Source organism: Serratia sp. JSRIV006 (genome assembly GCF_019968685.1).
In the GTDB taxonomy this organism is placed as follows: domain Bacteria; phylum Pseudomonadota; class Gammaproteobacteria; order Enterobacterales; family Enterobacteriaceae; genus Chania; species Chania fonticola_B.
This window is the reverse complement of sequence record NZ_CP074137.1, coordinates 1,493,958-1,551,628: the sequence shown is the minus strand read 5'-3', so window position 1 is coordinate 1,551,628 and position 57,671 is coordinate 1,493,958. Positions and strand designations below refer to the sequence as shown.

At 51.9% G+C, this 57,671-nt stretch carries 52 protein-coding genes (2 of these 52 cut by a window edge); 18 read left to right on the top strand and 34 right to left on the bottom strand.

The genetic code is table 11. The annotated features are described in order from the left end of the window. Together KGP16_RS07115 and KGP16_RS07110 are read left to right on the top strand one after the other, a co-directional pair. Positions 1-488 carry the 3' portion of a CPBP family intramembrane glutamic endopeptidase gene (locus KGP16_RS07115; RefSeq protein WP_223501080.1) on the top strand. Its footprint begins 307 nt before the window's first position, so the window shows 488 of its 795 coding nt (coding positions 308-795); the start codon falls outside the window, past its left edge; the stop codon is at positions 486-488. Between the two features lie 100 nt (positions 489-588). Beyond that, positions 589-1,362, top strand: a complete 774-nt coding sequence (locus KGP16_RS07110) for a MipA/OmpV family protein (RefSeq protein WP_223501078.1) — start codon at positions 589-591, stop codon at positions 1,360-1,362. Positions 1,363-1,528: 166 nt separating this feature from the next. Here the strand turns inward: KGP16_RS07110 and KGP16_RS07105 are convergent, their stop codons facing one another. Further along, a complete protein-coding gene (locus KGP16_RS07105) occupies positions 1,529-2,458 on the bottom strand; it encodes a LysR substrate-binding domain-containing protein (RefSeq protein ID WP_021180041.1) in 930 nt (309 codons plus the stop codon). Between the two features lie 375 nt (positions 2,459-2,833). Between KGP16_RS07105 and KGP16_RS07100 the strand changes: the two genes are divergently transcribed. The 7 genes from KGP16_RS07100 to KGP16_RS07070 all read left to right on the top strand — a co-directional run bounded on the left by KGP16_RS07100 (position 2,834) and on the right by KGP16_RS07070 (position 11,553). Then, positions 2,834-3,439: an ankyrin repeat domain-containing protein gene (locus KGP16_RS07100; RefSeq protein ID WP_021805376.1), complete on the top strand. Its 606-nt coding sequence runs from the start codon at positions 2,834-2,836 to the stop codon at positions 3,437-3,439. 39 nt (positions 3,440-3,478) lie between these two features. Next, entirely contained in the window at positions 3,479-4,372 is an 894-nt protein-coding gene (locus KGP16_RS07095; RefSeq protein ID WP_223501503.1) for a DUF2877 domain-containing protein, read from the top strand. Then, complete coding sequence (fdrA, locus tag KGP16_RS07090; RefSeq protein WP_094981146.1) at positions 4,332-5,879, top strand: acyl-CoA synthetase FdrA; 1,548 nt, start codon at positions 4,332-4,334, stop codon at positions 5,877-5,879. Before KGP16_RS07095 ends, fdrA begins: the two co-directional genes overlap by 41 nt. Next, positions 5,879-7,297, top strand: coding sequence for a DUF1116 domain-containing protein (locus tag KGP16_RS07085; RefSeq protein WP_115158728.1), 1,419 nt, complete (start codon positions 5,879-5,881; stop codon positions 7,295-7,297). The genes fdrA and KGP16_RS07085 overlap by 1 nt, the downstream gene beginning before the upstream one ends. Positions 7,298-7,418: 121 nt before the next feature. Continuing rightward, positions 7,419-8,969 carry a xanthine permease gene (locus KGP16_RS07080; protein WP_223501076.1) on the top strand — a complete coding sequence of 517 codons (1,551 nt, stop codon included), beginning with the start codon at positions 7,419-7,421 and terminating at the stop codon, positions 8,967-8,969. A 225-nt stretch (positions 8,970-9,194) separates the two neighbouring features. Next, positions 9,195-10,145, top strand: coding sequence for a carbamate kinase family protein (locus KGP16_RS07075; RefSeq protein WP_021180048.1), 951 nt, complete (start codon positions 9,195-9,197; stop codon positions 10,143-10,145). Positions 10,146-10,158: 13 nt separating this feature from the next. Beyond that, positions 10,159-11,553: an amidohydrolase family protein gene (locus tag KGP16_RS07070; protein WP_223501075.1), complete on the top strand. Its 1,395-nt coding sequence runs from the start codon at positions 10,159-10,161 to the stop codon at positions 11,551-11,553. Positions 11,554-11,641: 88 nt separating this feature from the next. Here the strand turns inward: KGP16_RS07070 and murP are convergent, their stop codons facing one another. Beyond that, a complete protein-coding gene (gene murP, locus KGP16_RS07065; RefSeq protein ID WP_021805384.1) occupies positions 11,642-13,093 on the bottom strand; it encodes a PTS N-acetylmuramic acid transporter subunit IIBC in 1,452 nt (483 codons plus the stop codon). A 2-nt stretch (positions 13,094-13,095) separates the two neighbouring features. Then, positions 13,096-14,004 carry an N-acetylmuramic acid 6-phosphate etherase gene (murQ, locus tag KGP16_RS07060; protein ID WP_021805385.1) on the bottom strand — a complete coding sequence of 303 codons (909 nt, stop codon included), beginning with the start codon at positions 14,002-14,004 and terminating at the stop codon, positions 13,096-13,098. A gap of 228 nt (positions 14,005-14,232) precedes the next feature. Between murQ and KGP16_RS07055 the strand changes: the two genes are divergently transcribed. The 4 genes from KGP16_RS07055 (at position 14,233) to KGP16_RS07040 (ending at position 19,710) form a co-directional block, all read left to right on the top strand. Then, positions 14,233-15,093, top strand: a complete 861-nt coding sequence (locus tag KGP16_RS07055) for an SIS domain-containing protein (RefSeq protein WP_059200098.1) — start codon at positions 14,233-14,235, stop codon at positions 15,091-15,093. A gap of 279 nt (positions 15,094-15,372) precedes the next feature. Further along, a complete protein-coding gene (locus KGP16_RS07050) occupies positions 15,373-17,238 on the top strand; it encodes a glycoside hydrolase family 3 protein (protein ID WP_223501074.1) in 1,866 nt (621 codons plus the stop codon). Positions 17,239-17,256: 18 nt separating this feature from the next. Next, the gene (locus tag KGP16_RS07045) at positions 17,257-18,342 is read left to right on the top strand and encodes a hypothetical protein (protein WP_223501072.1); all 1,086 of its coding nucleotides are present in this window, start codon (positions 17,257-17,259) and stop codon (positions 18,340-18,342) included. A gap of 36 nt (positions 18,343-18,378) precedes the next feature. Next, the gene (locus KGP16_RS07040) at positions 18,379-19,710 is read left to right on the top strand and encodes an exo-beta-N-acetylmuramidase NamZ domain-containing protein (RefSeq protein WP_223501071.1); all 1,332 of its coding nucleotides are present in this window, start codon (positions 18,379-18,381) and stop codon (positions 19,708-19,710) included. Between the two features lie 216 nt (positions 19,711-19,926). Here the strand turns inward: KGP16_RS07040 and KGP16_RS07035 are convergent, their stop codons facing one another. Next, positions 19,927-20,166, bottom strand: coding sequence for a DUF1127 domain-containing protein (locus tag KGP16_RS07035; RefSeq protein WP_094981151.1), 240 nt, complete (start codon positions 20,164-20,166; stop codon positions 19,927-19,929). A 166-nt stretch (positions 20,167-20,332) separates the two neighbouring features. Here KGP16_RS07035 and KGP16_RS07030 point away from each other — a divergent pair, with 166 nt between their 5' ends. Then, the gene (locus tag KGP16_RS07030) at positions 20,333-21,784 is read left to right on the top strand and encodes a PLP-dependent aminotransferase family protein (protein WP_223501070.1); all 1,452 of its coding nucleotides are present in this window, start codon (positions 20,333-20,335) and stop codon (positions 21,782-21,784) included. Positions 21,785-21,880: 96 nt separating this feature from the next. Here the strand turns inward: KGP16_RS07030 and KGP16_RS07025 are convergent, their stop codons facing one another. The 6 genes from KGP16_RS07025 to KGP16_RS07000 form a co-directional block, all read right to left on the bottom strand. After that, positions 21,881-22,453 carry a helix-turn-helix transcriptional regulator gene (locus tag KGP16_RS07025; protein WP_218519739.1) on the bottom strand — a complete coding sequence of 191 codons (573 nt, stop codon included), beginning with the start codon at positions 22,451-22,453 and terminating at the stop codon, positions 21,881-21,883. A 141-nt stretch (positions 22,454-22,594) separates the two neighbouring features. Then, positions 22,595-23,776 (bottom strand): fimbrial protein, encoded by a 1,182-nt coding sequence (locus tag KGP16_RS07020; RefSeq protein WP_021805392.1) that lies wholly within the window; start codon positions 23,774-23,776, stop codon positions 22,595-22,597. Positions 23,777-23,852: 76 nt separating this feature from the next. Then, positions 23,853-26,507, bottom strand: coding sequence for a fimbria/pilus outer membrane usher protein (locus KGP16_RS07015; protein WP_371822679.1), 2,655 nt, complete (start codon positions 26,505-26,507; stop codon positions 23,853-23,855). A gap of 77 nt (positions 26,508-26,584) precedes the next feature. Further along, positions 26,585-27,286 (bottom strand): fimbria/pilus periplasmic chaperone, encoded by a 702-nt coding sequence (locus KGP16_RS07010; RefSeq protein ID WP_021805395.1) that lies wholly within the window; start codon positions 27,284-27,286, stop codon positions 26,585-26,587. A gap of 56 nt (positions 27,287-27,342) precedes the next feature. Beyond that, on the bottom strand, positions 27,343-27,894 hold the full coding sequence (locus KGP16_RS07005) for a fimbrial protein (protein WP_021805396.1): 552 nt from the start codon (positions 27,892-27,894) through the stop codon (positions 27,343-27,345). A gap of 113 nt (positions 27,895-28,007) precedes the next feature. Beyond that, positions 28,008-28,388, bottom strand: a complete 381-nt coding sequence (locus KGP16_RS07000; protein ID WP_080670578.1) for a helix-turn-helix domain-containing protein — start codon at positions 28,386-28,388, stop codon at positions 28,008-28,010. A gap of 668 nt (positions 28,389-29,056) precedes the next feature. Between KGP16_RS07000 and KGP16_RS06995 the strand changes: the two genes are divergently transcribed. Together KGP16_RS06995 and KGP16_RS06990 are read left to right on the top strand one after the other, a co-directional pair. Continuing rightward, on the top strand, positions 29,057-29,989 hold the full coding sequence (locus KGP16_RS06995) for a GGDEF domain-containing protein (protein WP_059200094.1): 933 nt from the start codon (positions 29,057-29,059) through the stop codon (positions 29,987-29,989). Positions 29,990-30,355: 366 nt separating this feature from the next. Beyond that, positions 30,356-31,114 carry an IclR family transcriptional regulator gene (locus KGP16_RS06990; RefSeq protein ID WP_179252194.1) on the top strand — a complete coding sequence of 253 codons (759 nt, stop codon included), beginning with the start codon at positions 30,356-30,358 and terminating at the stop codon, positions 31,112-31,114. Positions 31,115-31,118: 4 nt separating this feature from the next. On the opposite strand, the gene KGP16_RS06985 is transcribed toward KGP16_RS06990, so the two are convergent. The 6 genes from KGP16_RS06985 to KGP16_RS06960 all read right to left on the bottom strand — a co-directional run bounded on the left by KGP16_RS06985 (position 31,119) and on the right by KGP16_RS06960 (position 41,141). Then, positions 31,119-32,738, bottom strand: a complete 1,620-nt coding sequence (locus KGP16_RS06985) for a glycoside hydrolase family 43 protein (RefSeq protein WP_223501069.1) — start codon at positions 32,736-32,738, stop codon at positions 31,119-31,121. Positions 32,739-32,750: 12 nt separating this feature from the next. Continuing rightward, complete coding sequence (locus tag KGP16_RS06980; RefSeq protein ID WP_155621805.1) at positions 32,751-34,133, bottom strand: glycoside-pentoside-hexuronide (GPH):cation symporter; 1,383 nt, start codon at positions 34,131-34,133, stop codon at positions 32,751-32,753. Positions 34,134-34,478: 345 nt separating this feature from the next. Beyond that, positions 34,479-36,446, bottom strand: coding sequence for a YjhG/YagF family D-xylonate dehydratase (locus tag KGP16_RS06975; protein WP_179252196.1), 1,968 nt, complete (start codon positions 36,444-36,446; stop codon positions 34,479-34,481). A 14-nt stretch (positions 36,447-36,460) separates the two neighbouring features. Next, entirely contained in the window at positions 36,461-37,369 is a 909-nt protein-coding gene (locus KGP16_RS06970) for a dihydrodipicolinate synthase family protein (RefSeq protein WP_223501068.1), read from the bottom strand. Positions 37,370-37,680: 311 nt separating this feature from the next. Then, positions 37,681-38,622: a 6-phosphofructokinase II gene (gene pfkB / locus KGP16_RS06965; protein WP_223501067.1), complete on the bottom strand. Its 942-nt coding sequence runs from the start codon at positions 38,620-38,622 to the stop codon at positions 37,681-37,683. Positions 38,623-39,224: 602 nt separating this feature from the next. Further along, a complete protein-coding gene (locus KGP16_RS06960) occupies positions 39,225-41,141 on the bottom strand; it encodes a phage head-binding domain-containing protein (protein WP_223501066.1) in 1,917 nt (638 codons plus the stop codon). A 145-nt stretch (positions 41,142-41,286) separates the two neighbouring features. Here KGP16_RS06960 and KGP16_RS06955 point away from each other — a divergent pair, with 145 nt between their 5' ends. Continuing rightward, entirely contained in the window at positions 41,287-41,538 is a 252-nt protein-coding gene (locus tag KGP16_RS06955; RefSeq protein ID WP_223501065.1) for an Arc family DNA-binding protein, read from the top strand. Between the two features lie 35 nt (positions 41,539-41,573). Next, the gene (locus KGP16_RS06950) at positions 41,574-41,882 is read left to right on the top strand and encodes a hypothetical protein (protein ID WP_223501064.1); all 309 of its coding nucleotides are present in this window, start codon (positions 41,574-41,576) and stop codon (positions 41,880-41,882) included. Positions 41,883-41,903: 21 nt separating this feature from the next. Here the strand turns inward: KGP16_RS06950 and KGP16_RS06945 are convergent, their stop codons facing one another. From KGP16_RS06945 to KGP16_RS27570, 18 genes are all read right to left on the bottom strand, one after another. Then, complete coding sequence (locus KGP16_RS06945) at positions 41,904-42,191, bottom strand: hypothetical protein (protein ID WP_223501063.1); 288 nt, start codon at positions 42,189-42,191, stop codon at positions 41,904-41,906. A gap of 72 nt (positions 42,192-42,263) precedes the next feature. Further along, a complete protein-coding gene (locus KGP16_RS06940; protein WP_223501062.1) occupies positions 42,264-44,867 on the bottom strand; it encodes a hypothetical protein in 2,604 nt (867 codons plus the stop codon). After that, complete coding sequence (locus KGP16_RS06935) at positions 44,867-46,165, bottom strand: phage DNA ejection protein (RefSeq protein ID WP_223501061.1); 1,299 nt, start codon at positions 46,163-46,165, stop codon at positions 44,867-44,869. Before KGP16_RS06935 ends, KGP16_RS06940 begins: the two co-directional genes overlap by 1 nt. Before the next feature lie 9 nt (positions 46,166-46,174). Further along, positions 46,175-46,828 carry a DNA transfer protein gene (locus KGP16_RS06930; RefSeq protein ID WP_223501060.1) on the bottom strand — a complete coding sequence of 218 codons (654 nt, stop codon included), beginning with the start codon at positions 46,826-46,828 and terminating at the stop codon, positions 46,175-46,177. Further along, positions 46,822-47,283 carry a DUF2824 family protein gene (locus KGP16_RS06925; RefSeq protein WP_223501059.1) on the bottom strand — a complete coding sequence of 154 codons (462 nt, stop codon included), beginning with the start codon at positions 47,281-47,283 and terminating at the stop codon, positions 46,822-46,824. The genes KGP16_RS06930 and KGP16_RS06925 overlap by 7 nt, the downstream gene beginning before the upstream one ends. A gap of 1 nt (position 47,284) precedes the next feature. Continuing rightward, positions 47,285-48,340, bottom strand: coding sequence for a tail needle knob protein (locus tag KGP16_RS06920; RefSeq protein ID WP_223501058.1), 1,056 nt, complete (start codon positions 48,338-48,340; stop codon positions 47,285-47,287). After that, on the bottom strand, positions 48,340-49,758 hold the full coding sequence (locus tag KGP16_RS06915) for a packaged DNA stabilization protein (RefSeq protein WP_223501056.1): 1,419 nt from the start codon (positions 49,756-49,758) through the stop codon (positions 48,340-48,342). Before KGP16_RS06915 ends, KGP16_RS06920 begins: the two co-directional genes overlap by 1 nt. A 7-nt stretch (positions 49,759-49,765) precedes the next feature. Then, positions 49,766-50,248: a packaged DNA stabilization gp4 family protein gene (locus tag KGP16_RS06910; RefSeq protein ID WP_223501055.1), complete on the bottom strand. Its 483-nt coding sequence runs from the start codon at positions 50,246-50,248 to the stop codon at positions 49,766-49,768. Continuing rightward, positions 50,223-50,408: a hypothetical protein gene (locus KGP16_RS06905; RefSeq protein WP_223501054.1), complete on the bottom strand. Its 186-nt coding sequence runs from the start codon at positions 50,406-50,408 to the stop codon at positions 50,223-50,225. The genes KGP16_RS06910 and KGP16_RS06905 overlap by 26 nt, the downstream gene beginning before the upstream one ends. A 40-nt stretch (positions 50,409-50,448) precedes the next feature. After that, complete coding sequence (locus KGP16_RS06900; protein ID WP_223501053.1) at positions 50,449-51,723, bottom strand: P22 phage major capsid protein family protein; 1,275 nt, start codon at positions 51,721-51,723, stop codon at positions 50,449-50,451. A gap of 11 nt (positions 51,724-51,734) precedes the next feature. Continuing rightward, complete coding sequence (locus KGP16_RS06895; RefSeq protein ID WP_223501052.1) at positions 51,735-52,619, bottom strand: phage capsid protein; 885 nt, start codon at positions 52,617-52,619, stop codon at positions 51,735-51,737. Positions 52,620-52,636: 17 nt separating this feature from the next. After that, positions 52,637-54,835 carry a portal protein gene (locus tag KGP16_RS06890; protein WP_223501051.1) on the bottom strand — a complete coding sequence of 733 codons (2,199 nt, stop codon included), beginning with the start codon at positions 54,833-54,835 and terminating at the stop codon, positions 52,637-52,639. A gap of 2 nt (positions 54,836-54,837) precedes the next feature. Next, positions 54,838-56,250: a PBSX family phage terminase large subunit gene (locus KGP16_RS06885; RefSeq protein ID WP_223501050.1), complete on the bottom strand. Its 1,413-nt coding sequence runs from the start codon at positions 56,248-56,250 to the stop codon at positions 54,838-54,840. Next, a complete protein-coding gene (locus tag KGP16_RS06880; RefSeq protein ID WP_223501049.1) occupies positions 56,247-56,669 on the bottom strand; it encodes a ubiquitin carboxyl-hydrolase in 423 nt (140 codons plus the stop codon). The genes KGP16_RS06885 and KGP16_RS06880 overlap by 4 nt, the downstream gene beginning before the upstream one ends. 8 nt (positions 56,670-56,677) lie before the next feature. Then, a complete protein-coding gene (locus KGP16_RS06875; protein ID WP_223501048.1) occupies positions 56,678-57,010 on the bottom strand; it encodes a DUF1737 domain-containing protein in 333 nt (110 codons plus the stop codon). A gap of 9 nt (positions 57,011-57,019) precedes the next feature. Continuing rightward, on the bottom strand, positions 57,020-57,244 hold the full coding sequence (locus KGP16_RS06870; protein WP_245398415.1) for a DUF2560 family protein: 225 nt from the start codon (positions 57,242-57,244) through the stop codon (positions 57,020-57,022). Positions 57,245-57,325: 81 nt separating this feature from the next. Continuing rightward, positions 57,326-57,466: a hypothetical protein gene (locus KGP16_RS06865; RefSeq protein WP_161629505.1), complete on the bottom strand. Its 141-nt coding sequence runs from the start codon at positions 57,464-57,466 to the stop codon at positions 57,326-57,328. Between the two features lie 9 nt (positions 57,467-57,475). Continuing rightward, positions 57,476-57,671 carry the 3' end of a lysis protein gene (locus KGP16_RS27570; RefSeq protein WP_245398414.1) on the bottom strand. The gene runs 248 nt beyond the window's last position, so the window shows 196 of its 444 coding nt (coding positions 249-444); its start codon lies beyond the right edge, outside the window — the gene reads right to left on this strand; it ends in the stop codon at positions 57,476-57,478.

Sequence of the window (57,671 nt, the reverse complement as noted above, 5' to 3'; positions counted from 1 at the left end):
TGTCAGTGCGGCTAGGTTTGGATACCACCCAGTTTGCTTTTTCCAGCGGTTTTCTGCCCATGCTACCGCTGGCACTGATCGCCTCAATACTGGAGGAACTAGGCTGGCGCGGTTATGGCGTCGATAGCCTGAGGAGCGGTTGGCCAATGCTGTTGCCCACCTCGTTGATATTTTTTGGGCTATGGGCACTCTGGCATTTACCCTTATTCTTTATTGCAGACACCTATCAGCATCAACTATGGCAGGCCGGGGGAATATACGTTACCAACTTTTTTATCAGCATGTTTCCTGCCGCCGTGCTGGCCAATTGGTTCTACTATCGTTGTCAGCGTAGCATTCCGGCAGCCATTTTATTTCACTTTACCCTGGTGATGGCGGCAGAGCTTATGCAGGTTGCACCGCTGACCAAATGTATCTGGACGGCCCTATTATTGTTGATAGCCACTTTACTTATTGCCATTGAACAAGAGCTATTTTTTAAAGAGTAAGTAACATTACGTCATTAACACCTTAAAAAGAATTAAATTTCAGTTATCAGATTATTAGCGGCTGATGGCAACCTTTTGACCTAAATCTGGGATATCTATCATGATAGAAAATAATTTTATATCTTTTCGTAAGCCACTTTTCTCAGTTAATGCCCTATCGCTGGCGGCCATATTATTAACGGGCAATGCCTATGCTGGCGACTGGTCGGTAGGCGCTGCCGTTCTGGCAGAACAGTTACCCTATCGCGACTATGACGCACAATATATACCGCTACCGATTGTGACTTATCAAGGAGAGCAGTTTTTTATTAATAGCCAAGGGATCGGCATTAATCTATTGCGTTCAGAAAAGCACAATCTGCATTTGGCAGTTAACTACTCCCCGCTAAGCTTTAAGCCTGCGGATAGCGACGATCCGGCGATGAAGACGCTGGACAAGCGGCGAGCGACCGCCATGGCAGGCATCGGTTATCAGTATCATGCCGATTGGGGGAGCCTCAACGCTGATATTGCTACCGACGTGCTAGGCTATAGCGATGGGGTGATTGCCGATGTCGGCTATCAGTACCGCTTCCAGTTTGGCAAATTGCAGCTGGTACCCGGTTTCGGCATGCGCTGGCAAAACCGCGCCTTCAATAATTACTATTTTGGTATCAACGAAGGGGAATCACAGCGCAGCGGGATGCCACAATACCGGGCGAAAAGTGGCGTCACATCTTACATTTCTCTCGCCAGCTATTATGCCATTAATAACGACTGGCAGCTGTTCCTGATGGGATTTAATGAGCAGATGAGCGACACGGTGAAAGATAGCCCGATGACCGACCGTGATTATAGTATCAATGCCGTGGCCGGTGTTTTATATAGTTTCTGATCGACATATTATTTGATAATAACCAGCGAGGACTCCCAATACTCATTTATGGGAAGGGACTGTTTTCGCCATAACCCACTGCACCTTAATTTGTGACTAGACAGCTTTTAAGGTGCAGTTTACTTTCTGCCAGGGTAAGGGGGTTTTACGCATCAAGATACTCACATCACTCCCGATAGAGCAAATCCCCATAAATCCCAGTCAGCACCCCACCCGGAGCAAACTGCTTTTTGATCCACTGGGTCACCTGCCCGGTTGCCGCATGCTGTGTCGCCAGCAACATGCTGGAATCCTGCCGTGGGTTATGAATGGCGCGGGTCGCCAATAGCCCTTCCGCTACCGGCTCACGCGCCATATATTCCGGCAGGAATCCAATCCCTTCACCCAAAATCTGGCATTGGCACTTGGTGTTAAAGTCCGGCACCAGGATCGCTTCCTGCCCGTGCAGCAACCAGCCCACCTTCTTGTTGATGGTATGCGCAGTGTCTTCCACCATGATGTTGGGATAAAGCCGTAGCTGGCTCTCGGAGATCGGCTCTGGCATAAACGCCAAGGGATGATCGGGCGCAATGGCGAACACCCAACGGATGGCGCCGATTTCGGTGTAATCAATGCCGCCGCCGTCCAGTAACGTATCCGGTGCGCCAATGGCGATATTGGCCTGGTTGTTGATGATGGAATCCCAGACGCCGTTGTATACCTCGGTGGTCACCGTGATATGGCAGGTGGGGAATTGCTTCTTCAGCACCTGTAACAACCGAGCGGTATGCCGTGGGGTATAGAGCAACTGATTGATACAGATGCGCACACGCGCCTCTATGCCCTGAGAGATGGTATCAATACCGCGCTTGATGGCATGGAAGTCGTTGAGCAGGTCGGTCGCTTTACGGTAGAAGTAAAAGCCGGACTCGGTGAGTTCGATGCTGCGCGTGCTGCGGTTAAACAGCACGACGTCCAGCCCGGTTTCCATCCGTTTGATGGTATAGCTGATGGCCGAGGTCGTCAGATCCAGCTCCTTGGCCGCCTTGCTAAAGCTGCCAAAACGCGCCGTGGTGGTAAATGCCAATAGGTTTTCTTCGGTAAAAATAGAATTCATGACTCCTCCTCCCCCCTGGGCGCATTGTTGAATGTATTTGTAAATCCTATGACACGCAACCAGTATTGAACAAAATTTAACACTGCCATTACAACTGATTTGAAGACAATCACACTTCTGATTATTAGTTTGGAGCCTGATGTGGCGGGAGGTGACAGCCCATTGCCCGCAGAGACGTTTGCCGCGACAAAAGGCGTAAAACATAAGAGAAAGATTGCGCCGACGCACAGTTTGCCTTTATTGTTGAATTACTTTCAATAATTACACCCTTTGCGATGAATGATTCTTAAGCGGATGTTTTTATCCAGCATCTGTTGCTATTCTCAGTAGCAATGAAAGCATCCAAAGCCCACTGGAAAAATAGGGAGCTAGAATATGTCTGATAAAGCGCTAATCACAGAATTTCTTTTTGCGGCGGAACAGGGCGACAGCGACGCGCTGAAAAGCTGCCTGAGTAAAGGGGCTGATATCAATGCCACCAACCGCCAAGGCCGCACCGCAATTACGCTGGCCAGCCTGAATAAACATTACGACTGCGTGGAATTATTAATCGCTGCCGGTGCCGATATTGATAAGCAGGATCAGACCTGTTTTAACCCCTTCCTGCTGAGCTGCCTGAATAATGACTTAACGCTGCTACGCCTGGTATTGCCAGCCAACCCGGATTTGGATCGCTTAACACGCTTTGGCGGCGTGGGTATTACCCCAGCCAGTGAAAAAGGCCACGTCGACATTGTGCGTGAATTATTGACGCGTACCGAAATTAACGTCAACCACACCAATTTTGTCGGTTGGACGCCGCTGCTGGAAGCTATTGTGTTGAATGATGGTGGTGCGAAACAGCAAGAGATTGTCAAATTACTGCTCGATCACGGTGCCAATCCGCATATGACCGACAAATATGGTAAATCTCCCCTGACGCTGGCCCGTGAAAAAGGCTATCACGAAATTGCTGAACTGCTGGTTGCCGCCGGCGCTTAACAGAGGAGAAATGCCATCGCACAGCCGCAGCGGCAGTGCATTACAGCGTTATCGGCGGAGGTGGCGTTCCCCCGCCAGCGGCTAAGTGGGCAGGTCGAACAGGTTTTTTCTCGCGCGGTAAACCTGTTCGTTCCCGAGCAGAACATGCTCTACACGTTATTAAGCGACGAGTACGATAACGCCCCCAATAGTTGTCGCATAGCGCTTAGGCACTGTGACCAGATATTTAGCCCAGGAGATCGCGTCGAGTTTTCTCAGGGTGGCATTGAAATAGGTCAGCATAGTTGGATTGATTTTTCCCACTGTCAGACATGGCAACAGCCTGACCTGTATTTAACCGAAGCAAGCAGAGCATCTATTGCTTGGCACCAATGGGGGGCATGCATTAACCAACAGGCTTCACCCGGTAATTCGCTGTTTAATTACCGTGGCGAGAATATATTTTATCGGGAAATGGCCAGATTATTACAACTGCATCGTGATGCGTTATTTCTGGCGATACGGCACAATGAAGATCCCTACGAAGCCTTACATTCTCTCATTGGTTTGGGAATTGGCCTGACGCCTTCTGGGGATGATTATCTGGTTGGGCTTTTCTCTATATTACTGCTGCCCGGTCATCCAGCGCAAAAGTATCGCGAGGTTTTTCTGGCGGTGCTGAAAAAAGTACAACATAAAACCACGTTGCTAAGCGCTATTACATTAGAGGCGGCAATCAATCAGCGTTACCGACAGGTGATAAGTCACCTGTTAGAAAAATTAGTGCACGACGATCGTCACCTTATTATCGATACCATTAACAAGATTAAACAGATTGGTTCAAGTTCGGGCTGCGACATGCTGTATGGCATGGCCGATGCCTGCCTCTTGACCTCATATTTTGGAGAAAAATATGTCCATCAGGATAGTGGTAAAAAACAACACCTGGTTTGACTCTGTTTCGCTGATGTCTATTTCCACCAAAGCGAACAAACTTGAAGGCGTTGAACAAGCGTTTGTGGCCATGGCCACGGAGATGAACAAAGGAGTGCTGGAAAACCTGGGCTTGTTAACCCCAGAGCTGGAAGCCGCCAAAAACGGCGATCTGATGATCGTGATTAAGGGGGCCAGCGATGAAGCTAACGAGGCCACCCTACAGGCGATCGAAGCCTTGTTCACCCACAAAGATAAAGGTGGTCGCCACGAAGCGCGCTATGCCACTCTCGCCAGTGCGAAAACGCATATTCCGGAGAGCAACCTCGCGGTGATCTCGGTAAACGGGTTGTATGCGGCACGTGAGGCTCGTCAAGCGCTGGAAAACGATCTCAACGTGATGCTGTTCTCCGATAACGTCTCCATCGAGGATGAATTGGCGCTGAAACAGTTGGCGCATGAAAAAGGCCTGCTGATGATGGGGCCAGACTGCGGCACCGCCATCATTAATGGCACCGCTCTGTGCTTTGGTAACGCGGTTCGCCGTGGCAACATCGGTATTATCGGCGCATCCGGCACCGGTAGCCAGGAGCTGAGCGTGCGTATCCATGAGTTTGGCGGCGGCATTTCGCAGCTGATTGGCACCGGCGGGCGCGATCTGAGTGAGAAGATTGGCGGCCGGATGATGCTGGATGCGATAGCGATGCTAGAGAACGACAACGATACAGAAGTGATTGTACTAGTCTCCAAGCCCCCTGCCCCAGCCGTGGCACACACCGTGCTCGAACGGGCCCGTGCCTGCCGTAAACCCGTAGTGGTTTGCTTCCTTGGGCGCAATGAGCCACCAGCCGATGAGCCAGGATTGCAGTTTGCGCGTGCAACCAAGCAGGCAGCGTTAAAGGCCGTGCTGCTTACCGGCATCAAAGAAGAGTCTCTCGACCTGCATCCACTGAACTGGCCGCTGATTGAAGAAGTGCGTGCCAAACTGACACCGCAGCAAAAATACATTCGCGGTCTGTTCTGTGGCGGCACCCTGTGCGACGAAGCGATGTTTGCCGCACTGGAAAAATACGACGACGTCTACAGCAATATTCAACCTGACCCGGCCATGCGCCTGAAAGACCTCAACCGCAGCGTGGCGCACACCTTCCTCGACTTTGGCGATGACGACTTCACCAATGGCAAACCGCACCCGATGATCGACCCAACCAACCGCATCCAACGTCTGTTGCAGGAAGCGCGCGATCCCGAAGTCGGCGTGATCGTGATGGACTTCGTGCTTGGCTTTGGATCTCACGAAGATCCGGTGGGCGTAATGATCGAGGCGATCAAAGAGGCTAAGGCGATTGCGGCCAGCGAGGGCCGACCGTTGGAGATCCTCGGCTATGTGCTAGGTACCGATCTCGATACGCCGTCGCTACAGCAGCAGTGCCAGATGCTCACCGATGCGGGCGTGATCTGGGCTAGCAGCAGCACCAATACCGGATTGCTGGCGCGTGAATTTGTCTGTAAAGGAGGGAAAGCCTGATGAGCCACTCATTATTTAACCAACCGCTGAACGTTATTAACGTCGGTATCGCCATGTTCAGTGATGACCTGAAAAAACAGCATGTGCCAGTAACCCAGCTCGATTGGACTCCGCCGGGCCAGGGCAATATGGCGGTGGTTGAGGCGCTCGATCAGATTGCCTCCCCAGCGCTTGCCGAGAAAGTGGCTGCCGCCAACAAACTGGCGCTGGAACGCATTATTCAGTCGCATCCGGTGCTGGTAGGTTATGACCAGGCAATCAACGTCGTCCCAGGGATGACGCGCAACACCATTTTACATGCAGGCCCGCCGATCACCTGGCAGAAAATGTGCGGTGGGATGAAAGGCGCGGTCACCGGTGCGCTGGTGTTTGAAGGATTGGCAGCCAACCTCGAGGAAGCCGCAGAACTGGCCGCCTCCGGCGAAATCATCTTCTCACCGTGCCATGAGCATGACTGTGTCGGTTCGATGGCGGGTGTGACGTCTGCATCGATGTTCATGCATATCGTAGAAAACAAAACCTACGGCAACCGCGCTTATACCAATATGAGCGAGCAGATGGCGAAGATCCTGCGCATGGGAGCCAATGACCAGAGCGTGATCGACCGCCTGAACTGGATGCGCGATGTGCAAGGACCGATGCTGCGCGATGCCATGAAGCTGGCCGGTGAGATCGACCTGCGGCTGATGCTGGCGCAGGCGCTGCATATGGGCGACGAGTGTCACAACCGCAACAATGCGGGCACCACGCTGCTGATCCAGGCGCTGACGCCGTGGATTATCCAGGCGGGCTATCCGGTTGAGCAGCAGCGCGAGGTCTTCGACTTTGTCGCCAGCAGCGATTACTTCTCCGGCCCAACCTGGATGGCGATGTGCAAAGCGGCGATGGATGCGGCACACGGCATTGAATACAGCACCGTGGTCACCACCATGGCGCGCAACGGCGTTGAGTTTGGTTTGCGCATCAGCGGGCTACCGGGCCAGTGGTTTACCGGCCCGGCACAGCAGGTTATCGGCCCGATGTTTGCAGGCTATAAACCTGAAGACTCGGGGTTGGATATCGGCGACAGCGCCATCACCGAAACCTACGGCATTGGCGGTTTTGCCATGGCGACCGCCCCAGCCATCGTTGCACTGGTAGGGGGCACGGTGGATGAAGCGATTGATTTCTCGCGTCAGATGCGTGAAATCACCCTGGGCGAAAACCCTAACGTCACCATTCCCCTGCTGTCGTTTATGGGGATCCCAACGGCGATCGATATTACCAAGGTCGGCAGCAGCGGCATCCTGCCGGTGATCAACACCGCCATTGCCCATAAAGATGCGGGGATTGGCATGATCGGTGCCGGGATTGTGCACCCACCGTTCACCTGTTTTGAGAAAGCAATACTGAGTTATCGCGACCACTACTGCCAATAAAAAAATAACGGGGCTAACCCAGCGTTAGCCCCACCTGACACCAGAGAGTTGTTCACCTGCAGGACCAATGGCGATCCCGTGGATCGTCGAGAGTTGTTAAACGACCTGTGAAGGATTTTCCATGAACAAAATGAAATTAGAATGGAAACGCGGTGACTGGGCAGCCTACTTCGGGCTGATGACCAATAACCTGACCAACCTGCTCACCATGATGGGGCTGCTCATCTTCGTAGTGGGTATCCCAAAAGAGATCGTCTACGGGCGCATAGCCCCGGCCTTTGGTCTGGCCGTGATGATGGCCAGTATCTGTTACACCTGGTTTGGGCTGCAAATGGCTCGCCAGACCGGGCGGAGCGATGTTACCGCGCTGCCGTCTGGCCCGAGCGCACCGTCTATTTTTACCGTGACCTTCCTGGTGCTGATGCCGGTATATCAGTCCACCGGCGATGCGGACTTTGCCATTTCGATCGGCCTGGTGTGGTGCTTTGTTGAAGCGCTGATCTTGGTGGGCGGCTCTTTTCTCGGCGAAACCATCCGCAAGATGATCCCGCGCACCGTGCTGCTCTCCTGCCTTTCCGGCCTGGGGCTGTTGCTGCTGGCGATGAACCCGATGCTGCAAGCGTTCGAAGCGCCAACCGTTTCGTTCATCGTGCTGCTGCTGATCTTTATCAACTGGTTTGGCAAAAAGCCCATATTCGCCCGCATTCCGACCGGTTTGCTGCTGCTGATCGCCGGTACCGTGCTGGCGTGGATCTCCGGCCTGCAAAGCCCAGATGCGATTAAAGCCTCGATGTCTTCCTTTGGCTTTAACCCGCCAGGATTCCATGTCGACAGCTTTATGCAGGGCCTGCCACACGCGCTGCCATATCTGGCCTCTGCCGTCCCGCTGGGATTGGCGAACTACATCTTTGACCTGGAAAACATCGAGAGTGCCCACGCCGCCGGGGATGAATACAACACCCGCAAAGTGATGATGGCCAACGGCCTCTCCTCCATGTTCGGCTGCCTGCTGGGCAACCCGTTCCCGGTGACCGTGTATGTCGGCCACGCCGGTTGGAAAGCCATGGGGGCCAGCATTGGTTACACCTTGGCTTCTGGCTTGACGATGTTCCTGGTACCGCTGTTCGGGCTGGGTGCCTTTATGTTGGCGGTGATCCCGATGACGGCGATCGTGCCTATCCTGGTGTTTATCGGCGTGGTCACCGCCAACCAGGTGGTGAGGGAAACGCCGAAAATCGAAGTCCCGGTGATCTTCATCTGTCTATTCCCGTGGATTGCCAACTGGGGCTTAACCGTGGTTAACAGCGTGCTGGGGGCGGCGGGCACCTCGGGAGCCAAGCTGGGCGCAGAGTTGCTGCACAGTAAAGGCGTGTATTACCAGGGGCTGGTGCATTTGGGTAGCGGTGCGCCGCTGGCCAGTATGCTTTGGGGATGTGTCGCGATTTTCGCCATCATCAACAAACCGCTGCGTGGTGCGGTAGCGGCGGCAACCGGTGCGCTGCTGGCGCTGTTCGGCGTGATCCATGCGCCAGCCGTGGGCTTTGCCGAGGGAAGCTCGTTGCTGTTCACGCTGGCTTACCTGATGATGTCGGCCATGTTTGTACTGAAGCATTTTCTCGATAGCCGTGAAACGGTGGCTGCCGCAGTGCAGGAACCCAGCAAGACAGCCTAAGCCCTCACCCCAACCCTCTCCCACAGGGAGAGGGAGCTGCCCGGCATCTTGGATAAGGCTGTGCGGCTTCGGAAAGTAGGGCATAAGAACAACAAATACAAGGTATTACACAGGGCAATCAGCACACTCGATCGGTTCCCTCTCCCTCTGGGAGAGGGTTAGGGTGAGGGGACATTTATAGACTCCCGCCCCTGTTTAAACGGCCATTTTAATCGGAAGACCCAGATGAAAGAACTCGTGGTGGTTGCCATTGGTGGCAACAGCATTATCAAAGACAACGCCAGCCAGACCGTAGAACATCAGGCCGAGGCGGTGAAAAAGGTCGCAGACTCGGTGCTGGAGATGCTGGCATCGGATTACCACATCGTACTCACCCACGGCAACGGCCCGCAGGTGGGGCTGGAGTTGCGCCGTGCCGAAGTGGCTCACGAACATGAAGGGCTACCGCTGACCCCGCTGGCCAACTGCGTGGCGGATACCCAAGGCGGTATCGGCTATCTCATTCAGCAGGCACTCAACAACCGCCTGGCGCAGCATGGCGGGCAGAAAGCGGTAACCGTCATCACGCAGGTTGAAGTGGATAAACAGGATCCCGCCTTCACTAACCCCACTAAACCTATCGGCGCTTTCTTTAGCGAACCACAGCGCGATGCGTTATTGCAGCAATACCCAAGCTGGCGGTTTGTCGAGGACTCTGGCCGCGGCTATCGCCGGGTGGTCGCCTCACCGGAACCCATCAGGATCGTGGAAGCCGACGCAATCAAGGCACTCACGCAGCAAGGGTTTGTGGTGATCGGCGCGGGTGGCGGTGGCATCCCTGTCGCGCGTGATCCACAAGGGGATTACCAAAGCGTCGATGCGGTGATCGATAAAGATCTCTCCACTGCCCTGCTCGCCAGGGAAATCCGCGCCGACGTGCTGGTGATCACCACTGGCGTAGAGAAAGTGTGCATTCACTTCGGCAAACCGAATCAGCAGGCGTTAGGCCAGGTGAACGTGGCCGAAATGACCCGCTATATGGCAGAGGGGCACTTCCCTGCTGGCAGCATGCTGCCGAAGATCGTCGCCAGCCTGGCGTTCTTGCGCGATGGCGGCAAACGCGTCGTCATCACCTCGCCGGATTGCCTCCCCGCCGCACTGCGCGGTGAAACGGGCACCCATATCGTTAACCTCTGAGAGGGAAGAACAGATGAATGAGAACAAAAGCCGCCGTGAGTTTTTGAGCCATAGTGGCAAAGTGGCTGCGGCCTGCGCACTATTGGGTGCAACCTCCTCCGTCGGTTATGCTGCTACCCCGGCAACCGCGAACTGTGAGACGGACCAGCGCATGAAAATTAGCGACAAACACTATTATCTGGATAACGTACTGCTGGAGGCGGGTTTCGAATTTGACGGAGCAACGCCGGTCAGTACCCACACCGAACTGAAAACGCTGGAAATCAACCAGGGCAAGATCGTTGCCCTGCGCGATAACCGCCAGCATGCGGACAGTACGCTGCCGGTCTACGACGCTGGCGGCAAACTGATGCTGCCCGCCATGCGTGATATGCACATCCATCTGGACAAAACCTTTTACGGCGGCCCATGGCGTTCGCTGAATCGCCCGGCGGGTACCACCATCAAGGATATGATTCGGCTGGAGCAGAAACTGCTGCCGGAGCTGCAACCTTACACCCAAGAACGGGCCGAAAAGCTGATCGATCTGATTCAGTCTTACGGTTCCACTACCGCTCGCAGCCATTGCAACGTTGAGCCAACCTCCGGCCTGAAAAACCTGGAGAATCTGCAAGAAGTGCTGGCACGTCGCAAGTCTGGCTTTGACTGTGAAATTGTCGCGTTCCCACAGCATGGCTTGCTGTATTCGAAATCAGAACCGCTGATGCGTGAGGCAATGCAGGCAGGAGCACACTACGTCGGTGGCCTGGACCCGACCAACGTCGATGGCGCAATGGAAAAGTCGCTCGATAGCATGTTCCAGATCGCGCTGGATTATAACAAAGGGGTGGACATCCACCTGCACGAAACCAGCCCGGCAGGCATTGCGGCGGTGAACTACATGGTGGCAACCGTCGAGAAAACGCCACAACTCAAGGGCAAACTGACCATTAGCCACGCCTTTGCGTTGGCGATGATGAATGAACAGCAGGTCGATGAAATCGCCACCCGCATGGCGGCGCAGCAAATCACTATTGCCAGCACGGTACCGATTGGCACTATGCATATGCCACTCAGCCAACTGCGCAAGAAAGGCGTGTTCTTGATGACCGGCACCGACAGCGTGATCGACCACTGGTCGCCGTATGGCCTGGGTGACATGTTGGAGAAAGCCAATCTCTATGCCCTGCTCTACATTCGCCCGAATGAGGGAACCTTATCGCGCTCGCTGGCTATCGCCACCGGTGATGTCTTACCGCTGAACGATAAGGGCGAACGCGTATGGCCGAAAGCCAAGGACGATGCCAGCTTCGTGCTGGTTGATGCTTCCTGCTCCGCCGAGGCGGTAGCGCGTATTTCCCCAAGGACCGCCACGTTCCATAAGGGCGAGATGGTTTGGGGTCACGTTGGGCAAGGGAGCAAGGCTTGATATATTGGGTTACTGTTGTTCATGGTGACGACTAGGGGCGCTGCATGCAGCGCCCCTAGGGTATAAGCCGGTTAAAACCTGGTTATTATCAGCTTAAATCCACATCCTTGCTGCCAAACAGCCAGGTCAGAATAAATCCGGCAATATAGGAGATCAATATACCGGCGACATACACCAACATCCCGGCGAAAATCCCCTTGGCTGAGGTCATTAATGGAATCGACACCAGACCCGAAGGACCAAACACCGTATTCAGCCCCACCGGCAACCCCATCCAGGCAACCAGACCGATAAAGAAACCACCGACCGCGCCCCCCAGACAGGCAGTAACGAATGGCTTCAGGCGCGGTAAGGTGACACCATAAATCAGCGGCTCCCCAATCCCCAGCAGACCGGGGAAAATGGCCCCTTTAATCTGGGTACGCAGCAGAGAGCCTTTAGGCGAGCGAGCAAACAGCGCCAGCGACGCCCCCACCTGCCCTGCACCGGCCATCGCCAGAATAGGGAACAGCGAGTTAAAGCCCTGCGCATCCATCAAGGCAAAGTAAACCGGCACAAAGCCCTGATGAATGCCAAATACGACGGCAATCAGGAACAACCCGGCCAGAATGGCGGTGCCGAACGGGTTGCCGTTCAGGTGCATAAACAGCCATGACATGCCCTTAAACAACTCACCGCCAACCGGCATAATCACCACAAAGGTAATGGCGCCAGTGATCAGCAGGGTAATTGACGAAGTCAGGATCATATCCAGATTATCGGGGATCACCCGACGTACCTGCCTTTCGATCCATGCGCCCAAGATACAGGCCAGTAGAACCCCAATGATGTTACCGCGTGGGTCGATCGCCAGCCCAAAAAAGTCGCTCATCCCTGCGTAGTAGCCGGTAGTCCCTTCTGGTACATAGCGTAAAACAAACAGCGAAGCGATGATCGCACCGTTAACCCCGGTGCCACCAAAGGCCTTCTGAGTGTTAAAGCCAATCAGGATACTGAGGAAGGTAAACAAACCGATGCTGAACACTTTCATGTAAGCGATCAGCCCTTTGAGCCATGCGGCCGGCGCCACGCCCTCCACGATCAGCGTTTGCTGCATCAGGGTAGCGATCCCCAACAACAACCCTGCGGCAATAAAACCTGGGATCAACGGCGTAAAAATCGTGGCAAACTTAGTCAGAAAATTATGCACCGCGCTATTTTGCTTGGCTTTCATCTGCTGCTTGTTTTCACTTGCCAAGGCCTGCAAGTCAGCTTGCTCGGCATTTCCCCGTTCCTGCTGCGGCTGCGCCGTTAACAACGCATTCATCATCTCGCTGGCAGTTTGCGCTTTGCCAGGGCCGAGGATAACCTGCAGTTGATCGTCGCCGTTAACTACCCCCATTACGCCAGGGATCTTCTTCAACTCATCGACTCGTATTTGCTGACGATCTTTTAACGTCAGACGCAGCCTGGTCATGCAGTTACCGCAGATAATGATATTTTTACTGCCACCCACCAGGAGTAAAATTTGCTCTATCATAGGAACGGTGATTTTCGCCATGGTTATGCCTGTATCCCTTGCAGTGCTTGACGGATAAATCCTTTGTTTTTACTCAAAACCGCGCTGGCCTCAGGTGCAGACAAGCCGCCGAGGATCATGACAATCGCGGTTTTGCAGTGGCGCTGACATTGATTAAGTGCCTCTTCCGCCTCTTCCGGGCTGCACTCCGTGGCTTCGACCACGATATTAACCTGGCGCTGTATAAGCTTGGCGTTGGTGGCCTCCACATCGACCATCAGGTTGCTGTAAACCTTGCCGCTGCGGATCATCGCACCGGTGGTGATCATATTCAGAATTAACTTCTGCGCCGTTCCCGCTTTCATGCGCGACGACCCCGTCACCACTTCTGGGCCCACCACCGGTTCAATGGCGATATCCGCCGCCTGGCTCATTGCGCTATTTGGATTGCATGAGATGGCCACGGCAGTCGCCCCAACGCTACGAGCATACGCCATAGCCCCCAGTACATAAGGGGTGCGGCCACTCGCTGCGATACCAACCAGCACATCACGTGCATTGAAACCGAGATTACGCAGATCCTGTTCGCCCATTTGCGGATTATCTTCGGCATTTTCTACCGCCTGTAAAATCGCGGTATGGCCCCCTGCGATCAGCCCAACCACCTGCTCACGCGGTGTACCGTATGTTGGTGGGCACTCACTGGCATCCAGGATCCCCAACCGGCCAGAAGTCCCCGCACCGCAATAAATCAATCGGCCACCGCAGGCAAAAGCGTCTACCACCAGATCCACTACCCTGGCGATTGCTGGCAAGGTAGCAGCTACCGCCAGCGGCACTTTTTGGTCTTCGCTGTTGATCACGGCGAGCATATCCAGAGTGGGCAACGTATCAATTTGCGAACTGGCCGGGTTGCGGCTTTCCGTCACCATCTGGCTTAAATTTATCTTCATAGGGGCTTCCAATGGGTTAAGATTTTCGACAATGTTAAGGAATTATTTATTCGGCAAATGTGATAATCGTCACGGTAAGTCGATTCCAGGCGCGAGGTAAAGCAGGAATAAAGCGCAAAAAAAACCGCCATTTAAATTTTAATTTTCAACAATTTCAAATAAATAAGTCAAAGGAATGAAAAGCCCCCGAACTGGAATAATCTATTACACACAGTGGAGATATTGTTGATGTCAGTCCTGAACGAAATCACCTGGTTGCTGCCAAGCCTGGCCGAAAACCAGCAAAAAATCGCTAAATATATCCTTGATAACCCGGAAGCCGTCCTGAGCATGTCTTCATCCCAGTTTGCTGAAGATGCTGGAGTCAGCCAGTCAGCCATCGTCAAGTTTAGCCAGAAAATCGGCATGAAAGGCTTCCCCGCACTGAAAATTGCCATCAGTGAGGAGCTGGGCAGAAATAACCTGTTCAAGTCCTCTCCGCATAAGGCCTTGCATAACGCCATCTCGTCGGAAGATTCTTTGATGGTGGTGGCACAAAAACTGGCTCATGAGAAAAATACCGCCATCGTAGAGACGACAAAAAGGATCGATTTCCCCATTTTCCAACGGGTGGTTGATATCATCGATAACGCTCAACGCGTGCAGATCGTGGGTATTTGGGGCTCGGGCCTCACCGCCAAAGATTTGAGCTACAAATTACAAAAGATCGGTATCCTGAGCCTGGTGGAAGCCGACCTTCACGTCCAGATCGCCACCGCACAGGCGCTAACCCCCAAAGACGTTCAAATCGTTATTTCTTTCAGTGGCCGCAGGAAAGATATGCATATCGCCGCCTCGATGGCCAAAGCACAGGGAGCGACGGTGGTCGCCATAACCGGCAGCAAGGACAATCCTTTAGCCAAAATAGCCGATTATGTATTGGAAAGTGTCTCTGATGAAAACGAGTGGCGGAGTTCTTCGATTTCGTCCAGAACCGCACAGAATACCCTGACGGATTTGATTTTCCTGGCGTTAATGCAACGACGCAAAGAGATAGCCAAACCTCTGGTGCTGAATGCGAGCATGACCATTAATAATCTGGACGACTGACCAGCAGAAAAAACCGAATACCATTAAAACAATGACAAGAATTATCTTAACTTTTTATGACAGGGTTAAAATAATTACCGCAAGATATTCTTGCCCTTAAAGGGTTATTCTTTGCTCGCCCCCTTTACCAATCAAGCTGGTCGATACAATGCCGGTTTAAAAAACCGGCATTATTCCTTTACGCATCACAAACACGAATCGATCAACTGTGATAATTATCACTTTATTACCTGATTTGGAATGTACAATCGCCGGAAATTGATACCTCGGAGTCATCCCATGAAAAAAATAATACCGGCCATCTTTTTATTTAGTGCCGGAAGCTACGCGGCCGCTATTCCAGAAGCCCAACTAAAAGAAATGTGGCTTTCCCCCAAAGACGCGGCTGAAAAGCTCAGTGTCGACATGAGTTTTGCAGAAAAACTCGGGCAAATGTTGATGGTTGACATTCGTTCCTGGGATGAAGACAGTAGCGAAAGTAAAACGCCTTTTATTGAGATGAATACCCACGTCAGTAAAATGATGACTGACTATCATTTGGGTTCAGTGATCCTGTTCCGTGAAAACCTGATTAATACCCCACAAACGGTTGAGTTGATTAATAATTTCCAGCACGCACGGACTAATTTACCGCTGTTTATCAGTACCGATCAGGAAGGCGGATATGTTACTCGTCTACGTGTGGGCACCGAGATGCCGGGCAATATGGCCTTGGGGGCTACCGGTGTGGCCGATTTAGCCAAACAGGCTGGGAATATTCATGGTTATGAGTTAACCAGCCTTGGGTTTAACTTTAACTTTGGGCCGGTAGTGGATGTGAATAACAACCAGAATAACCCAGTCATCGGCGTTCGCTCTTATTCCGACGATCCGATTCTGGTTGGGAAATTAGCTCGCAGCTATATCGAAGGTATTCACCAATATCCGGTGCTCACCTCTCTGAAGCACTTCCCTGGGCATGGCAACGTCGCCTCGGATACCCATTTTGCCCTCCCCAGCGTCAACACGGATAAGGCTTCATGGCAACAGACCGAACTGAAACCCTTTGTCGACGTGATGCCCGATACCGATGCCATCATGACCGCCCATGTGGTGGTGCCAGCGCTTGATAGCACCCTCCTGACCAACATCAAGGGAGAGAAAGTCGGTACCCCGGCCACCTTATCCAAAGCAATCTTGACCGATACCCTGCGTAATCAACTCAAGTTTGATGGGCTGATCCTGACGGATGCCATGGACATGGGGGCCATTACCGGCAATTTTGACCGTCATTGGTCCATCAAGCAGGCTATTTTAGCCGGTAATGATATTGTCTTGATGCCTATAGGGATTAAAGACAGCGCCAGTATTGAACAACTCGGCGAACTGTATGCTTATTTGCAGGCAGAAGCGGAAAAAGATCCGGTGCTGAAACGACGCATTGAAGATTCTGCGCAGCGGGTGATTTATACCAAGCTCAGCAAACGCATCTCCCCTGCGCCTCATGATGCTGCCACGGCTGAAACCATTGTCGCCTCCAAGGCGCACAAGGATCTGGAAAACGCCATTTCGGAGCAGGCCATTACGCTGATCAAAAACGACCGGGTGCTGCCTTATGCGCTTAAAGCACAAAACAACATCATGGTCTTTTCGGACGAAGGCCCGCGCAATGAGCTAATCAACAAGCATTTAGCTCAGATTGCCAATGAGTTGAAAGTGGGCTTAAACGTCAAAGATCAGGTGGTTAAGCTGGATCAGGACACATTAACAACGGAAGAAATTGAGCAGCAACTGCAAGATCAACAGTTGGTTATCCTGGCCACCTACAACCTGAAGCTCAACCCGGCCAACGCCCAACGAATCATCGACGTCGCCAATAAGCAAAATATCCCTCTGGTGGTGATTGCAACGCGTAATCCCTATGACATCGCTTATTTATCGGGCGTAAAAGCCAATATTGCGATTTATGGTATTACCGGTTTTGATGTGACCAATAACGTCCGTAACAGCCTGGAAACCAACATTCGCAGTGGTTTAAGAACGCTATTCAAGGGGCCAACAGGGGAGAGCCTCGCAACGCCTCACGGTAAATTACCGGTTGATATTAAAACACCAGATAATAATAACGTGCTCTACCCACGCGGTTACGGATTAACAGCATTATAATATCTCCGAAGGTAAAACATGAAGATCTTAACAGGGCTAGTGATTTTCAGTGCTGTTCTCATGGCACAACCGGTATTGGCTGATGAGTCTGAGACGGATTATAATCAGGAAATCATCAAACTCAATAAACGCATTCAGCAAATAGAAAAAGAAAAGCAAGCCGCACAGGATAAACTTAAACAGCAAACCTGGCGCTTCGATACCTATATTGGTACCGAGCAGGAGATAGACAGTGACGATCGCTGGAAATATATCCGCGGGAGTGTAGCGACCTCGCCTTATGTCGGTGCCTTTATTTACCAGAATGATTCATTATGGCTGTATGACGTTCAGTTTTTGAAAACCTATCTGGATAATACGCCAGAATATGACCGCACACGTTGGCAAGCAGGCGTCACCAGAACGTTTCCATTCACTCTGGCGGGGAAAAGTGGCAACACCAAATTGCGCCTCGGTTATCGTAACGACAACTGGCATTTTCCTTCTATCAGCAACCCAGCGCTGGCAGCACCGGAATACAAAGGGGATATCCGCAAGGGCGAGGAACGGCACGAGATCTGGATCCGTCCGCAAGCCTATTACAAGTACTCTGATAGCCTGAGCTTTAATGCCAGCCTCTCCTTCCGCCTGATTGACCGCAAGTTGGATTATGCGCGGGCAAAAGGAGATTATGGGGTTTACAAACGCGACTGGAGCCAGATCAATGAGCACTTCGCGGGAGCGAACCTGACGTTTAACCAGAAAAACTCCCTCTGGCTGAACTATCTGTATATCGATGAGCAACTGGTCAATACGCTGTATAACAAGGAGCATTTCTTGTGGGCGATTTACCGTTACAAGTTCGATAGTGGCGTGATGCTAATGCCTTATACCCGCCTGGCGTTGACCAAAGGGACGCAAAGCTTCCGCGACTCCAGAAACCAGGAAACGGTTTATAAAGAGAAAGACCGAAGCCGCTACGGCTTCCAGGCAATCTATCCGTTTACCAAGCAGACGTCGCTGTTTGTCGACAGTTACTACCGCCCGGAACAAACCTGGATGAACGGTGATAAAACCAGCAACAACTTCTGGTTCTGGGCGCTGGAACTGCGGCATAACTTCTGACGGGGATTTGCCCCTATTAATGGAGGGAAACAAGGAATGAGACACCTGCTACTGACGGTATTATTCCTGTGCTCGTCGTTGGCTATCAGCGCTGGCTATGCCAGCGCTGTACCAGGCATAGTGCTAGGCGTCGATCAGGAACAAATCTATGGGCCACTGCTTAAAAATAAGCGCGTCGGCCTGATGGTTAACCAAAGCTCAATCAATAAACAGGGCCGGCACACCATCGATAAATTGCTCGCCGAGCAGGCTAAATATCAATTTACCGTGACCACACTATTCTCGGTAGAACACGGTATCCGCGGCAATGCCGATGCCGGGCTGGGTGACGATAACCATATCGATAAGCACAGCGGCCTGCCGATCGTGTCTTTGTATGGCCGGGATGAGGATGGGCGGTCTCGCGCCCATCCCACCGAGGCACAGTTAGCCAATGTCGATATCGTTATCTACGATCTGCAGGATGTGGGCGTTCGTTTCTTTACCTACACCATTTCCCTGCACCACATGCTGGAAAGCCTGCAAAAATACCATAAGAAAATGATGGTATTCGACCGGCCCAACCCGCTAGGCAGCCATGTGTATGGCCCTATTCTTGAGGAGGCAAATATCTCGGGGATTGGTATGCATCCAATACCAATGGTGCACGGGCTCACCTCGGGGGAGTTTGCCCGCATGATCACCGGCGAGGGTTGGCTGACGAATTTCAATGATACCAACTGGCAGGCCTTTGGCATCAAAGAGTATCAGTTCCCCGCTGAAGACCTGATGGTTATCAGCATGGCTAACTACCGGCATGACACCCCATATTCACTGCCAGTACGGCCATCGCCGAACCTGCGCAGCGATCTGGCTATCCAACTCTACCCTTCTTTGGGGCTGTTTGAAGCCACCAGCGTCAATATGGGCAGAGGTTCAGACCATCCATTTGAACAACTGGGTTTTCCTACGCGTCAGTTTTACATCAATACCTGCTATCAGGTGGATATCAACCAGCAGAAAACCGGCTGGCCACAGGCAGGCAAGGAAGTGTGCGGGGAGATTTTGACCGCTACTGACATCAGCCAGGTTAAACCAACGATACGTTACCTGGTCGACTGGTGGTTCAAATTCAACACTGCGGGCTATGAGATGGTGATCCCTGCGGCAAAAGAAGCGCAGTACCTGGATTATCAGGAGGAGTTCTTCTTGATACGCCCTCAGTGGCTGGCCAAGCTCACCGGCACCAGCAAACTGGTTACGCTGCTCAATGACGCAAGCGAAAGAAAACTGTCCGTTGATGAAACGGTCCAGTTCATCGAGGCCCAGTGGCAACCCGAAGTGGATAGCTATATGCAACTGCGGGAGAAATATAAGCTTTACCCTTAACGAACCTGCAATGACACAAGGGGCGTAGCATGTTACGCCCCTTACAAACTCAGCCATTATCACGTTATCAAGCTTTCCCTTTTCCAATGACTTTGACTTTTGGTGGCGGTAGTCTTTGCCACCATTTTTTTGTGAGTCACCGTTCAATGGGCGCGTCATGCCATCGAGATGAGGTTTCTATGGCCCCCTCTTATGTTCTACTCACCTTACCCTGACTCAGCGCCAGAACGGACGGCTGTAGTCTCGCTTGATATCATCCCGGCGTAGACCGATATCCTTTAGCTGATCGCTATTCAGCCTTGCTAGCGTATTGGCAGCTTTGCGCCGCTCATTCCATCGATTTGCCCATCTGTATGCTTTTAACCCTAAACGGACAAAAATATGACGGCGTTTGTTTTTTGTTCCCTCAGCTGACAAGCAGCCACCATCAATTTGATTTTCAATAACATTACTCATAATCAGCTCCCCGTCAGTCGATGAGCCTTTAGCATGATGCTTGGGTGAAAAACATTACAGATGCAAAGCCAGGCTATTATTTCCATACAGATATGTGCTAAACAGTCTGAATGGTAAAAATCAGCGCCATCTGTACTGGTCCCTCTCTCTTTATCAGGTGATATCCATGACTCGCTACCAACAATTGGCCGATATCCTTAGCCAGCGCATCAAAGAAGGGTTGTATGTGCCCGGAGAGCGGCTACCTTCCGTTCGGGTGTTGAGTGACGAGCACGGGGTAAGTATCAGCACCGTACAGCAGGCCTATCGGCAGCTCGAAGAGTGCCTGCTGATCGAAGCGCGGCCGAAATCGGGATACTTCGTGCGCTGTAGCTCAAATCTGCCAGCGTTACCCGCGCTATGCAGCCATGCACAAAGGCCGGTCGAGATCTCTCAGTGGGAAAATACGCTGGAGTTTTTGAAGGCCAGCGCGCAAGACAATGTGCTACATCTGGGCGTCGGCACGCCGGACCTGTCTGGCCCAGGCCTGAAAATACTCAGCCGTTTGCTGGCCCGTATCAGCCTGCATCAAAGCGAGGAAGTGCTGGATTACGACAGTATTTACGGCACCACGGTGCTACGTGAGCAGATTGCCCGCCTGATGCTGGACAGTGGCAATCATCAATCGGCAAACAATATCATCATTACCTCTGGCTGCCATGGTGCACTGGCTATTGCCTTAGGGGCCGTTTGCCAACCTGGCGATATTGTGGCGGTGGATTCCCCCAGCTTTCATGGCGCGATGCAAACGCTGAAAGGGATGGGGATGAAGGTGATTGAAATCCCCACCGATCCGGTGGTGGGGATCAGCCTGGAGGCGTTGGAAATGGCGCTGGATCAGTGGCCGATTAAAGCCATCCAACTGACGCCAACCTGTAATAATCCGTTGGGTTACAACATGCCGAATGAGCGCAAGAAAGCGCTGTTGACGCTGGCGCAGCGCTATGACGTGGCGATTATTGAAGACGATGTGTATGGTGCGCTGGCTTATCAATACCCACGCCCGCCGACCATTGCCTCCTTCGATGAGGATGGCCGCGTATTGCTATGTAGTTCCTTCTCTAAAACCGTTGCCCCCGGTTTGCGGGTTGGTTGGATTTCTCCAGGGCGTTACTTAGAGAAAGCGTTACATATGAAGTATATTTCCGCCGGACGGGTCCCCACCTTGCCGCAGCTGGCAATGGCTGAATTTATTAAGCAAGGACATTACCTCCAGCATTTACGCCGTATGCGCCGTCAATATCAGCGTAATCGTGACATTATGACGGGTTGGATCATGAAGTATTTCCCGCCGAATACCTGCCTGAGCAGACCGCAAGGGAGCTTTATGTTATGGGTAGAGCTGCCGTATGGGTTCGATAGCCTGCGCCTGAACCGCTGCTTGTTGCCACAGGGCATACAGATTGCCGTCGGATTTATCAGTTCTGCGGCAGGAAAATACCGCAATTGCCTACGGCTCAGCTACAGCAAGCCCATGACCCGCGAGATTGAGCATGCGATTCAAAAGGTAGGAAACACGATTTATGAATTGCTGGAGGTGGAACAGCCAGCAATAGCGGCGGAAAAGCAAAACCAATAAGCCAGTTATCAGTAGGATGCTTGGTGCCACCGGCCCACACGGCGATGGCCCATATCGTTGCTAACGATCCGAAAATGGAACTCAAGATGGTAAATATCAATAAATCGCCATCCTGAGCACCTCTTTTCTCACTGGCCATATTTCGAACATATTTCGCCCCCCAAGCTTAATAAAAGCATTCCGCCGGTGTGTATAGACTGTTTTTATCGAGATACATAAAAACTGGCTAATAGAAGTGGCATTCATACCATTAATCGTATGAGTGAGTATGGTTTTTTCTCTTTTGGTTAACTTCCCTTTTTGCAAATCTATCGAAGGTTTCTCATGCTCAAAATCTTCAGTTATCTTATCTAGAATATTTTCAATGTTCGCATAGGGATCCAGTAAAATATTTTTTTCAAAAGCAATGTTGAAGTTTGATCTATTATTTACCGGAATGACAATCAGTCGACCAGGAAGTGGGTTGCTTGAAATTAATAGCAATATTTCATTAATATAATTTGATGTATAGAAAATGTATACATCGTCACTTTTTAAATTATTTCTTGGGGTGCTATTCAACTCATGGAAGTCTATATTGCTCACTTCTCTTTCATCGTTTTGGAGATATGCTTTAAGCCCAATGAAGAAATAGTGATTTTCAGTAATGACTTTAATATTCATTGACATGTCATTAGTCCTTATGGTTTATATGTAAAATCCGTTGATATAAACACTTACCGACGGTTTGCCAAGCTCCTAAACAGTATTAATTTTTATAAAGGATGACGACGCTCGGGCTGTTTGTTATTTCGGCGTCGTCTTTTATTGTTAATAATAGCTAATGGTAAACGTCACTTTGCCATTCGCTTTGCCCGGTGTAGGCGTTGTCGCCGTTTGAATATAGCGAGCAGCCAGAGGCACACGTATCGTCGAGGTGCCGTCCTTAGGTAAAGTTACGGTTTGTTCAGCCGCAAAATTAAACAGCGTCGGCGTTTGGCTGCTCTCTCCCCAACCGAGCTGAATACCTACACCTGAAGCGGCCCCAGCTACCGTCGAATCAATGGCCATAATCCCGTTGGCGGAATCCACAACGGACGTTGCAGGGGTTAATCGCACACCAATAGTGTTATTGAGTGAGGTCGTTGAGGTGCCTGCTCCGGTATTGTAATTCATTAACAATGGCGCATTAGTCGAATTATAAAAACCGTAGAATTTAGGGCAATGAGTCAGGGCAATGGAAGCATCGATCCAGGGGGTTGTTGAATTTAATGCTCTAAAATTCTCAGCGATTGCATAAGTTCCCAATGTCACAGCGACATCCGGCGTCGTGCAGGTTTGCGCTGATACCGTGATTGACCCTTGAAAACTGAAAATCCAATTATATACCGGCAGCCCACTGGTTGCGGCGGCATTAGTGTGGCTGGTTTGTGAAACGTCCATACCCTGCGTAACGGTAGGAAAATTGGCACCACTGGCAGTGTAAATTCCGGGTGTAAGCGGGCCGGTTTTAATCAGCGCGATATTTCGTATATTGCTCTCACCTGATTGGATAAGTAGTCCACCTAATTCTGACCCAAGAAGGTTCTGCGCCTCTGCATAACGCTTGGTTGTTGTTAAGGGGGTTCCCGAGGCACTCAAGATTGCCACGCCGATACCGGGAATACCGGTTTGATAGACTCCGCCTGCATAAGGGCCCGTTGTCAGATTAGCAGAAGGCTGCGGAGTATTTGATACAAACGCTGTGGAAGTATAATAAAGGTATTTTCCAACATCCGACGCTGGCCATTTTATGGTAAAAGTCCCATCTTTCATAATCAGACTCGCCTGGTAGAGCACGGTCCCCACCGGTACATCTACACCGGCAGAAATCTGTGGCGGGCTCAAGGGAACGACTACTGTTTGGACACCGGTGTTTAACGTCACAGTCACAGCGGCCCAGTTAGCAGGGCTGGCTGTCGTTAAAAAAACTCCCCCCAGCACACCTAACAGGTTATTGATCGATAACTTCATACGTCATTCTCCCTCTTTCTGACCGGCCCCACCGGACCTATGTCAGAAAGAAAAAATAGTTGTGATGCTTCGGCGGTTAACCGTTGTCAACGACCGATTCTGTGCTGTTCTTGGCCAATTTCGACTTATGGGTACCGGGGAGGGAACCCGCAGTGCACGGGGAGGTGAATCTCTGTATCTGGCTCTGTTGTTGCCCTTTGACCATGGGCAGCAAGATATAACTGACGGTGCACTGCATCTCACCACCTTCGCCCCATTTCACCCGCAGTTGTCCCTTGTCTTCTGCTACCCGTGCGTACAGTTGCCCCCCCTGTCCAACCGACCCCACGTTATTACCGGTGCTGTCAAAAATATCCGCCCCGAACGGGACCGGCTCCCCTCGATAGGTCGCAATCACCAGGATTGGCGTGCCCTGCTTGGTGTTGTATTTCAGCCTCACCACAGCCCCGAAGTACGGCGCCACTTTCTGACTGGTATTGTCCAACTCCACATTGGCCGCAGTACCTGTCGGATCGATACTGACTTCATTCATCTGGTATGGGTTCAGGTAAGGCACCACCGCATAGCCACGTGAGTCGACACTCACCCCTGGATACGAGGAGACCTTGGCCCCTTCGGCTCCTTTAGCTTCCACCAAGGCAAAGGTGTCCGAACTGTAAGGCGTAAAGGTCACTCCTCCCGCATGCGCAATAACCGTGCCATTCATCCCGGCCGACGCACTCTGGTAACCTTTACCGGTGCTGACCGTGCCGCTCAACGCCGTAGCCGAGCTGCGGTAACTACCGCTCAGCGACCCACTGGAACCCATGCCCTGGTTGGCGTTCATCGCCGTCACGCCATAGCTAAACTGGTTATCCTGCCCTGCGGTACCGGATACCGTAGCCTGCTCGCCATAACGCCCACTGCTGTCATGCGATAAATCCATGCGTAGCTGAGGCGTGTGGGTTTCATCATTACGCCCCAACGGCAGGCTGAAACTCAGCAGATAGTTGGTCTGTGCCCCACCCAGACTGGAGAAACTGCGGTTGATACTCAGGCCATACGACAGGTTTTTGTATCGGTTGTTGTAACCCATCTGGTACTGCTTCTCAGTACCGTCTTTGTTCCAATAGTTCTGCAACGATCCGCTGACATACAGTTGGCCCCAGTTTTCTGGCAATCCTTGTGCGGCGGTGACCGTCAGGCGATTTTTCGCCCGCCAGATAGAATCCGGCGAGAACCCCTGCGCTATCGCATCGCGGGTCTGCATCGCAGTCATAAAGTCCATGTAGCCACTGGTTGAGAAGCGGTATGCCGCCAGCGTCAGGTTGCTGTTGGTTTCACTGATCAGCTTGCTGTAACTCACCTGATAGCTTTGCCCACTCAGGCTGTTACCCGGCTGATGCCGGCCACTCGCATTAGTGGCGTTACCCAAATGGGTGCGTGCCTGTGTGGCATCAAAGGCCAAGGCCCCTATCGGCGTCCCCACCGCAGCACCCAGTTGCAACGCATAGTAATCCTGGCTGGCTTGCATGCCGCCATAACCCGTAACCGAGTTGGTCAATCCAAGCTGGTAGGTTGCCTGGTAAAGCGCAGGTTTCTCACGCAGGTTATCGCTGCGTACTTCACCCGCAGTGATCGAATACCGTGATGAACCTGGGCGTAAGAGCTGTGCGACCGAGGCATACGGCACGCTGAAAGTCTGCTCGGTGCCGTCTGACTCACGCACGGTGACGACCAGATCCCCACCGTACCCGGTCGGGTACAGATCGTTGATCAGAAACTCGCCGGGGGTAACGTTGGTCTCATACAGCACCTGCCCCCCCTGGCGTACGGTGACACGAGCGTTGGTGCGGGCAATGCCACGGATATCCGGCGCGTAACCACGCAGGGACTCCGGCAACATCCGATCGTCGGTCGTCAGTTGAATGCCGGTAAACGGCAGCGTATCGAACAGTTGTCCGGTGGTGTTCGACTGCCCCATCAGCACGCGCGCCTTGAGCTGCGGAATATCGCGCTGCAGATAAGTATTGAGGCTGGTGTACTGGCTCTCACCGTTGTCCGTCCGGGTGTAAGAGCCGTTATGGCGCAGGTACCAGGCCCCGACGTTCACCCCGGCATTCACCCCGGCATACATAGAATTAAAGGTGCTACCATGCGACTCACTGGTGTAACCATTGACGTTGTAGCCCAGCAATAATGCCGGTACACCACTGTCCCACAGTTCCGGATTCACGGTGCCCCGGGCCGTACTCAGCGTGTAAGCCTGTGGGATCATGATATCCAGACGCTGTTCATTACTGTCATAATTAACTTTGGACTCCGGCAGTTTACGCACCAGATCCATACATAATTCGCCCTGGCCTTGCGGACCTAAAAAATCCGCCGGCAGCCTATCATAATTGAATGGTATATTTTTAATCAGCTCGCGGGTCAGGCAGGGATACACAGATTTGTCCGCCCGTGCCTTGAATTCAATATCGGTATTACTGACAAGTTGATTGTTAATGTATAAAGCAGTTTTATATACCCCAGGCAATCCCGTAGACCCATTGGCAAAACGGCTAAGATCCACTGACTTCTGATCGTCAACATTCAGGAATGAAGCATCAAACTCCAGATTTTTTGCGATCTCGGTCGGAGGGTTAATGGAATTTTCAGCACTGGCGCCACCCACGATAAACGTCGATAAGATAGCCATCGCGAGAGGGGTTAATTTTCTCTGGGATCCATACTGCAAATTTTTTGACATAACGCATCCCTTCATAACTCATTCCTGAATAGTGACAATCCTGTCACGCCGAATAGAGTATTTATGCAGCGAAACTATTATTTAATGATGGCATTGAAAGAATTAACTGCACCGTAGTCATTAACAAAATTCCCTGTCACGTTATTGCCCGCCTTCACTGGCAACGTAAATGTCTGTGTTCCATGCGGGGCCACCATCTCACCTTCCACCGTTTTCCCATTCACCGTAATGCTCGCAAAGGAGACATGATAAGGGGTTGGATTGATGGCCTGAAGGCTATTTCCTTTTGCACTCCAGGTGACAGCTTTGACGGCATCATTGGCGTTCCCCACCAACCCGACGGGCCGGTAGAACAGCTTGATGCGCGAGCGGAACGCCATCTGCAACAAATTATCCTCGGCTTTGGCCATTTTTTTGGCCGGTATCTCGAGCACGTTGAGCCAGAATACCGATTCTCTGTCCATCGGCAATGCACCGCCGGTGTAGCTGATACGCAAGGTCTGGCCTTTGCTGGGTTCCACACGGTTCATTGGCGGGGTTAACACAAAAGGTACCTGAATAGCGGCGGGTTTGGCCGCGGTATCGCCAGTATCGATCCAGCTTTGTATCAGCACAGGAGAAGGGCCGACATTGTTGAGTTTGACACTCACCTCTTTTGCATCAGACGGATAGATCACCCGAGTGCCGGTGATCACCACACTGGCCAGGCTGCTGGTCGTAAACAGGGCTACGGCTACCAGACAGAAGGCATGGGCGGTGTTCCGGGGAAAAAACGACATGATAAGCTCCTTGCTGACATGCTGAATGGGGGAGGGTTTCCCCTCCCACCAACGTATTACTTGTACTGAATGGAATAAACAACGTTACTCAGTACGGTACCCGCAGTGGTTGCACCGTCTGCATAGTACTCCACGGCATATGGCAGGTTGGCCGTACCCGCAGTCAGGTCATATGGAACATAAGTGGTATTCAGTCTCTGGTTCTGGTTACCCGCCTGGATCACAGCTTGAGTGGAGCTTGAGCCGTCACGCAGTTGCAGGCTGACATTACTCGCCGTACCGCCCATGTTTTTCAGGTGGCCGGTCACCAGATCAACAGAAGTTCCTGCTTCGAAGAAGGCAGAAACCGTCTGCAAGGTACCTGCGCAATTGCTCAGTGCCATGTTGAAGCCTGTACGTCCTGCGGTCTGGGCAGCGGCTGTCAATTGGTTGATCCCGATGGTTGGCAATTTCACGGTTGCGTCTGCCGCTTGACCATCAACAATAACGTCGCAGGTTGTTGCCGTCAGTTCACCATTGAATGTGATAGTCCCAGTAGAAGCAGCCTGAGCCAGGCCAACAGAGCCAAATAAAGCGACGAGAGATGCAACGATTGTTAACTTTTTCATATATATTCCTACATACCTTGTGTTGTTAAACCATTCTAATGTCCATTAGAATGACGGGGTCATCCATGTGATATGGATATATCTATATATGCTTTATCAATTACAGGAGAAACTCATTCGATAATTAAAGACTTGACCCTTTCATTATCTACAGAGTAGCCGATACCACGCACGTTGATTATCAGATTATCACGAAGACCAATTGATAACAGCTTGCTTTTTAGCTTTTTAATTTCTTGCCAAAGTCGTTGATTAGATGATGATAGACCAAACTCATCCCAAACGTTTCTCATAATGTTATTTTTGCTGATGACTTCTATTCTTCTATTCTTAAGTAAAAATGCTAATAATCGGGTTTGCATTTCATTCAAAAGAACAAGCCTGAAAGACAATGGGCGTTCCTCATCTTCATTGATGAAATACATCAGCCTTCTGTGATTTACATTGAAGTAAATATCTTCATCGATTAGGAATCCATGCAAATTATCTTCCATAACTATCTCGGCTAATTTTTAGATTTTAAAAACCACCCATAATGTGGAGCTATTATAGCTGCAAATTGGCGTATAACAATCCATTCTAAATAATGAAAATCCCATCCATTAAAAATGGAAATCGAGATTTTATTTTTAAAAAACCATGAATAACAGAGTTTATATCTACTTAATTTTTAAAAATGAATCTTTCAACCAATTTCACTTATTCCGTTTTATTAGCCAAATATATTGAATGTACAATCTTATCGGATTTTTCTGCCATAGCGTTGAATTTTATAATATTATTCATATAGATACACCAATTTCATCATTAGGATTTATCTAACACCACCTCCGTCAAAATGAGCAAAATTGCGCATCATGTCGCTATACAGTCCGTGATGGACCAGTAATTTTTGGCGCCTGAATAGCCCGTTAATGAACGGACTACGTTTGGCCATGATCCTGTCTAGCCCCGTACGGCCGTTGTGCTGGGATATTAAGAGCCGGGCGTTGACCCGAGCAGCCGTTATCTCAGTATCTGAACGTTTGTGACAAGGTCAAAAAACGGACATGCACCTTTCTCAACGACTACACTTGTAAAATTGGTTTGATCGCGTGTGTTCTCTTGATGTTGCGTTGTTTACGAACAACGTTCTCCCTACGATCCCACTAACGGACTTGGTATGAAGATTGAAATTCTTAAACAGGCGGTTATGGATTCGCGAGACGGCATCACCATCTCTGACAATGCCATAGACGACAATCCTTTGATTTTTGTAAACCCGGCTTTCGAGAGAATGACCGGCTACTCCTTCGAAGAAATTACCAACATCAACTGCCGATACCTACAAAATAACGATCGGGAACAGCCAGAGCTGGAGATTGTGCGCAACGCCGTTAAAAATGGCGAGTACTGTCTGGTAACCTTGCGAAACTACCGCAAGGATGGAACCATGTTTTGGAATGAGTTAAGCATATCGCCAATTCATGATGAGAGTGGGGCTGTAACCAATTTTATCGGGATCCAAAAAGACGTAACACCAAGAATGATAATTCAGCAACAGCTTCGTGATGAGCATCGGTCCCTCGAGGAAATGAAAATACACTTCGAGCAACTCTCCATAAAGGATGGACTCACCGGGATTTATAATCGTCGCTTTTTTGATACGCAGTTCGACATTCAATGCAAAATTGCCATCCGTAATGGTGACTCATTGATGCTCGCCATGATTGATGTCGATCACTTCAAATCATTCAATGATATTTATGGGCATCAGGCAGGCGATGCAGCGCTAATACGTGTCGCTGATTGCTTGAGTCAGTCTTTCAAGCGGGGGTCTGATTTTGTAGCCAGGTATGGCGGCGAAGAATTTGTCATTCTCTCCAATGGGATGACCAAAGACCAGGCAACGCTGTATGTGCAGACGCTATGCCAACTCGTACGGGATTTGAGAATACCGCACTCCGCATCCAGCACTGGGTACTTGACTATAAGCATCGGTTTTTCAGTTCATACATTTGGCCAACTGCCCTCGCCTAACGTACTACTGACACATGCCGATAAAGCGCTTTACGTAGCTAAAGCCCGGGGCAAAGATCAGTTTTTCAGCCTTTAGATTCTGTACAAAAATCTGTGGGGCATGGAGATGAACTGGAGAGCCACGGCATATTGCCAACGCTACCGGGGTTTTACGTTCACCTTCAAGGATCCTGTCGTGTCGGGGCTTGATGGGGAGGTCCTGAGAGGCAGACCGGGAACAGTTAAATAGATGAATATATTGAAAAAATTAGGAAATAATTACAGTAATATGTTCATGGGATACTGACCATACTACCTGGGATCGCTCAGCCCACAGGGAGAGGGAACAAACTTTAAAAACGGCAATTGGCGTTGCCATTTGGCGTCTACCTCCACTCGATTGATTTTTCAGCGAAAAAAAGGTACTTTCTTACCTGAACTTCAGCGTGGACGGTCCTTTATTATGCCTATTATTCAGTCTGTTGAACGTGCCTTACAGATCCTCGACCTGTTTAACGAACAGGCGACGGAGTTGAAGATCACTGACATCAGTCAACAGATGGGGCTGAGCAAAAGTACGCTCCACTCGCTGCTCAAAACACTACAGCTGCACGGCTACATCGATCAGAACCCCGAAAACAGCAAATATCGCCTCGGCATGAAGCTCGTGGAGCGCGGCCATTTTGTGGTCAGCTCCATGGATATTCGCCAGAAGGCAAAGAGCTGGCTGACGGATCTGTCGCAACGCACCGGGCAGACCACCCATCTGGGCATTCTCGACGGGCGTGAAGGCGTCTATATAGAGAAGATCGAAGGTAAGCTGGCGGCGATTGCCTATTCCCGTATTGGCCGTCGTTTGCCCGTCCATGCCACCGCCATCGGCAAAGTGTTGATCGCCTGGCTTAACGACGCCGATCTCAACGCGCTGCTCGAAGGCTATCAGTACACCCCATTCACTCCAGCGACGATAACGTCACACGAGGCGCTACTAGCCGCGCTGGCGCAAACACGCATGCAAGGTTACGCCCTGGACAGCGAAGAGAACGAACAAGGCGTGCGCTGCGTATCTGTCCCTGTTTGGAATCATGAATCCCGCGTGATTGCGGCGCTGAGTCTGTCGACCTTAACCTCGCGGGTGGATGATGACGAATTGGCCAGCTTCCGGGGAATGCTGGAAGAGGCCGGGCTGCAGCTCTCAAGAACGCTGGGCTACCCGGCCTGAAGGCTTATGCCGTGACAGGCGTATAGCTAAAGTAATCAAAGTCCGCATAGCAACCGTCACCGCTGATGTCTTCGCAGTGCAGCCCGACAAACGCCCCCGTAAAGAATCCGCGGCCGCCGATATAATCATCCGACAATTTCCACGCCTCATAGGTGACGTTCACGGTCTGCCACTGCTCACCATCAAACGAATAGCTATAGCGATACACTAGATTCTCGACGTCAACGCGCAGCCACACACTCTGCGCGTCGTCCGGCACGAGGATCGGCTGCTCGTGAAGCGGCCACGACGGAACGTTGTGATCGAGCTGGATCACCTTCAGCGTTCTGCCCCGCCCTTCCTCGAAATCGACAAAGCAGTAGCTCCAGTTTTTGCTGTTGTAGTAGCAGGTTAACCCCGCGCTCTGCTGGAAGTGTCGTGGGGCGAACTCCATGCGAGTCTCGGCACGAAAGGCATTATGCTGCCAGCGCCGCGCCACGGTGGATTGGGTAAAGGTCGAGTTGAGGGAATCATTGCCGTACAGGCGCAAAAAGCCCGACCGTGCACTCAGCGACCCCAGGGAGTCGTCGAACGGAATACGCAACGTTTGCAACTCCGGGTTGAGCGTTGATGTTTCAAAATCATCGCGCCAGTTTGCCGTTAGGACGGTTTGACTCTCTGGCATCTGTGGCCCAGGCACGTTAACCTGCGCATGTTTGCCGCCTTCAACGTACGGCCAGCCGTCGCGCCAGATGATGCGCGCGATCCCCGTTTCACGCCCCAGCGGGCAGTATCCACGTCCGCCAGAGGCCAGCAGCGGGACGCCCGGCAAACGCTGTGGTCTACTGGTGAGATATGCCATATACCACTCGCCGGTGTGCGTCTCCAGCAGCGAGCCATGCCCGCTCTTTTGCAGCGGATTTTCTGGCAGATGCCAGCTGGTCATCATTGTCACGTCCGGGTGTAGCTCGTACAGGCCGTCGAGGTTTTTTGATCGCAACACTACGACCGCATGCTCATAGCTGGTGCCGCCCTCCGCCACTACCAGGTAATACCACCCCTCTTTACGATAAAGATGCGCGCCTTCCGTATAGCACAGTGGCGTACCGGTAAACAGGGTTTTGCGCTCAGGCGATAACCGCTGCGTCTGCGGGAAATATTCCTGCATCACAATCGTATTGTGCGGATTGCTGTGGTGGCGCGGCCCCCACGGGCGGTAAATGTAGTATTTACGGCCATCGTCATCATGGAACATTGACGGGTCAAACCCACCGTTGCCCATCGGGATCGGCTCGCTCCACGGCCCTTCGATGGAGGGTGCTGTGACCAGGAAGTTCTTGCCATTCTTCCAGGGTGAATCGACGATTTTCACGTCCGTATAGAGCAGCCAGAACTGCCCGTCGGCGTAGCTAAGACAGGGTGCCCAAATGCCGCCGGAATCGGGATTACCTTTCATATCCAGCATCGACACTCGATCCAGCGGCGTGCTGACCAGCGACCAATTTTTCAAATCGCGGGAATGATAAATCCGCACGCCGGGAAACCACTCAAAGGTGGACGTGGCGATGTAGTAATCCTCGCCCTGACGGCACAGAGACGGATCCGGGTTGAATCCGCTCAGGATCGGGTTAGTGATGGTGTACATATTGCCTCCTTCTTAATGGGATACCGCCGTCGCCGCAGTGGGAAGACCCTCGCCCTGCGCCGCACGGTGTTTAAGCAGTTGCTTGCTGATGGCCTGAACGCGGTCATCGCTGAGTTTGTAGAGCGAGAGCATGATGAACATGCCGACATAGAGCACCACCGGCACCACGCAGAACAGGGTCTTGATAGTGGTCAGCACTTCAATGGGCTGCACGCTGCTACTGGCGGAGTAATTCACATAGGCGAGGATCCAGCCGACTACCGCGCCACCGATCGCCAGGCCGATTTTCAGGCTGAACAGATAGGTGGAGAACACCAACCCGTCCAGACGGCGGCCGCTACGGCTCTCTTCGTAATCCACGACGTCGGACGCCATCAGCCATTGCAGCGGCGTGGTGGTATTAAAGACAAACAGGAATAGGATGTTGAGCGCGAAAATCAGCGCGATGTATTCGACCGGCGTGATGAAAATCAGCAGGCTGATTAGGGAGTAGGCGACGATAATCCATTTAAAGGCTTTCACGCGGTCGAAGCGGCCTAACAACCGGGACGAACAGAGCGAGCCAAACATGGTGGCGATACTGCCGTAGAGTAAGAACTGGGTCGCCATCTCCGGGTGATCCATCACGTATTTCACAAAATAGAGCGTTGCCCCGCCGCGCACCACGTTAGAGCAGGTCGCCATCATTTTGAATGCACACATGATCCGCCACTGGCTATTGCCCCACAGCAGTTTCAGATCTTTCGACACTGACGAGCCCGGCTGCACCTCAAAGGTGTAGCGCTCTTTGGTGGTAAAGAAGCAGACGTACAGCAGCACCACACCGCTTAGCCCCAGCACGAACATCGCGCCAAAGTAGCCCAGTTGCTCATTCCCCTTGCCGATGATCCCCACCAGCGGCAGCGCAATACCGCTGATCGCCAGCGATCCGGCGGCAGCAAGGAAAAAGCGCCACGACTGAAGCTGATGACGCTCTTTCGGATCGGCCGTGATGACGCCAGGCATGGCGCAGTATGGAACATTGACAAAGGTGTATACCAGCGTCAGCAAAATATAGGTGACACAGGCGTAAATGATTTTGCCGTTGGCGGAAAAGTCCGGCGTATAGAACGTCAGCATACAGACCACACCAAACGGGATCGCCCCCCACAACAGGAATGGGCGGAACTGGCCGTGGCGCGTACGGGTGCGGTCCACCAGCAATCCCATCAGCGGATCGGTCACGGCATCGAGTATGCGCGACACTAAAAACAGTGTCCCCATAATGCCAGCGGATAAGCCAAACACATCGGTATAAAAATAGGCCAGCAGGAACATGGTGGCCTGCCAGACAAAGCCGCAGGCGGTATCACCCAGCCCGTAGCCAATTTTATCTTTCATGGTTAATTGCATTATTACCCCCAAGTGGAAATGTGCAAACGTCAGGGACCTGTTCCAGGCAAAAGCAATACCTGATGTATCGTCAGGAATACACCCTTTTCTCGCGTGCTGATATGGCTATTTCGTGTTAATTGAGTGTAAGTAAACGATCGTTAAACCAGCAATAATCATATCTTGTTTATGAATTATGATATTTTGCTTTTGTGATAATCGTCGTTATATTACTGAAAGTTAAATATTGCTTTAGCCTTTATTTTTAGCGGGCTATAAAAACAATGTGCGAGTAAATATCGCTATATTATAGGCGTAATAAAACTGCCCGCGAAACATTATCGCAGGCAGCAGTTTTTATTTTACCATTCACATGCCAAGTGCTTTTTTTCCGGCGTTAATAACCTCTATGATTTTATCGGTATCATAAATGCAGCCTTTCCAGGTACCGCCGCTAATCGACTGCAAAGCGGCCCACAGTCGCGTATCGTCCGGTAAGAAATCATGCGCGTGTAATTCCGGGTGCGGTGCTCTACGTGCCAGTTCTGCTGCACCTTCTTCCGAGGTCAGTGGATGTTGGGCTGTGCCGATGAAATTCACCCGGCCAGTTAAAGAAAGCCTGTCCACCTCTAACTCAATGATGTCATTATCGCGTAGCTTACCAATCGGCCCGCCAGCCAGCGCCTCGGGGGCCACGTGACCAAAACACGCACCTGTCGACACGCCAGAGAAACGTGCGTCGGTGATCAGCGAAACTGTTTTACCCCAGGAAACATGCTTTAACGCCGAGGTCAGCTGGTAAGTCTCTTCCATCCCGGTGCCGGACGGGCCTCCGCCGATGACGACCATGATATCACCGCTATCGATCTCACCGTTTTTGATGGCCGTGATCGCCCGCGCTTCGGAAACAAACACTCGCGCTCGACCCGTATGACGATAAACGCCGTCTGCGCCCACCACAGACGGATCGATGGCCGTCGCCTTGATCACCGATCCTTCCGGCGCGATATTCCCCACCGGGAAAGCGACCGTTGAGGTCAGCCCGCGGGCTTTGGCCCGTTCCGGTGGGAGGATGACATCATCAGGATCGACACTGTCCTGCTCGCGCAAACACTGACGGAAACGCTCGCGGCGCTCGGACGCCTGCCACCAGTCGAGATTTTCCCCTACCGTCTGGCCCGTCACCGTCATGGCATCCAGATGCAACAGGCCGAGATCGCGCAGGTGGAGCATCACTTCCGGCACGCCGCCCGCGAGGAACGCACGCACTGTCGGGTGATAGTCAGGCCCATTCGGCAACACGCTCACCAAGCGCGGAACCTTAAGGTTGATGCGCGTCCAGTGGTCGACATCCGGGATCGTACATCCCGCTGCATGGGCGATAGCAGGAATGTGCAGCAGCAAGTTGGTCGAGCCACCGAACGCGGCGTGGATCACCATCGCGTTTTCAATCGCTTTATCGGTGAGGATATCGCGCGTGGTGATCCCGCGATCGTCCAACTGCGCCACCGCGCGAGCCGACTGGCGGGAGATCTCCAACCATACATCCTGCCCAGACGGGGCTAGTGCCGAATGCGGCAACGCCAGCCCGAGCGCTTCGGCCACCACCTGAGAGGTTCCAGCGGTGCCTAAAAACTGACAGCCGCCGCCCGGCGATGCACAGGCGCGACAGCCCAGTTCAGCGGCCTCCTGTAACGAGAGTTCATGATTGGCGTAGCGCGCGCCAATGGTCTGCACCTTTCCGGCATCTTCGCCAAACGTCGGCGGCAGCGTCGCGCCGCCCGGCACCAGAATGGTCGGCAGATGGTGCATGGAGGCCAGTGCAATCATGGTCGCGGGCAGACCTTTGTCGCAGGTAGCAACACCAATCACCGCACGGCGCGTGGGTAACGAGCGAATAAGACGACGGAAGACGATAGCGGCGTCGTTACGATACGGTAGAGAATCGAACATCCCGTGCGTCCCCTGCGAGCGCCCGTCGCAAGGATCGCTGACAAACGCCGCAAACGGAATGCCGCCGTTACGGGTGATCTCTTTTGCCGCCGCCTGCATTTGCAGGCCGATTTCCCAATGTCCGGTGTGATACCCGAGCGCCACCGGGCGACCATCGCCCGCGCGGATCCCGCCCTGAGTACCAATAATAAGCACCTCTTTACCGGTGAGTTTATTGGCGTCCCAACCCATTCCGGCGTTCTGCGTCATGCCAAACAGATTGCCACTCGGGGATTCCATCAGCATTTGCGGCGTCAGCGGCAGCGCGCCCTGCGGGCCGGCCGCATGGGTCGTGACCGAATAAAAGGCATCGTTCTGCGGGGTGAAAATAGTCTCTATCGCCATATTATCCTTCCGATTCAGCAGAGTTTCAGCTGTTGCAGCAGGGCTTTCAGTTGCGTCTTGCGCGACTCATCCAGCGGGCTCGCAGGCGGTAGCACATGAGTCGAAACCGGTCGTCCGCACAGCGAAATCGCCTCTTTAATCACGTTCACAAATGGCGTATCGAGCTGATACATCTGCGGAATTTGCAGCATTGTCTGGTGATATTTGGCGGCCTGAGCCAGATCCCCATCGCGGAATGCCTGCAGCAGTTTGACGGATACCTGCGGCGCGAAGTTTCCGCTTGCCGAGATCGCCCCGTCACCGCCCAGCAGCAACGTGTTGAACAGGTGATCGTCGAACCCGCACAGCACCGAAAAGTGGGGATGCGCCGCCTTCACGATCTGGATCATGCTGCGCAGATGGGCCACGGAGTCGATGGTATCTTTAATACCCACGATGTTCCCGCGCGAATCGGCCAGCGTTTTGACCAGCGCGGGCGTCAAGTCCTGACCGGTTAGCGCCGGAAAGTTATAGAGGATCACAGGGAGCGTTACGCTGTCCGCCACCTGCTGGTAATAGCGGATCAGGTTCTCTTCAGACACTTTCCAGTAATACGGGTTAATCACCACAATGCCATCCGCACCCGCGCGCTGCGCATGCTGGCTCAGTTCAATGGTTTCCCGTGCGTTAGTGCCGCCGGTCCCCATCAGAACCGGCACCCGGCGATCCACATAAGCAACGGCAAATTCGGCGATCGCTTTACGCTCTTCGGCGTTGAGCTGGGAGAACTCGCCTCCGCTGCCTAAAAAGAACAGTCCATCGACACCGGCGTTAATCATGTCGTCGATAAGCGCGCCGGTGCCCTGTTTATCTAATTGGCCATCGGCGTGAAAAATGGTGGAGACAGGCGGAATAATCCCCGAGAACTGCGCGGTATGCTGCATGAGATCTCCTTGCTGATGCATTTTGTTCTATATTATAGAACTGCGTTCATTAATTTAGCTCTCATACTATGCCGCGATGCGCGCAGAGGTAAACCGGGAAAAATCAGCAAGAGGCAATTTTTTAGACTGGATCACGAAACGATGAAACGAAGTTCAAAAGTTGTAGCCCGGAAGCGAGCGCCACCGGGCGGGAGAAATTAGCACGCCACTATTTTCACAACCATTTTACGCATCTTCCGCGGGAGTCCGCACAGCAGCTTACGGATGTGAATCCTATTGCAAAAAAAACCGCGTCGCCTGGTTTGCCAGGCTCAGCCACGCGAACTTTTGCAAATGTAGTCATACAGGCGCTGGGTATCCGCCAGTGAACAGAGCCGCGTTCCAAGATTAAGCGTGGCTGCACTGCCTGCTGCAACGCCGAACCGAACCATATCCACCAGCTCTGCCCCGTTCGCCAATTTCAGCACCATCGCGCCTACCATGCTGTCACCTGCCCCGACGGTGCTAAGTTTCTTCACCGGTGGCGGGACTATCTGTATACAGGTATCACTATCAACCGCGAGAGCCCCTTGAGGGCCGAGTGATACAATAACCCGCTCAGCTCCGCCCTGTTGTACCAACGCCTTAGCGGCAGCCCGGACATCATCAGGATGCTCCAATGACCGCCCGATAAGCGCAGACAGTTCATTCTGATTCGGTTTTACCAAAGCCAGCCCCCCTACATCCAGGCAGGCCTGTAAAGCATCCCCGGAACTGTCGACGATACACTGCAATCCCATGGCTTGCGCCTGCTTAATCAGGTCGGTTAATTTTGCCAGCGTGGTGCCCGGTGGCAAGCTGCCACTCACCACCAGAATCGAACCATGGGGGATCTTCTGCACCTTCAACAGAATCTGGTCAAACTCGGCATCAGTAACCCTTGCCCCTGGCATAACAAAACGAAACTGTTCACCGCTATTATCCACATGGACATGCAGGTTCTGCCTTGTCCAGTCCTGAGCTTTCAGGGTTTCTGTAACAATGCCCTCCCGATCAAGCAACTCTTTTAAATGCTCACCCGTTGGCCCGCCAATGGGAAAGATCGCACTGGCTTGCCCACCAAGATAAACAACGGCACGGGCAACATTGATACCGCCCCCACCAGGTTCAAAAATGGGGGTGGTGCAGCGCAGTTTCCCTTCAGGGTAGATCTTGGGAGTGGTCGTCGCACTATCGAGAGAAGGAGAAAGTGTTAAAGTAAAAATCTGAGTCATGATGGTCAAATCCTCTTTTTCTGATTTTACTTTGTCGATTAGGTTGAGGAAGAAAAGGGAAAATATGGGTCATGCACCGCGACTGGGAGCATTTACCCAAGCCAGAATATACCCGTACACCACAAGTATATACCCTAGTTGTCTTGAGCCTCAGGTGGGCGGGAAACGATGTTTGAAGAGGTGATATCAGCATCTCTTATCGGATCCATTAGAGTAAAAATTTCATCGAACGGGGAACCGGTCAGTTGGTGTGGATTGATACAGGCAAAATCAGATAGCGTCTTGACGCGCTAAAATCAGCTAATCCACTGAATTTCAGGCATAAAAAAAGACGTCTGTTGACGTCTGTTTATTTCAAATGGTACGCCCTACAGGGCTCGAACCTGTGACCTACGGCTTAGAAGTTCCTAGATCTACCTTTTAAAACAGTAAATTACCGCATCCCACCGCGCTCACACGTCCCAAGATGCAAAAACTTGTCAAATCCTGCCAATCCATGTGAAAACATCCGTGTCCCACATTCGTCCCCTCACACAACCAAGTCGTCAAACTCGCTCGTGCGTGGTTTGCCTGAACTTCTCCCGGCGCATCATAATACTGAGTTATGAGTTAAAAATCCCCACTTCACGGTTAGCCAAATCAGTAGAAACAAGTACGATATTGAACGCAGAAGCATCAGCACTAACACCGGTTACAGAGATGTTTACTAAAGCCCCTGAAGTGCCGAATACCCCTGGCGTATAAGACTTAACTTCAAGTATGGCAGCTGAGGCACCAAAACTTTCAACTGAAAATTTAAGAGTAACGAGGCCGTCACGATGAACCCCGGTTGCCGTATCCCTAACGGCTATTTTAAGCTGCCGAGGGGGGAGCGTTACTGTTGATCCAATTGCGGGTTGAGTGAGTGGAATGCTCAGCGTTTGCCCTGCTCCTAAGATTTGCTTTGTTTTACCATCAGTAAACCCGTATGCGTTAACAACCCTGTTAGGCCCTGTGTTGCAGCGGTCATCAATACCGATATTAGACTTGATGTTAACCTTTAATGGCTCGGTTACCATTTTCAGTGGTGCAACAGTGCATCCCGCGAAATCGCCACCGGTGGCGACCAGAGTCATGTTTGTGGAGGCTCCTGATGAAACGATGCTGTACTGAGGCGTGATATCTCCACTGCCGTCATCGTTAGCACCAACTTCGGTATCTATTGCACTCAGCAGTATTTTTGCCCCTGGCCCCTCTAGGTATAAATGGGTGCAGTTATTTGTGTTAATGCTATCCTTGCCATTCCTCCGCATTGATAGTGCGTCGATAATCCACTGCGCATTTATTCCTACAACCCCGGCCCCAGAGGCCCTATCACAAATTCCGCCTATGATTACATTGTGTTTAGCCGAGAATCCGTAGTAGTTAGCTGCGCCGTTCCATTCGTTTTTCACGCCAACGAATAGATTATCATTTGCCCCAGTTAGCAGGCGTACGCCATCAAGAAGGTTCGCATTTATATACCCTCCGATATACTTTGAATCGATGGTATTTCTTACACCATAGTTGTTACCGGACACGTGACATAGCAGTGCATCGACTTCATTAACATAATAACTCAGGTTGCCGATGCCAGCGGCGAATCCATAAAATCCGCACTGATACAAGCTGATGCGCTGCAAATTTCTTGATAAATCATTTTTTGTAAGCCCGCTTAAGCCTCTAGCTGGACCGCCCCCCCACACTGCCAGCCCGTGCAGTGCAACATACAGGTTAAATTTAAAGACTGATGATGCTCCGTCTGCAACACAAATTGCAGCTCCTACACCTTTCAACGACTCCTTCCCGGTTATGGTGTACGGCAGCGTGGAATACCCAAATAAAACTGTATGATCAGGTAGTGCAGCATCCCCAATGTTGTAGTAGCTAGCAACATCCGGGAAAAAGATTACAGGTGATTCTTGCCGCGCCTCAATCAATGCATGGGTATGGTTCATTACTGGGTTGGCGGAGTTTGCATCAGCAATTTCTGCTTCAGACATATAGTCTTGAATGCTTACCATCTCTTTCAGTTTGCGGCTCAAAGTTGACTGCATATAACCGACCATGGTTGCGCCGATCGATGAGGACAACTGAGACTGGCTAACTGCGTCGTTGACCAACAGGTAACCGCCAGGGGCGGCTAGTTGTTGCCGTAGCTGATCCGGATCGTACTTCAACACGTTCGGGAAATAGAACTGCTGGACATTGTAGGCGTCATAGACTGCCATCGAGTGGCCTTCGACGGTCACAAACTTGGAGATCTGCCCACCGTACACAGGATACCCGCCGGTGTTTATATTAATCGGCTGAGCGATCGGCACCAGGCTGTCATCCTCGTTCTGGATGTATACCTGGATCTGGTTTTCAGGGATGGTCGGATCGGTGTCGATTTTACCGATGTAAATTTTCCCGCCAGCCGCCGCTTTTAGGGAGCGCGCCAAGGTGAATAGTTGTGACGGCATTGATACAACAACGTTCGGGGTAATGGTGTCAGCCATTTAGTTTTCTCCAGGCGTGCAGAAACCCCACAAGGCGCGGCTTGCGGTGGTGTGTATTAAGGTTTATTCAGACCACGGTGGTCTTATTGTTTATAAAAACAGTAGATCATATGATGCCGATCCACCTTGTGTGAGGTATCAACTTATGGCCAGAGATGACCCGCAATTCAATTTGCGTCTACCTAAAGAGCTGAAAGAAAAGGTTAAGCAACGTGCGGCACTTAATGACCGCTCTCTCAATGCCGAACTCGTGCAGATCGTGCGTGATGCCCTGGCACAGCCGTCGCCAGTTGCAGGCTACAGGAGCGACGCAGAACAGATAGCCGATCAGCAGGCTGAAACCGTCAAGAAGATGGTTTTCGAAACGCTCGTGCAGATGTATGCTGATAAAAAATAACCCGGCGCTTGGCCGGGTAAAATAGGGGAATACTTGTGAGACTGTTGATTATAGGAGCTCTGCTTTTTTCATCTTTCACGGTTCTTGCTGAAGAAAAGCGACAGGATCCAGAGATGAAGTTTATGAATGACCTGATAGTTAACGCTAAGCTCGCTGGGGTGTGCGGAGCTTACAAGCAAATGGCTGACTTTCAAGCCGCAACTCAAATGCCCGGCGGTGATGAATTCATTGAAAGATTCGCAGCAACCGAAATGGCCAGATTGGGAATGTCCATACCTGAGTTTACCGCTCTTTGTGAACAGGCAATTAACAACTACAATAATCTGAATAGGATGTCCCAATAGCCATCCTTGGCTAAGGGTATGTTATTTTTTACACGCCACAAGAAGGTTGCGTGAAATGGTGCTACCTCCCATAGCGAAATCTGGCTGAGCTGTTGCCACCCAACCCTTGTCGCCTGCCATAGTGTAAGTGTCATAACCTTTTGCACCGCATAGGTCACCCGCCTTTTCCAGACACATGCCCCACGTTCTGGCCATGCCGGAGCAGTCGATAGAGTACGCCTCTCGACCATCCGGTGTGTAGGTTTTGGATGAATTAGCGCAGCCTGATAGCAACGCAATAGCTGCAAGAATATAAGTTAGTTTTTTCACTGGAATACCTCTATTGGTTTATAGCAAAGATGATATATCCAGAGTTGCTTTTAAGCCATCCGTGGCTATTTACTATTTTTCTTCTGGCGTACCGCCGAGCCAATTCAGCAAGCCCACTTTCGCTATAGCTTGTTTTGTTGGGTCGTCTAGAGTAGCGGCCCAGCGCTGATACTCCCGGCTGCGGGTTAAAGCCTTCTGAACCCCTTCCCTAGCGGATGCCAATCTAATGGAATCAGCAGATGCCATCAGTCGAGCTGCATTCCTGAACTTACTGGAAGCAATCAACTGATCTGCAGCTACCGTCCGAGCCGTTTTCTTCCCGGCGAGCGTTGAAGCGATAACGGACGCGGTCCCCGCTCCTGGTAAACCAACTGATGAACTGACGCCTTCCGCCGCTGCCACTTTTTTCCCCACGTTATACACTTTGGAAATCATGCCGCCGTCTTTGTCAAACTGGTCAAGAAGAGACTGAATTCTACCTGTTGATATCTCGCTGGACTTAGCAACACGAATGCCATTAGCAACTGCATAGATGTCGTCTAAGCGCTTAGCTGCATCTGACGGTAAGTGCTTTGTCACGGCAGGAAGTGCGCCGCTGCGCTTAGCCCCCGAGTACCAGTCTACAAAGCCAGGGATATTGAGCTGCTGTTCCTTTCTTGACCCAAGAGTGAACGCGTCATTCAGTGCGGAGGCCACAACTTCCTGCCGCATATGCGGTGGCGTTGCTGCAATCAGCGTGTTGAACTGTTGGACGTTGCCTTTTCGCAGTCCCTGAATTGCTGGTGAGAGCCGAGATGTGAACGTTCCGCCGAGATCCTTACCCAGAGCAGTGACCATGTGGTCTTCAAGCTGCTTGCGCTGTGAAACCAGCCCTTTGGCCACGTCCCACTTGTCTCCCATGCCATGGGCCGCAGCAACAACCTTCTGGTCATCTGTTATCGCACCATAAAGTCGTTTTAATTCAGATGACGTCTGGTCTTTGAACGGGCCCTCATTTTTACTGATTGCCGCGCCGATCTGTTTGCGCGTGTTGTCGAGCAATGCATATGTTGGAGTTGAGCCTTTTTTGCCGAGTTTGGAGAAAATCATCTTCTCAGCCGGGGAGAGATTCTCAACGCCCCCCAGATCTTTGGCCTTACTCTTCAGCATTGATATGGTGTTCGTGGCTACAGATGGAGCTCTAGCCGGTATTTTGCCGCTAATTTCCCCATAGATTGCATCGGATTTCTTGGTTAGATCGTCAATGGCTTTTATGGACTCTGTTTTAAACTTATCTGAGAGTCCTACTTTGTTTGACGTTCCGCCCGCGACCTCGATCAGGTCATCAGCTTTTTGAGCCAAGGTGTTTATCGCTACATGTTCCTGCGCAGCGAGTTGGCTTGCCGGCACTGACTTTAACCCCTGCTCTATAGCCCGGTATGTAGGGTTTTTAGAGAAGTGAGAGGGTAGTAGCTGCTCTTCCATCCCCAGGCGCTTAGCTGCATCAATGGTGCTTTGATTTGGCCTTACCTCTTCGGCGGCTCGATACGCCTGTGGAGTTACACTTGCGGATTCGCCGCCCGCGCCTTGTACACTAACATTACGGGACAACAGCGAAGAGTCGGGAGACTCTGCTATGGTTCTTGCGGTAGCGCCCAGATCGGAAGATTGCGCCCCCTGAGTCACTACGTTTCGCAGATTTTCCCCTGCTGCCTCTACCCCACGATTTCCGATGGCTTTTGCGGCAGCGCCAATTCCTTTCGCCGCAAGATTAACGCCACCACCGGCCAAGACACCGATACCTAAATCCTGAGCCACGCCACCAATTGAGCCATCTTCGCCGCTGTTTGCCGCCAACGCACCAGTGGCGTTCTCCGCAAGTAAACGCGACGCCCCTTGCGTGATCCTTCCAGCTAGTGATGGGGCTGCGGCACCAAAGCGCGATGCTGATATAGGAGTCAGGTAAGGCAACGCCTCAGCAAAGATTTTCCCTTCGGTCGACTGAGGCGTCAGCGCATCCTGTTGTAGACCTATGCCAGAGGCAATGCCCTGTGTGGTAAGTCTCGGTGATGGCGAGTATGTGCCATCGCCGAGACCGAGCTGGTTGGCCGCCCACGATCCCGCGCTAGTGAAAGCGTCAGCAATCTCTGCGGGAATGTTTGCGACATTCACACCAGCTTGCAGCAACGCCTTTCCAGTTTCTGCGAAGCCGGTGCCAATTTGCTGGGCTCGGGTTTGAGGGACCTGTTGCCCTTTAGGCAGGTACTCATCAGCTTGCTGATTATGCAGACTTTCAGCGTAAGCGGTGGCCGCCCCCGGCGAACTGAACATGCCGAGATGCCGACCGGTTTGCATGAAGTTATCGATGGCCTCATCGTCAGACATGATCCTGCCATCATCGCTAACAGTGGGGATCAATACCTCGCGGCCATCAATATTGGTGGACATGCTACGCACGGTGCTGATGCTGCCATCGGAGTTTTTAACAACAGGCCTGTTGTGAATATCTATGTTGCCTTTTTCCAACACACCAGGAGGGTATGCAGTGAAAAACTGCTGGCGTGCGGCTTCGGCTTGATCGCCCGCTTGCGGTGCTACAACTTCATTGAAATACTGATCTTGGGCCGCCGCCTGCTGCTCCGGCGGTAACTGCTGAAATTGAGGGGACGCAATTACGTCCTTCCATGCTTTGGCCATTATTCACCCCATAGGCTGGAGAAACCCGCTTGCTGATCTGGCTGGGCAGATTGCGGAGTCTGAGCGGGCTCCTGATACCCGTATTGTTTCTTAACGTTCTGCAGTTTGTTTTGCAGTGTTTTCTCAATAGTACCGGCGGACTTTCTAAACGCTTCCTCGCTCATTTTCGGGCTTAATGCTCCAACAGCGTCAGACAGTTTTTTACCTTCCGCATCGGACAGCGCCCCCATCCCTTTAAGAGATTGGACCATAGGTAAAAACGTCTGAGCTTTGAAAGTGTCGAGTTGAGCCTCGAAGTTAGCCGCATCCGTACCAGGCACCGTCGGGAATGCCGAATTGAAGCCCACAGCTTTTTTTAAACCTGGGCTGTTAGTAATAGTGTTTAGCGAGTCGAGCGCGGTCTCGAAAGTGTCAACAGCGCCTTGTGCAGATGCCTGCCGATCAGCACGGGCTACTGCGGCCTTTTGTTGAACATCGAGCTGTTTCTGCTTCAATTCTTCAAGCTTGATTGAGTTGGTTTCACGCGCAATCTGTCTGTCGAGAACTTTGTCTTGTACCTCTGCCCGCTTTATTTCGCGATCAAGTGCTGCGTTTTGAGCGCTGATGTTCTGACCTCGAATCTGGATATCCTGCCCACGAGCCTGCAAACCTTCACCGGCTTGGTTACTGCGGACCATCTCAGCCAGTTTCTGCCGATCAATGGCACGGCCAGCAGCCTTATCTTGAAACTCGAAGTATTTCTCCGGGCCGATGGCGGCCATACCAAGATGGTCCGCAAACTCCCCGAATCCTTGAGGGTTTTGTTGGTACATTGTCGCCACGTCAGCAGGGTTTACGCCTGCTCTAGCTAGCTCACCAGCGTTTGACTGTAGCCACGTCCCCATTGTCTCAGGAGACTGTGCAGCCAGCCGCGCGGACGCCGCCAAGCTGCCTACGGTGTTACGCTGATCCTCATCGATAAAACCCATGCCATTTCGCACAGCTTCGAATTGTTCAGGGTATTGAGTGGCAAGCTGCCGCATCGCTCCGCGATCTCCTGAAGCATAGGCACCTGCGTAAGCTTTTTGGAATTCACCTTGCCGCTGTTGCTGCTGGCCCTGCTTCCAGGAGTTGAAAATTGACCCCGTTGCGTTTGCCATCTGCATACCGAGGTTGCTCTCCCCCGCCCGTGTGCGGTCGTTATTGTCGCGGATCATGCCAAGAGTTGCGTTAATGTCGCTTGCCTGTGGGGCATTGGCATTGTTCGTCCCAATCCCTGCTAGCAGACCTCCTGCATTACCCTGTTGCCACGTTGCCATATAGCCCCCTTAAAAGAGTGAACCGAGTGCGCCAACCCCGGCACCGATCGCGGTACCCCAACCAGGCATGATGGCAGTACCGGCTGCGGCACCGGCTGCGGCACCTTGAAGCGCACCCCCAAACTTGGATGGTTGGTTTGCGTTAGCGGCGGCAAGTGAGCCCTGCTGCTGTAGTAACTGCCCGGCGTTGTTCGCGTAGGACTGCCCGGCGTTTGCCTGCCCTTGCAGAGCACCTAAGCCAATATTGGCTAGGTTCTGATAATTGTTCATCTGCCCGGTTAGCCAGTTCTGGCCAAGCATTGGCGCGATCGCAGCCAGGCCGTTGCCAGTGGCTGTGGAACCTAAGCCGCCCGTAGCCTCAGCAGACGAGAGCTGCTGGTAGCGTGCTTGATTCGCGAGGTCTTTATACTGACCAGAGTTGTAGTAGTCGCCAAGTGCCTGCTGCTGGCCACCAAGGGAAGATAAGTTTTGCAGTTGGCTGACATACTGCTGAGCCAACGGCGTGAACGGAGCGAGATTCTGTAAGTTGGTTTGCCACATCTCGCGCTGCAGTTCTGTAGCTTGCCGAGTTGCATCAGCCTGCGCGCCCGCGCCATTGTCGCCGCCACCTTTACTGTACACAGCACGGTCACGAACTTTGTTCATCAGCTGGAAAATTAGCATTTTTGCATGTCCTCATACTGGGAGCGCTTGAGCTGGTAAAGCGTTACGCCAACCGGTTGGCCGTTGCTGAGATAGGCGTCATCAAGATGGCCGATTCGCGTAGCACCGAGCAGTCGGATAATCGCTCGACCGTATTTCGTGGCGTCAGGCACCATAGTGATGCTGTTTGTGAATGGGGAGTTCGCCAGTAGCCAGCGACAAAAAAGCCGGTGACCCTCAAGCGCATACTGGCCACGGAAGCCGGGATTATAGATGGCGTGACACTCAACAACTCCATGCCAAAAGTTGCGCACTTCATGCACCCCGACGAGCATTAAGCCTTCATAGATACCGAGATAAACAGCATCCGGCTTGATGAAGTAGCGATCGCCGTTGTCCACTATATTTCCGGTGTTAGCCTGATCGTTCAGAAACGTCTGCAACCTTATTGGGTTGTCGATTAGCTTGATTTCCATGCTACTGCTCCGCGATCATCTTGATGGTGGTAGCCGTGAATGCCGATCCGTTGGATTGGATGGTCATGATGCTGCCGTTTGTTGCGAGGAAGCCGCCCTGGTCAACACTGAAGAATGTCGCCATGAGGATGTTGTCTGTTGCCGTTGCGGCATTTCGACTGACAACCAGCGTGTCAGGAACAGCGCCGGAGAATGTCAGCTGCATAGACCGGTTTGTTGTTCCGCCCGTCCAGGTGCCGATGATCGACAGCTTAAAGTTAACCGTTTTGTTTTCGTTAAAAACGACCATCTTGTCGGCAGCAGTATCGAAGAACGGCGCGAAGGTGCCCGAGCTCGGCGTTAACGCTTTCAGCAACGTGACCAGGTTAGTCGCAGTGGTCGGGATGTTGAGCGTTAACCCGGTGAACGTAAGCTCTGACTTCTTGCGCGTGGTTTTGTATTCCAGCGCGGTTAAACGCGTGCCGTGGGCTGTCACCTGCGTTTGCAGCGCAGTTACGTTGGTTTGCAGGGTAGTAATATTCCCCTCTGCCGTGGTAACACGCGTTGTCAGTGTGGCGACGTTGGTCTGCAGTCCCATGATGTTGCTTTCAGCTGTGACCATCCGAACAGTCAGACCGGAAATGTTGGTCGTGTTCTGCGTGATCCGCGTTTCATGGTCTGCCAACTCGGCCTCATGTTCGGCCAGTTCCGCTTCGGCGGCGGTGATCCGTGTTTCGTGGTCTACCAGCTCCGCTTCCGCCGCAGTGATGCGTTCCTCGTGGTTAACGAGCGTGGCTTCAGCGGCAGTGATACGCTGTTCATGGTCGATCAGCGTCGCTTCTGCGGCATCAAGGCGAACCTCATGGTCAGCCAGTACCAAATCCTGCTCGTCGTTCTTTACCTGGGCATCCCAAGCTCCCTGACCGGCTTCGTTGGCTTTCCCGGCCACATTGACGAAATCTAGCGTTTGGTTGAGAACGTAATTCTGATAGGCACGTGAGAAAATAGCAGGCAGAGAGGAAGCATTAATACCCAGCGCCTGCACGGAAACCGGGTCTTTTAGAGAGTCATCAGCCATTATTCCACCCTGATTTGACATCCAGAAAGCGTCACTGGTGAATTAGTGATAACGCGGACCTTGAAGCCGATATTCTTCCGCACCCTGCCGATACGCTTCCAGATAACGCGTTTGTCGTAAACAAATGGCTCGTTTTGTTCGATCATCTGCTCACGGCCATAGTTGATTCCGTCCGTAGTTGCAGAAAGGAAGAGGCGGTCAGCTATTTGTGCCACGCCAGTTGACGCCTCAAGCTCGAAATCAAACACCCTGGCGTTATCAGCTTTGAATAATGGTGTGTAGAGCAGATGCTCCTGCTGCTTGCCATATTGGGCTGATGACGAGAAGTTAAGGCGACCTGTAACAGCCTCCACCTTGTCGCCGCAGGTTATCGCGTTACCTTCGTAAACAAGGTCAATCGCTCGATATACATCATCAGCTAACCCAGTTTTGAGAATGCACCACTGCTGGCCACTCTGGCTTGCTGATGCGTCATACGTTAAAACGTGGCGAGGGAGGTGAACGACCAATAACTCATGGGAATCGAAGCGCAACGACTCAAGCACCCCGGTAGCCAATTCATCAGCAGTGTAAGAGCGGAGTATTTTCTCAATAGATGCCGTGGCGATAGGCTTTGCCTGGCCGGAGTCGATCAGGTAGATGGATGGAGCACCGGTAGCCTGGTTGCTGATAATGGCAATGGCATCAAGGTAATTGCACTTGCAATAAGTCCCAGCAATACCCTTAGACACCATATAGGCAGGGTTATTTACATAAAGCGCAGCCCCTACCGTAGAGCTACCTGTTAACGTGAAATATTCAATCGTTGACGTGCCGAAGCACAAAACAAAGTCATTCCACGCACCTATCCCAATGATGCCATCAGGCTGTGACTCGGCGCGATATCTAGCCGAGTAGCGGTCTGGGTGAGACTCATCTTCAAGGTCAGTAATGTAAAAGTAATCCGTCCCTTCTTGGCACCAAACATAGCGACCACGAACGCGGCAGGCGTCACGCACCGGGGTAAAGTCATATGGCAGATAACCGCTATCTTCCGGCCAGTTAGTAACAGTGCGCACCGTGCCATCATAGCGATAGAGCACCAACTGACCGTCAACCACGACCGCTTGGCTTGTCCTACTGTGCGCCATTGACACCCTGCCGCTACCAGCAACACTACCTACACTGGTTGCGCCACGATAAATAGAGCCCCCAAGAACGCGATACACGGCGTTTTGAGAGGTATTAAACTGAGCGCCACGAGAAACACCGGAAACGTCAGACACTTTATCAATACCAGGGAAAGACCGCAGATAGCCGGACGCATTCAGGACTTCTTTCGGTGTCGCCAACATATTTACCGGCAGCAGATCAACATAGTCAGCGTTGCGGTAGTCTTTTCCGAGCCCTTTAGATAATGGCAATTGTTGAATTGGCATGGGTCACCTACGGGTTTGGAATATCGCCATCGATTGGAGGTAGATCGCCTGGGTAATATCGGTCGCTAGTAAACACGTCGTATTTATTCCCCTGACCAACAGGGAAGTAGCCACGACGCCGCATTGATGGTACAGATACCGTATCTGTTAGAAGGGCGTCATACGAGCGCTGTGCGTTGGTTAGAACCTGCGGAGTTGGCTCAAGGCTGTAATCTGACATCATGCGTAAAAGAAGCTGATAGCCAGTTGCCTGTTTGTATTTGCGTGGTAGGCCAGAGTCATCATCGGGATGAGGCTCTTCGTCATCAGCGGCAAACAGATAGCCAATGGTGCCGGGGTTGATTTGCCACTCGTACATCATATCTTCAAGGTCGGACACGCCATCAGCCACTGACTGTGGCTCTACATCCGTCAATGTCGCATTTGATGCCACCGCAAACTTACGCAGTGCGAACAGTACGATCTCACCCTTTGTCAGTGTCGTTGCCATTATCAGCCGCCTTGCGTCCACGCTTACCAACCGGCTTGATGTCATCAACGGAAGCCACGAAGCCGAGCTTTTCGTAAATCGGGAAGTCTATTTCTTGGATTACAGCTTGAACGTGTCCGGCCTCGTTCTCTGCTGCGATAAAAACGCTCATGCGATCCATTTGCTGCTCCAAAGAAAAAAGGGGCCGAAGCCCCTTATGGTTACGGATTACCGAAGAACTGTCCGCCCATATGTGGGTTGAAGCACACATAAGCTGGCAGCAAGTCGAAACGCATTTTCTGAATGTTGGCATCACCATCAGCGTATTTGTGTACGCGGATAGAGAAGCCTTCATAGGTGGCGACAGCAGAATCGATGCTGTTCAGTTTCGGCAGCGGGATGGTGCCCAGGCCGCAGAAGAACTTGTTGTAGAACAGGTTCGGCTTCATGGTCTGGCTAGCAGTACCGACAACAGTAACCGCATCACCTGCTGCTACCTGACGGCTTACCGCGTTGTATTGCGGGTTAGTGGTGTCGTAAATCGGAACACCAGACAGAGTTACCGTCACTACGCCGCCTGCAGTGGAGTTTGCGTCAGTCAGAACTGTTGCAGTAAAGCTGATCGGGGTTGAACCGTTATAGAGCGCCTGCTTGCTCTGCTGTTGCAGCCAGTAGGTGTTGGTGAACTTGATCTGATCGCCAGCCTTCAGGAAGCCGGTGACGCTAGCAGTGGCACCAGTCAGCGCAACAGTGAACTGATAAGTGTCTTTCACGGCGTTGTAGGTTACTGTCGGCGCAGTCTGAACGGTTAACGTGCCGCCAAATGCACCTTGAGTGCGAGATGCCAGGCCGTTAGACATCAGCGCACGGATACCGCCGAAGTTAGACGCAATCTGCGCCTGTTCCCATGCGGTACGAACCAGCTGATCAGATGCATGCAGACCAGACTGAGCATCAGCCAAGCGCTGCGCAGACCATGGGTCCATCACCGCGTAGTTCTCGCCCTCTTCAACTCCCAAATCCTTCAGGAAAGATGCGGTTTGCGCCACATCAGACCATTTGTTGATCGGGGTGTTCGGGCTGCCCAATGACAGTGCGCCATTGTTCATCATGAACTTGGCGAGTTCGGTTTCCAGGTCGGTGACGATACGCTGTCGAACTGGAGCCAGGATTTCGTCCAGTTGGTTCAGCTTGATAGCTTCTTCCAATTGGCCGTATTCCACTGCGACCGTAATGTAGTTACCTACGCGGCCAGTGGCTTTGCCGGAGATCAGGTTGTTCTTCGCCTGCCCAGAAATGTCACCAGTAGCAGTGCGCAGAGATGCGAACTGATGCGGACGCTTGAAGCTAACACTATCACCAGTGCTTGAGTTAATTTCACCGGCCAGCAATTGGCGGTCTACGGTTTTACAAAGAACCAGGTCGGACATAAAGCCTGGCAAGAACTTCTTCAGGACAATTTGACTGACGTTACTGTTGAGATCATTAGTAGCCATTTAAAGCTTCCTTATTCAATTTTTGCGCCGGGGCAGAGTTTGTTGAAATCATCTTGTTTCGCATCAGCACCGCCACCGCGAACCTCCGGCTCTGGTTTGGTTGCTTTCTTGGGTTTAGGTGCAAGGCTTACTTGCTTGCTAATTTGGCCCAAGAGGAATGCTGCGCGAATTGGGTCTGTCTCAGCGGCTACACGCTGGCGTAGTTGTTGGCTCTTACCTAGCCCGTAGGCAATCAATTCCGAGCCTTCGTCAGCACAGTGGATCAGGATTTCCTTGTGCAGGTCCGGCACCTCTGCGCGAACGATTTCCTCCATCTCCTGGTAGTCTTTCACCGGAAGCTTGGCGGCTCGTTGCTTATGGGCATCGACACGCTGCTGAAAACGCTGCTGGTACTCCTGCTGCTGACGCTGTTGTTGCTGCTTGGCTTGCTCGGCACGGCTTTTCTTCTCATGCCAGTCAGTCACTGCCCGTTCGAATGCCTCCTCGTCGTACTCACACGACTCAAGCGTTGGCTTAGGCGGCACCGCCTCTACTTGTGGTTGCTGCACTTCCGCTGGCTTGGATTGAACCTGCTCAAGCTGGCGACGCAACTCCCGGTTTTCTTTTTGTGTTTCTTTGAAGCCCTTGCGCAGTTCCCTTACCCATTGCGGGGCAGGTTGCCCATCAATATGCTCATCATCCTCAGTGCTAAGGCTGATTTCTTCATCACCGATCTGCAGTGAGTAATCCTCTGTCTGCTCTTCGGGCTGTTCACCTTCGGTTTCCGCCTTCTGCTCTGGCTTGTCCTGGCTCTTTCCCTCAGGCTTTGGCTGTGCTTCAGCGATTACTTCTTCGGCTGATTCCTGTTTTTCAGACAGGTCAATAACCTGACCGTCGATGATCAGTTCGCTTTCCATTGATTACTCCTGGTTGATTAGCTCGGCATTGAGTCTGCCGGTGACTGAGATGATTTGAGTATGTCTACGATATCCAAACGCTGTGAATGCCCTTGCGCCTGACCCTTGAGAACTAACTCAGCATCAGCTCTTGCGTTATCGCCTTGCTGTTGCTGGAATTGGCCAAGCATTTTTAGGGCTTCTCGGATATCTGATTTTTGCTGGCTGTCTGCGGATGCGAGGATTTTGACAACGTTTGCTGCCGCGACTTGAGCGTCAGTTTGCGCCTGGAATGCCTTAACCTGAATGGCAACCTCTTCGTTCTGCGCCTTCTTCAGCTCTGCCTGGCCTGCAAATAGCTGACCCTGAGCTGCGATCATTTCAGGTTTCGGCTGTTGCTGCTGCGCCTGCTGAGCTTGAGCAACCATCTGCTCCTCCTCTTGATTGCGAGGTTTAACAGCGCCGGATGTCAGCAGTTGCTTGCGGTTGTACTCTTTGAAGTCATCCAACCCTTCTCCGTCCAGGTTATCCAAGATAATTCCCTGAATCACTGGCCGCATCGGGTCTTGTGGCAACATAGCGTTCAATATGCCAGTTAGCACACTCACGGTTGCATCGCGCCTGGCGGTGTAACTTGGTCCAACGTCAACAGTTACGTCATAGCGACCGGTGGACAGGTCGTTTAATGCAACCACCTTCCCGGTTTGCCTATCGGTAACTTGCGCGTTCATCAGCGCAATATCATCAGTACCATCCTGGTTAACGATTCGCACTTCGCGATCTGAACCGTAAACCTCGCGAGCCATCGACAACCAGACCTCACCTGCCCGCTTTAGGCTCTTAGCCATATTATCCAGGTAGATAAACGACGCCATGTCCGAGCGGTTCATTAGGCTATTGACCGTGTCATTGGCAATGTTGCTAGGCATCTGCTGCATTGCCTGGCTGCCGCCGGTTACCTCTTGAATATCAGCGCTGGTTTGCTGCAATAGAGCTGCAAGCGCCTGATTCATCACTGCTGGCTGCGTGTAACCTGCCGGAGTTGCACCTGAGATGATTTCACCAGCTTTATTCTTAACCTCTCGTAATGGCAAGAATGCTGGTCGCTTCTTGTTTCTGGCCTCCCAGTGCTTTTCGAGCCCACGAATCTGCTCCATCCCGACGATAGGGATTGAACCAGGGTCTTGAGCGGCAGTATCAGCCAACATCGAAACCTGAAGGTTATAAAGCCGCTGTGGGTCCATCGCTTTTGCAATGTGGCCCTCAACGCGCTCTATGTCATCGATAAACCAGCGCTTGCCATACACCGGGATAAGCGGGATGTGCTCACCAGGGATGCGGCGAGGCTTCTCTAAGAAGTTCTCACCGTCCACCACTGATACGTACACGCGACGGCGCTTAACAGAACGCCGAGCAACCTCAACGAATCCAGCCTCCGCCAGTTCATCTTCGATATCCTCAATCTGGTCGCTGTCATACGTGGCAATCTCGCCGGTGATCGGCTGCTGATAGCTGACAACATCCACTGACTCCTTGCGGATCTCGTAATACTTGGCGATGTAGATAACTTCCGGTGCGAACCAGTCATATTCCCACGCCGTCATTGTGGTGGTATCGAGTGATGTCGGAGGTGTTTTGCCATATTCCGCTTCGTACTTTTCAGGCGATAGCGAATACATGCAGAAGGCCCATAGCGCATCTGATTTGTCATACTTCTTGGCATCAGGGTCAAACCAGACTGACCGTGACGGGTCATAAATTGGCTCAAAGCCAGTACGCTGGCGCTCGTCCATCGGGTCGTATTCGTTAACCAGCATTGAGGTTAAACGGAAGCACCCAAACCCACCGGTGGCCGCGTCGTCAAATGCGTTATCACAAGCCTCTCCGCCATCAGTTTCTTCGTAATCAGCACGGAACAGGCCATTCAGCTTATTCGCTAACTCTTCGCTTGCTGCCTTGTCGCCAGGGCGAAACTTAACGGTGATGCGGTTATTGCGATATTCAGCAATGATGCGGTTTAGTTCGGTAGCAACCTTGTTGATTTCAAACTTCGGATACTTTTCGAACTGGTCATCAAGTTTGGTTCCTGCTGCCGTCGCCCCTTCCCACTGTCCGCCAGGAACCCTGGCAAACCGAGTAGCTTCGATGCACTTTTCACGCACATCCTGCTGCGGCGAATAGGCGCGGTCGAACCTGAGCATGATGCGCTCATGTTTTTTCTCTAATGTTTCTGCCATGTTTACCAACCGGAGGATGAGGGGACGTGGATTTCCGTTTCTTCTGGAGCCAATGCCGGGCAGTGCATACACATCATCAAAGCGTCTGCCAGGTTAGGTGATGGGATTCCGAGCTTCTGCTTCATCTCGACCTTGGTCATAAGCTCAAGCTTCCCATTGCCATTAAACTTGCGCTGAATCTGCGTGAGTTCTGCGAATAGCTTCTCAAGCATCTGATCGCCGATCGCCTCTTTGTCGAAGCTCAGCATTTCATCTGGGTCAGCGTATTCGCCATGCTCAACTGCGCGATATGTCAGATAAAGCCTGTCAGCAAGTGTGTAATAGAACTGCGCTCGCTTATTGCGGAATACGTCGCCTATAGTGCGGATGTTGTCACCTTGCACTACTTCATCAGACCATGCGCCAGACTGATACGGGGCATCTTCATCAAATGGCGATTCACTACCCTTGAACATCGTTGCGGTTATTTTCTTTCCGCTAAATGAGTCGGCAGTTTGCCTGCGAAGCCCGGCGCCTATACCGTCGCCATCCCATAGATAGTGATCTGCTCCATCTGCTATTGCCTGTGATGTGGCCCAGTCTGCGCCTTCGTTGATGTCCATCAGCAGGCCTTCTGCGATGCGCTTCACTACCGAGCCATGGCGAGAAGCATAACCTTTTGCATCTGGGCCCGTATCTGACGGGTCGTGTGCAGCAACTACAGCTCCCCTGGCTTTCCACCCCAGCTTTTTGTGGGCGTCCGTTGCAGCTTCCAGCCATTCACGCTTAATAATTGCCATATCACTTGCGCTTACTGGCTCACCTAGCCAGATGTGACGATACAACGTTGGATTGCGTCGCTTGCACTCCTCCATCTCCAAGCGGAGAACCTCGGGGAAGTGCGGGTTATCGGTGTAGTTAACTGTCAGCAGACAAATGTCATCGGGATGGTCAACGACAAAGCGCTGGTAGGTGTCATCTAGGATGTTCTTTGGGTTGAAGCTTACCCATATCTCAGAGTTAGGCTTGCGGATGGTCGGGATCAGGATGTCCCATGACTCTTTTGTTACCGCCTCAGCCTCTTCCACCCAGCAGATGTCGACCCCCTCAAGGGATTTAATCTTCGTCGGGTTGTTCTTGATGCCGTAGAACATGAACTCGGCGCCAGTACCGAGATGGCGGATCATCGAGCGCTGAATCTCAAAATCAGCCGCATAGCCCTCACGCTCTATTGTGTCCTCAAGCAAGCGGATCACAGAGTCGCTGATGCTGTTCTGCAGTTCACGAGCGCATAGGATACGAATGGCCTGGCGCCTGGATGCTTCAATAAGCAAGCGAGCTATTGCCCACGACTTCCCGCTACCTCGACCGCCCTTAGCGACCTTGTAACGATGCGCATCAATGAACGGTTGAAAGATAGGGTTAATCGTTGTCATTTTCCGAATAGCGTACTCATTGGGGAGGTTTCAACCTGGATGGCGCCACCATCTTTACCAACAATCTCATTGGTAACCTTGTCGCCATACTTACGAGGGTTCATTCTTGCCAGCGCCCACTTGCGGGTGTCGATGCGAAGGCGAGCCTTTCCAACAGCGGCAGCATCTTCTGCCACTTCGTCAGCAATACCGAACATATCTTCGAAAATTGCGTCAGCTCTTGCCTCTGTCGCCTTTGCGTACTTGTCGCGAAATTCTTCATGCGCAGATAGCCAACGGAACACTGTTGACTTGTCCGGCATCCTAGGGCGCTTGCAAACTTTCAATAAGCTTTCGCCAGATGCAAGCAGTGCACAAATGTCATCCGCCACCTCTGGTAAGTAATCAGAAGGGCGGCCAACTTTACTGTTAGTCGCCATATCACACCTTATGGTTTGGTGAATGCCTGCGCATACTCAACCATGCGGCCAGGCGTTAACTGAATGACGCTCATATCACCAAGTGGGAAGAATCCAGCGGTGATCTTGGCGTTATATTTGACGGTAAAGTCAGCGCGATCTGAACTAACGACGATGTCGTAATCAGTGGCCGCTGTACCACCTGCTGCTACAACTTGGAAATACTCTGTCTTGGTTGGCGTTGCATGCACTCCTACCAATCCGCCACTTGGGAATCGTGAGGCTGCGATGTGCGCCTTAACCACTGGCACCAGGCTTGCCACTGAACCAGCTGTTGCTGTTTGAATTGATGTGATAGCCATTGTCGCCCCTTATGATGTGGTCTGGAAAATGGTTAATGCCTCTTCGGTCAGCTTGATAGCCTTATCCACGCGTGAAACTGGCTGACCTTCAACCTGCGCTTTTGCATAGGCATCTTTAAACAGCTCATACTTGAACTGGTCGCCGCCGATGAAGGTGATAGCCTTCTCCCCAGCTGCGGTGTCGCTCATGACCAAACGGAAGATCTCCAGGTTCATGGCTTGTAATTCTGTCATTTGAATAATTCCCATTATGGGGAGTCTCCTGAAGTACGACCTATCCCTGTCAGTTGGCTCGATTAGTGAATAGTTCTCTTGTTACCAGCCTAATGGATTTAGCGTTTGAACTTGCTGGTTTTGCTGGCTGTTATTTTCAGCCTGCTTTTGGAGGGCTTCTCGAAGTTCGTCCTGTTGTTGTTTGTAATGCTCTTCATAGTTTTTACAGGGGAAAGAAGACATTATTTTTCCTTACTTGGATAGACACACGTTGTGGATGTAGTCCTGCAGACCGGCTATTTGGATTCGGGCGGTTTCGATTCGCTCTCTGAGGGTGAAATAATCCCGTTCAGCGGAGTCAGTAAGTCGGGCGCTGGTTCCATCAACCACGCCGCCGGTGGTGGTAGCTGAGGCCGACTTACAACTGGCGTTGAGTTGCAGCCGCTTA

Excerpts from the sequence above, each read along its gene's own strand:
- KGP16_RS07070 (WP_223501075.1), top strand. The coding sequence starts at position 10,159 with ATGAATGAGAACAAAAGCCGCCGTGAGTTTTTGAGCCATAGTGGCAAA.
- KGP16_RS07110 (WP_223501078.1), top strand. The coding sequence starts at position 589 with ATGATAGAAAATAATTTTATATCTTTTCGTAAGCCACTTTTCTCAGTT.
- KGP16_RS06920 (WP_223501058.1), bottom strand. The coding sequence starts at position 48,340 with ATGGCTGATGACTCTCTAAAAGACCCGGTTTCCGTGCAGGCGCTGGGT.
- pfkB (WP_223501067.1), bottom strand. The coding sequence starts at position 38,622 with ATGACTCAGATTTTTACTTTAACACTTTCTCCTTCTCTCGATAGTGCG.
- KGP16_RS07035 (WP_094981151.1), bottom strand. The coding sequence starts at position 20,166 with ATGAGTAATGTTATTGAAAATCAAATTGATGGTGGCTGCTTGTCAGCT.
- KGP16_RS07025 (WP_218519739.1), bottom strand. The coding sequence starts at position 22,453 with ATGTCAATGAATATTAAAGTCATTACTGAAAATCACTATTTCTTCATT.
- KGP16_RS06900 (WP_223501053.1), bottom strand. The coding sequence starts at position 51,723 with ATGGCTACTAATGATCTCAACAGTAACGTCAGTCAAATTGTCCTGAAG.
- KGP16_RS06915 (WP_223501056.1), bottom strand. The coding sequence starts at position 49,758 with ATGCCAATTCAACAATTGCCATTATCTAAAGGGCTCGGAAAAGACTAC.
- KGP16_RS06930 (WP_223501060.1), bottom strand. The coding sequence starts at position 46,828 with ATGCTAATTTTCCAGCTGATGAACAAAGTTCGTGACCGTGCTGTGTAC.
- KGP16_RS06890 (WP_223501051.1), bottom strand. The coding sequence starts at position 54,835 with ATGGCAGAAACATTAGAGAAAAAACATGAGCGCATCATGCTCAGGTTC.
- KGP16_RS07080 (WP_223501076.1), top strand. The coding sequence starts at position 7,419 with ATGAACAAAATGAAATTAGAATGGAAACGCGGTGACTGGGCAGCCTAC.
- KGP16_RS06960 (WP_223501066.1), bottom strand. The coding sequence starts at position 41,141 with ATGGCTGACACCATTACCCCGAACGTTGTTGTATCAATGCCGTCACAA.
- KGP16_RS06865 (WP_161629505.1), bottom strand. The coding sequence starts at position 57,466 with ATGTCTTCTTTCCCCTGTAAAAACTATGAAGAGCATTACAAACAACAA.
- KGP16_RS06925 (WP_223501059.1), bottom strand. The coding sequence starts at position 47,283 with ATGGAAATCAAGCTAATCGACAACCCAATAAGGTTGCAGACGTTTCTG.
- KGP16_RS07000 (WP_080670578.1), bottom strand. The coding sequence starts at position 28,388 with ATGGAAGATAATTTGCATGGATTCCTAATCGATGAAGATATTTACTTC.
- KGP16_RS06875 (WP_223501048.1), bottom strand. The coding sequence starts at position 57,010 with ATGGCTATCACATCAATTCAAACAGCAACAGCTGGTTCAGTGGCAAGC.
- KGP16_RS07020 (WP_021805392.1), bottom strand. The coding sequence starts at position 23,776 with ATGAAGTTATCGATCAATAACCTGTTAGGTGTGCTGGGGGGAGTTTTT.
- KGP16_RS07030 (WP_223501070.1), top strand. The coding sequence starts at position 20,333 with ATGACTCGCTACCAACAATTGGCCGATATCCTTAGCCAGCGCATCAAA.
- KGP16_RS06885 (WP_223501050.1), bottom strand. The coding sequence starts at position 56,250 with ATGACAACGATTAACCCTATCTTTCAACCGTTCATTGATGCGCATCGT.
- KGP16_RS06940 (WP_223501062.1), bottom strand. The coding sequence starts at position 44,867 with ATGGCCAAAGCATGGAAGGACGTAATTGCGTCCCCTCAATTTCAGCAG.
- KGP16_RS06985 (WP_223501069.1), bottom strand. The coding sequence starts at position 32,738 with ATGTACACCATCACTAACCCGATCCTGAGCGGATTCAACCCGGATCCG.
- KGP16_RS06880 (WP_223501049.1), bottom strand. The coding sequence starts at position 56,669 with ATGGCGACTAACAGTAAAGTTGGCCGCCCTTCTGATTACTTACCAGAG.
- KGP16_RS06870 (WP_245398415.1), bottom strand. The coding sequence starts at position 57,244 with ATGACAGAATTACAAGCCATGAACCTGGAGATCTTCCGTTTGGTCATG.
- KGP16_RS07015 (WP_371822679.1), bottom strand. The coding sequence starts at position 26,507 with ATGTCAAAAAATTTGCAGTATGGATCCCAGAGAAAATTAACCCCTCTC.
- KGP16_RS06905 (WP_223501054.1), bottom strand. The coding sequence starts at position 50,408 with ATGGATCGCATGAGCGTTTTTATCGCAGCAGAGAACGAGGCCGGACAC.
- KGP16_RS07075 (WP_021180048.1), top strand. The coding sequence starts at position 9,195 with ATGAAAGAACTCGTGGTGGTTGCCATTGGTGGCAACAGCATTATCAAA.
- murQ (WP_021805385.1), bottom strand. The coding sequence starts at position 14,004 with ATGAAGATAAATTTAAGCCAGATGGTGACGGAAAGCCGCAACCCGGCC.
- KGP16_RS07040 (WP_223501071.1), top strand. The coding sequence starts at position 18,379 with ATGAGACACCTGCTACTGACGGTATTATTCCTGTGCTCGTCGTTGGCT.
- KGP16_RS07045 (WP_223501072.1), top strand. The coding sequence starts at position 17,257 with ATGAAGATCTTAACAGGGCTAGTGATTTTCAGTGCTGTTCTCATGGCA.
- KGP16_RS06975 (WP_179252196.1), bottom strand. The coding sequence starts at position 36,446 with ATGGCGATAGAGACTATTTTCACCCCGCAGAACGATGCCTTTTATTCG.
- murP (WP_021805384.1), bottom strand. The coding sequence starts at position 13,093 with ATGGCGAAAATCACCGTTCCTATGATAGAGCAAATTTTACTCCTGGTG.
- KGP16_RS06910 (WP_223501055.1), bottom strand. The coding sequence starts at position 50,248 with ATGGCAACGACACTGACAAAGGGTGAGATCGTACTGTTCGCACTGCGT.
- KGP16_RS07085 (WP_115158728.1), top strand. The coding sequence starts at position 5,879 with ATGAGCCACTCATTATTTAACCAACCGCTGAACGTTATTAACGTCGGT.
- KGP16_RS07010 (WP_021805395.1), bottom strand. The coding sequence starts at position 27,286 with ATGTCGTTTTTTCCCCGGAACACCGCCCATGCCTTCTGTCTGGTAGCC.
- KGP16_RS06995 (WP_059200094.1), top strand. The coding sequence starts at position 29,057 with ATGAAGATTGAAATTCTTAAACAGGCGGTTATGGATTCGCGAGACGGC.
- KGP16_RS06970 (WP_223501068.1), bottom strand. The coding sequence starts at position 37,369 with ATGCAGCATACCGCGCAGTTCTCGGGGATTATTCCGCCTGTCTCCACC.
- KGP16_RS07105 (WP_021180041.1), bottom strand. The coding sequence starts at position 2,458 with ATGAATTCTATTTTTACCGAAGAAAACCTATTGGCATTTACCACCACG.
- fdrA (WP_094981146.1), top strand. The coding sequence starts at position 4,332 with ATGTCCATCAGGATAGTGGTAAAAAACAACACCTGGTTTGACTCTGTT.
- KGP16_RS07050 (WP_223501074.1), top strand. The coding sequence starts at position 15,373 with ATGAAAAAAATAATACCGGCCATCTTTTTATTTAGTGCCGGAAGCTAC.
- KGP16_RS06935 (WP_223501061.1), bottom strand. The coding sequence starts at position 46,165 with ATGGCAACGTGGCAACAGGGTAATGCAGGAGGTCTGCTAGCAGGGATT.
- KGP16_RS06895 (WP_223501052.1), bottom strand. The coding sequence starts at position 52,619 with ATGGAAAGCGAACTGATCATCGACGGTCAGGTTATTGACCTGTCTGAA.
- KGP16_RS07100 (WP_021805376.1), top strand. The coding sequence starts at position 2,834 with ATGTCTGATAAAGCGCTAATCACAGAATTTCTTTTTGCGGCGGAACAG.
- KGP16_RS07055 (WP_059200098.1), top strand. The coding sequence starts at position 14,233 with ATGTCAGTCCTGAACGAAATCACCTGGTTGCTGCCAAGCCTGGCCGAA.
- KGP16_RS07005 (WP_021805396.1), bottom strand. The coding sequence starts at position 27,894 with ATGAAAAAGTTAACAATCGTTGCATCTCTCGTCGCTTTATTTGGCTCT.
- KGP16_RS06990 (WP_179252194.1), top strand. The coding sequence starts at position 30,356 with ATGCCTATTATTCAGTCTGTTGAACGTGCCTTACAGATCCTCGACCTG.
- KGP16_RS06955 (WP_223501065.1), top strand. The coding sequence starts at position 41,287 with ATGGCCAGAGATGACCCGCAATTCAATTTGCGTCTACCTAAAGAGCTG.